Here is a 55,174-nt window from a genome sequence, read left to right on the forward strand (position 1 = left end):
GATGTGCTGGCGCTCAAGCAGGCAGAAGCGCAATGAACCGGGTTACTCGCGGCAATCAATGGATTGCAGGAGACAGGACATGAGTGCAGTGATCGACGACCACGGCCACGGCCATGAGCACGCCCACGGCCCGGCCAAGGGCCTGATGCGCTGGGTGCTGACCACCAACCACAAAGACATCGGCACGATGTACCTGTGGTTCGCCTTCATCATGTTCCTGCTCGGTGGCTCGTTCGCCATGGTGATCCGCGCCGAGCTGTTCCAGCCCGGGCTGCAGATCGTCGAGCCTGCGTTCTTCAACCAGATGACCACCATGCATGGGCTGATCATGGTGTTCGGCGCCGTGATGCCGGCGTTCGTCGGCCTGGCCAACTGGATGATCCCGCTGATGATCGGCGCGCCGGACATGGCCCTGCCACGGATGAACAACTTCAGCTTCTGGTTGCTGCCGGCGGCCTTCCTGCTGCTGGTCTCGACCCTGTTCAGCCCCGGCGGCGGGCCCAACTTCGGCTGGACGTTCTACGCCCCGCTGTCGACCACCTATGCCCCGGCCAGCGTGACCTTCTTCATCTTTGCCATCCACCTGATGGGCATCAGTTCGATCATGGGCGCGATCAACGTGATCGCCACCATCCTCAACCTGCGTGCGCCGGGCATGACCTTGATGAAAATGCCGCTGTTCGTCTGGACCTGGCTGATCACCGCGTTCCTGCTGATTGCGGTGATGCCGGTACTGGCCGGCGTGGTGACCATGATGCTGATGGACATCCACTTCGGCACCAGCTTCTTCAGCGCCGCCGGCGGTGGCGACCCGGTGCTGTTCCAGCATGTGTTCTGGTTCTTCGGCCACCCCGAGGTGTACATCATGATCCTGCCGGCGTTCGGCGCGGTCAGCTCGATCATCCCGGCGTTCTCGCGCAAGCCGCTGTTTGGCTACACCTCGATGGTGTATGCCACCGGGGCGATCGCCTTCCTGTCGTTCATCGTCTGGGCGCACCACATGTTCGTGGTCGGTATCCCGGTGGTGGGCGAGCTGTTCTTCATGTATGCCACCATGCTCATCGCCGTGCCCACCGGGGTGAAGGTGTTCAACTGGGTCAGCACCATGTGGGAAGGGTCGCTGACCTTCGAAACGCCGATGCTGTTCGCCATCGCCTTCGTCATCCTGTTCACCATCGGCGGTTTCTCGGGGTTGATGCTGGCCATCGCGCCCGCGGACTTCCAGTACCACGACACTTACTTCGTGGTCGCGCACTTCCACTACGTGCTGGTGCCCGGGGCGATCTTCGGCATCTTCGCCTCGGCCTACTACTGGCTGCCGAAATGGACCGGGCACATGTATGACGAAACCCTCGGCAAGCTGCACTTCTGGCTGTCGTTCATCGGCATGAACATGGCCTTCTTCCCCATGCACTTCGTCGGCCTGGCGGGCATGCCGCGGCGCATTCCGGACTACAACCTGCAGTTCGCCGATTTCAACATGGTCTCCTCGATCGGCGCCTTCATGTTCGGCGCCACGCAGATTTTCTTCCTGTTCATCGTCATCAAGTGCATCCGTGGCGGTGCTCCAGCGCCGGCAAAACCCTGGGATGGCGCCGAAGGCCTGGAGTGGTCGGTCCCCTCGCCTGCGCCTTACCACACCTTCCAGACCCCACCGGACGTGAAGTAGAGGAGCGCCCATGAACGGCCTGTCGCTCAAACGCCTGGTCTTGCGCCTGCTGATGCTGACGGTGGTGATGTTCGCCTTCGGTTTCGCCCTGGTGCCGATCTATGACGTGATGTGCAAGGCCTTCGGCATCAATGGCAAGACTGGCGGCCAGTACGAGGGCAGCCAGGTCAGCGACCCCTCGCGCTCGGTGCGGGTGCAGTTCATGTCGACCAACGCCAGTGACATGGTCTGGGACTTCTACTCCACGGCCGACCAGATCGACGTGAACCCCGGTGCGGTCAACCAGATGATCTTCGTGGCGCGCAACCCGACCGACCGGCCCATGAGCGCCCAGGCGATACCCAGCATCACCCCGGCCGAGGCCGCGGCGTATTTCCACAAGACCGAGTGCTTCTGCTTTACCCAGCAGGTGCTGCAGCCCGGCGAACGTATCGAGATGCCGGTGCGCTTCATCGTTGACCGCGACCTGCCGGCCAACGTGAAGCACCTGACACTGGCCTACACCTTGTTCGACATCACCGCTCGCCGCCCGCCGGTCGCGCATGTTGCGGCCCAGGACGTCCAGGGCGCCCGTTAAGGGAAGGAGAACAGCAATGGCAAGTCATGAGCACTATTACGTTCCGGCGCAGAGCAAGTGGCCGATCATCGCCACCATCGGCATGTTCATCACGGTGTTCGGCCTGGGTACCTGGTTCAACGACATGAAGGCCGGGCACCCCGACTCGCATGGGCCGCTGATCTTCTTCGTCGGTGCGTTGTTCCTGGCCTACATGCTGTTCGGCTGGTTTGGCGCGGTGGTGAAAGAGAGCCGCGCCGGGCTCTACAGCGCGCAGCTGGACCGCTCGTTCCGCTGGGGCATGAGCTGGTTCATCTTCTCGGAAGTGATGTTCTTCCTGGCCTTCTTCGGTGCGCTGTTCTACGTGCGGGTGCTGGCCGGGCCTTGGCTCGGTGGCGAAGGTGCCAAGGGCGTCGCGCACATGCTGTGGCCGACGTTCGAATTCACCTGGCCGCTGTTGCATACCCCGGACCCGAAACTGTTCCCGCCGCCCAAGGAAGTCATCGACCCTTGGCACCTGCCGCTGATCAACACCATTTTGCTGGTCAGTTCGAGCGTGACCATCACGATTGCCCACCACGCCCTGCGGCGTGACCACCGTGGGCCGCTGAAGCTGTGGATGGCGCTGACCATCGTGCTGGGCCTGAGCTTCATCGCACTGCAGGCCTTCGAGTACCACGAGGCCTATACCGAGCTGGGGCTGACGCTGGGGTCGGGGATCTACGGCGCGACCTTCTTCATGCTCACCGGCTTCCATGGTGCCCACGTGACCTTGGGCACGATCATTCTGATCGTCATGTTCGTGCGCATCCTGCGCGGGCATTTCAATGCCGACAAGCACTTCGGCTTCGAAGCGGCCAGCTGGTACTGGCACTTCGTCGATGTGGTGTGGGTCGGGCTGTTCATCTTTGTGTACGTGCTTTGAAACCTGGCCTGCAACTGCTTTGTGTAGGAGCGGCCTTGCGTCGCGAAAGGGCAGCGAAGCGGCCCCGGCGATTTATGTCACCACACAAAACCTGGGGCCGCTTCGCGCCCCTTTCGCGACGCAAGGCCGCTCCTACAAAAAGCGAGTGTGGGGTGATTCAGAAGGGCGCGTGAGAGACCAGCTGGCCACTGATCAAGCCGTAAGCCACCAGCCCGATGGTCAAGGCGGCCAGGGTCACGCGTACGGTCAGCGCTTTCAGTAAGCGCGTCGAGTTTTCATCGTCCTTGACCAGAAACACCAGCCCACTGAACAGGCTGGCAACCGTGGCCAACAGCATCAGGACAATTGCGGCCTTGAGCATGGCGCTTCTCCGGGGGGATGCAGTGATGTGGATAAGTATAGCGAGGCGCCCGTGAGGCCGTTTCGCCCAGGTTGGCTACCGACCCTGGTGGTGCTCGCGCTGCTGCCGGGCTTGATCGCGCTTGGCTGCTGGCAACTGGGCCGCGCCGAGCAAAAGCGCGCGCTGCTGGCGACCTATGCCGAGCGCAGCATTGATGCGCCCCTCTCTACTGCCCAACTGCAGCAACGCGACGATAGCGCTTTTCGCCGCGTGCACCTGTATGGCCGTTTCGATGCCGAACACAGCCTGCTGCTGGACAACCGCATGCGCGACGGCCAGGCCGGTGTCGAGCTGCTGCAGCCCTTCCATGACCAGCCCAGCGGGCTGTGGCTGCTGGTCAATCGTGGCTGGTTAGCCTGGCCGGACCGCCGCGTGCCGGTGCACTTCGAGACCCCGGCGCAGGCGTTGGCGCTGGATGCTTCGGTCTATGTGGCGCCCGGCAGCACCTTCCAACTGCACCCCGACCCGGCCGGGGGCCAATGGCCGCACCTGCTGACCGCCATCGATGCCGCGCAGCTGTGGCAGCAGCTGAGCCGTGAAGGCTTCGCCCATGAACTGCGGATGCAACCCGGCCCGGCCGCCTATCGCCTGGACTGGCCAGTGGTCGCGATGGGCCCGGAAAAGCACCTGGGCTACGCCGTGCAGTGGTTTGCCCTGGCCGCCGCGCTGGTGCTGCTTTACCTCTACTTTGGCTGGCACAACAACAAGAAGGAGAACCACCATGGTCGCCACCACCAGCCCACTGGAAGTGCCTGAGCGCCGCAAGCCCAGAGCCCGCGGGCGTTTGCAGCTGGTCCTGATACTGCTGGTTGTGCTCGGCCCGATGATCCTGGCCACCAGCATGTACAAGCTCAAGTTCTGGGTGCCGGAAGGCCGCAGCTATCACGGCGCGATGATCGGCAATGGTGAAAGCCGCACGGATATCGGCGTGGCAGGCCAGGACGAGCGTTGGCAGTTGCTGGTCAGTGCGCCCGAAGCCTGTACCGAGGACTGCCAGCGCCTGGTGTATCTGGCCCGGCAAATCCAGGTCGGCCTGGGCCGCGATGCCAGCCGCGCAAGCCATGCGCTGGCAACCGCCCAACCGCTGACCGCCGACTACCAGGCACTGCTTGGTCGCGAGTACCCGCAGTTGCAACGCTACCCACTGGATGCTCCGCGCTACCTGCAGCAGGTAGGCGAGCCTGGCCCGCAACTGTGGATCGTCGACCCCCACGGCAACCTGGTGCTGCGTTACGACAGCAAGGCCAACGGTAAGCACGTGCTGGACGACCTGCGCCACCTGCTCAAGCTCTCCAACATCGGCTAGGAGCCTGCCATGGCCAGACCCGGATTGCGCCTCGCTGTGTTCGCCACCCTGCTGGCACTGCTGGTCGTGTTGCTCGGTGCCTATACCCGCCTGACCCATGCCGGCCTGGGCTGCCCTGATTGGCCAGGCTGTTATGGGTTTATCAGTGTGCCCAAGACCGACGCTCAGCTGGCCCACGCCGAAGTGCACTTCCCCGAACACCCGGTGGAGGCCGCCAAGGGCTGGGCCGAAATGGTCCATCGCTACTTCGCCGGCACCCTGGCGCTGGTGATCGCCTGGCTGGCCTTGCAGGCCGTACGCCGCCATGCGCGTGATGGCCAGCCCTACCGCTTGCCCGTGCTCTTGCTGGCGGTGGTGCTGGCCCAGGCGGCGTTTGGCATGTGGACAGTGACGCTGAAACTCTGGCCGCAAGTCGTCACCGCGCATCTGCTGGGTGGGTTCACCACCTTGAGCCTGCTGTTTCTGCTGTGCCTGCGGCTGTCCCGGGCCTTTGCGCCGCTGCCTAAGCTACCGCTGAGCCTACGCCGCATTGCGGCTCTGGCGCTGCTGGCGGTGGTCGGCCAGATCGCCCTGGGCGGTTGGGTCAGCGCCAATTATGCGGCGGTCGCCTGTATCGACTTGCCCACTTGCCATGGCCAGTGGTGGCCGGCGGCGGACTTCAGCAACGGCTTCCACCTGACCCAGCACGTCGGCCCCAACTACCTAGGCGGGCAACTGGACAGCGATGCGCGCACGGCCATCCACATCAGCCACCGGTTGGGTGCGTTGCTGGTCAGTGCCGTGCTGCTGATGCTGAGCTTCAAGCTTTACCGCTGTGGCCTCGCTGGCCTGGCGCGGCTGGTGCTGTTGGCCCTGGCGGTGCAGGTCGGGCTAGGCATCAGCAACGTGCTGTTCCACCTGCCGCTTGGCGTGGCAGTGGCCCATAACGCCGGCGGGGCCATGCTGTTACTGAGCATGGTGCTGGTGAACTACCGCATCCGCGTGGTCGACAAAGTGCGCGTCGGCCACGGCTGGCGCCTGACGCCGGTGGTGGGCGTGGATATCTCGCACCCAATGAGGAACGATTCGTGGCGACGCTTCTAGGCGCACAACGGGCAGGCTGGCGCGACTATCTGGAGCTGACCAAGCCCAAGGTGGTGGTGCTGATGCTGATCACTTCCCTTGCAGGGATGTTCCTCGCCAGCCGCGCAGGCGTTGCCTGGAGCGTGCTGCTGTTCGGCAACCTGGGCATTGGCTTGTGCGCGGGTGGCGCTGCGGTGGTCAACCATGTGGTGGACCGGCGTATCGACGCCTTGATGGCGCGCACCCACAAAAGGCCATTGGCTGCAGGCCGGGTCGCGCCGCTGCCGGCGCTGGCCTTTGCCTTGGCCCTGGCGTTGCTGGGCATGGCGCTGTTGCTGGTGTTCACCAACGCCCTCACCGCCTGGCTGACCCTGGCTTCGCTGCTGGGCTATGCGGTGCTCTACACCGGCTTTCTGAAGCGTGCAACACCACAGAACATCGTGATTGGTGGCCTGGCCGGCGCGGCGCCGCCGCTGCTTGGCTGGGTGGCGGTCAGCGGCCATGTCAGCGCCGAGCCTTTGTTGCTGGTGCTGATCATCTTCGCCTGGACCCCACCGCACTTCTGGGCCCTGGCCATCCACCGCAAGGAGGAATACGCCAAGGCCGATATCCCGATGCTGCCGGTGACCCACGGCGAGCGCTACACCAAGCTGCACATCCTGCTCTACACCCTGATACTGTTGGCCGTCACCCTGCTGCCCTATGCCATCCACATGAGCGGCCCGTTGTACCTGGCCTGTGCCCTGGCCCTGGGCCTGCGCTTCCTGCATTGGGCCTGGGTGTTGTACCGTGGCAGCCGCCCGCACGCGGCAATCGGCACCTTCAAGTACTCTATCGGCTACCTGTTCGCGCTGTTCGTCGCGTTGCTCCTTGACCACTACCTGTTGCTGAATCTATGACCCGAACCCAGAAAACCGTCTTCATCCTCGTCGCCCTGGTCGCGTTGATCCTGGGCCTGACCGTCAACAAGGTGCTCAATGGCCGCGACCAGCCCAACCCGACGGAGCTGATCGATGCCGGCATCATCCTCTTGCCGCAGAGCCGTACGGTGGCGAACGTGACCATGACCAACCAGGACGGCCAGCCCGTGGCGCTGGATGATCTGAAGGGCAAGTGGTCGTTGCTGTTCTTCGGCTACACCTACTGCCCGGACATCTGCCCAACCACGTTGGCCCAGTTGCGTCAGGTGAAGAGCGAACTGCCCAAGGAGGCCGTGGACCGGTTGCAGGTGGTGCTGGTGAGCGTGGACCCGAATCGCGATACGCCGAACCAGCTCAAGCAGTACCTGGGTTACTTCGACAAGGATTTTGTCGGGGTGGCGGGGTCGATCGAAGACACCCAGAAACTGGCCAATGCCTTGAGCATTCCGTTCATTCCGGCGGATACCAGCAAGCCTGAGTATACCGTGGATCACAGCGGCAACCTGGCGATTGTGGGGCCGGATGGGCGTCAGCGCGGGTTCATTCGTGCGCCGTTCAACAACCAGAAGCTGGTGGCGCAGTTGCCCGGGCTGGTGAAGCGGGATTGAGATTTTGGGCCTGCTGCGCAGGCCTTTCCGACCGGTCCGGCGCCCCGGCAAGGCCGCTCCTACAGGGGAATGCGATCCCTTGTAGAAGCGGCCCCATGGGTTTCGGATCAGAAAGCAGGTACTACAGCGCCCTTGTACTTCTCGTTGATGAACTGCTTCACCTCTGGCGAGTGCAGTGCAGCCGCCAGTTTCTTCATGTCATCCGAGTCTTTGTTGTCCGGGCGGGCAACCAGGATGTTCACATAAGGCGAGTCGCTGCCTTCAATGGCCAGCGCGTCCTTCGCAGGGTTCAGCTTGGCTTCCAGCGCGTAATTGGTGTTGATCAGGGCAGCATCGACCTGGGTCAGCACGCGCGGGATGGTGGCCGCTTCCAGCTCACGGAACTTGATGTTCTTCGGGTTCTCGGCAACGTCCTTCACGGTCGACAGGATATTGCTGTTGTCCTTGAGCGTGATCACGCCGGCCTTGGCCAGCAGCAGCAAAGCACGGCCGCCGTTGGTGGCGTCGTTGGGAATGACCACGGTGGCGCCCGAAGGCAGCTCGGCGAGCTTCTTGTACTTGGACGAGTACACGCCCAGCGGCTCGATGTGCACGCCGGCAACGCTGACCAGGGCGGTGCCCTTGGCCTTGTTGAACTCATCCAGGTACGGCTGGTGCTGGAAGAAGTTGGCGTCCAGGCGCTTTTCGGCGACCTGCACGTTCGGCTGGATGTAGTCGGTGAATACCTTGACCTTCAGGTCCACGCCTTCTTTAGCCAGTTGTGGTTTGACGAACTCGAGGATCTCGGCGTGCGGCACCGGGGTGGCGGCAACGGTCAGGGTATCGGCGTGGGCCGAAAAGGCCGCGACAGCGGCAGCGACAGCAAGCAGCTTCTTCATCAATCACTCCTTGTGAGGGCCGCGACGGCCCCCGAACGGGTCGGCCAGGCCGACCCCATTGGGGTTACTTACGGGAAAAATGCACGACCAGTTTGTCGCCCACACTTTGCAGGACTTGAACCAGCACCAGCAGCAGCACCACGGTCACGACCATGACATCGGTCTGGAAGCGCTGGTAGCCGAAGCGGATGGCCAGGTCGCCCAGGCCGCCCGCGCCCACCACACCGGCCATCGCGGTGTACGAAACCAGGGTGATGGCGGTGACAGTGATGGCTGCGAAGATGCCCGGGCGGGCTTCCGGCAGCAAGGCACTGGTGATGATCTGGCGCGTCGTCGCGCCCATCGACTGGGTGGCCTCGATGATGCCGCGGTCGACCTCGCGCAGGGCGGTTTCGACCAGGCGCGCGAAGAACGGCGTGGCCCCTACCACCAGCGGCGGAATGGCCCCGGCGACGCCCAGCGAGGTGCCAGTGATCAGCACGGTGAACGGGATCATCACGATCAGCAGGATGATGAACGGCAGCGAGCGCAGGATGTTGACCACCAGCGACAGCAGCGCGTACACGCCTTTCTGTTCGAACATCTGGCGTGGGCCGCAAAGGAACAGCAGCACGCCCAGCGGCAGGCCCAGCAGCACGGTGAAGAACAACGAGCCGAACAGCATGACCATGGTGTCGACGGTGGCCAGCCAGATTTCGGCCCAGTCGACGTTGGCGAAGAAATTCAGGGCGTCCATCAACGCAGTACCTCCATATGTACGTCAGCTGCCTTGAAGCGGTCGAACGCCGCTTCCATGTCGCCGCCGGTGACGGCCAGGGTCAGCTGCCCATAGGGGACATCCTTGATGCGGTCGATACGCCCGGCCAGGATGCTGTAGTCGACGCCGGTCTCGCGGGCCACGGTGCCCAGCAGCGGTGCGTAGGTGGCCTCGCCCTGGAAGGTCAGGCGCACGATGCGCCCCGGTACGTGGGCGAAGTCGTCGCGCTGTTCGCCTTCATCGACCTGTTCGTCCTCCTGGACGAAACGCTTGGTGGTCGGGTGCTGCGGGTGCAGGAACACATCGGCCACCGAGCCCTGCTCGACGATCTGCCCGGCGTCCATGACCGCCACGCGGTCGCAGACCCGGCGGATCACGTCCATTTCGTGGGTGATCAGGACGATGGTCAGCTTCAGCTCACGGTTGATCTCGGCCAGCAGTTGCAGCACCGACGCGGTGGTCTGCGGGTCGAGGGCGCTGGTGGCCTCGTCGCACAGCAGGATCTTCGGGTTGGTGGACAGGGCACGGGCGATGCCCACGCGCTGCTTCTGGCCGCCGGACAGCTGCGCCGGGTACTTCTTGGCGTGGTCGGAAAGCCCGACGCGGGCCAGCAGCTCGGTGACGCGCTTGTCGATCTCGCTGCGCGACAGCCCGCCGGCCAGGGTCAGCGGCAGGGCGACGTTGTCGGCCACGGTCTTGGATGCCAGCAAGTTGAAGTGCTGGAAAATCATCCCGACCTGCTGGCGGAAGCCGCGCAGTTGGTTGGCGTTGAACGCGGTGACGTCCTCGCCATCGACGATGATCGTGCCGCCCGAGGGCTCTTCGAGGCGGTTGATCAGGCGCAGCATGGTGCTTTTGCCGGCGCCGGAATGGCCGATCAGGCCGAACACCTGGCCGTCTTCGATGGTCAGGCTGGTCGGGTTGAGGGCGGGGATTTCCCTACCGGCGACGCGGTAGGTCTTATGGACATGTTGGAACTCGATCACGTAGCGAACCTTGTGGGGCGCATGGAATTTTGGGTCAGCGGTTAGCTGGGGTCGCGCATTTTAGCCTTTTCCCATAGCTGTTCTTAGCATTTATTTCGTCATGCACCAACCCAGCGGGCATAACGCGACAACCGGTAAAGCTTATTGAACGTAGCCAATCGGGCTCCAGTCACTACTAGAACAAGCCCACACGGGCAAGCCTGAAGACTGATGAGGAAAGCCGACCATGCCCAGCAAGAAAACGGACGCGCCCAAAGAGAGCCAGGCCGCCGGTACCCAGACGCCCGACAAGGCCAATACCAATGCCAAACTGCAGAGCCTCGAGGCTGTGCGCAGCGATGCGACGGGCCAGGCTTTGCGGACCAACCAAGGCGTGCGCATCGCCGACAACCAGAACACGCTCAAGGCCGGTGACCGCGGGCCTTCGCTGCTCGAAGACTTCATCATGCGCGAGAAGATCACCCACTTCGACCATGAGCGCATCCCGGAGCGGATTGTCCACGCACGCGGCACCGGTGCCCATGGCTACTTCCAGAGCTACGGCAACCATGCTGCCCTGACCAAGGCCGGTTTCCTGCAGGACCCAGAGAAGATCACCCCGGTATTCGTGCGTTTTTCAACCGTGCAGGGCCCACGCGGCTCGGGCGACACCGTGCGTGATGTACGTGGCTTCGCGGTGAAGTTCTACACCGATGAAGGCAATTTCGACCTGGTCGGCAACAACATGCCGGTGTTCTTCATCCAGGACGCGATCAAGTTCCCCGACTTCGTGCATGCGGTCAAACCCGAGCCACACAACGAGATGCCTACGGGCGGCTCGGCCCACGATACGTTCTGGGACTTCGTTTCGCTGGTGCCGGAGTCTGCGCACATGGTCATGTGGGCCATGTCCGACCGTGCCATCCCCCGCAGCCTGCGGATGATGGAAGGCTTTGGCATCCACACCTTCCGCCTGATCAATGCCGAAGGGGTGGCCAGCTTCGTCAAGTTCCATTGGAAACCACGCCAAGGGGTTCACTCGGTATTGTGGGATGAGGCGCAGAAACTGGCGGGTAAGGACACCGACTTCCACCGCCGCGACCTGAGCGAAGCGATTGAGATGGGTGACTACCCAGAGTGGGAGTTGGGCGTGCAGATCGTGCCCGAAGCCGACGAGCATAAGTTCGAATTCGACCTGCTCGACCCCACCAAGATCATCCCCGAAGAACTGGTGCCGGTCACGCCGCTGGGCAAGATGGTGCTCAACCGCAACCCCGACAACTTCTTTGCCGAAGTGGAGCAGGTTGCCTTCTGCCCTGGGCATATCGTGCCTGGCATCGACTTCTCCAACGACCCCCTGCTGCAGGGCCGGTTGTTCTCCTATACCGACACCCAGCTGAGCCGCCTGGGCGGGCCTAACTTCCATGAAATCCCGATCAACCGCCCGGTTGCGCCGAACCATAACAACCAACGTGACGCGCTGCACCGGCAGACTATCCACAAGGGCCGCGCCTCGTACGAGCCGAACTCGATCGATGGCGGCTGGCCGAAAGAAACCCCTGCCGCAGCCCAGGATGGCGGCTTCGAGAGCTACCAGGAGCGTATCGATGCGGTGAAGATACGCCAACGCAGCGAGTCGTTCGGTGATCACTTCTCGCAGGCGCGGTTGTTCTTCCAGAGCATGAGCCCGAATGAGCAGCAGCACATCATCAAGGCCTACAGCTTCGAGCTGGGCAAGGTTGAGCGTGAGCATATCCGGGTGCGTGAGGTAAATGAGATTCTGGCCAACATCGACCTGAAACTGGCTGCGGCCGTGGCGGCAAACCTCGGCCTGCCTGCGCCCAAGGCCGGCACGGTTCAGGTCAAAGGCAGCAAGCTCGCGAAATCGCCCGCCTTGAGCCAGATGAACCACCCCGGCGATGTAGGCATCAAGGGCCGCAAGATTGCCGTGCTGGTGGCTGACGGCGTGGACGGTGCCAGCGTCGATCAACAGGTCAAGGCGCTGGAAGCGCACAGTGCTCGCATCATGGTGCTCGGGCCTACGTCGGCGCCGGTTAAAACCGCCCAAGGCAAGCCACTGCCGGTGGATGCGTCGATGGAGGGCATGCCATCGATCATGTTCGACGGCATTGTGGTGCCGGCTGGCAAGGCGTCGTTGGATGCGTTGGGTGCCAGTGGGCTGGCCAAGCACTTCCTGCTAGAGGGTTACAAGCATCTGAAGGCGATCGCGCTGGCCAAGGAAGGCAAGGCGTTGCTGGATAGCTTGGGGCTCAAGGAAGACAAGGGCCTGCTGCTGGGGGATGACCAGAAGACCGTGGATGCCTTTGTGAAAGCGGTTGAAGGGCATCGGGTGTGGGAGCGGGAGGCGGCTGCTGAAGCAGTACCAGCCTGACAGGGCCGCTTCGCGGGGCAATCCGACTTGCCCCGCGAAGCATTCAGCGCTGGTGCGGGACCAGTACCACCTGCGCCGGCAATTTGCGCTGGATTTCATGCTTCTGCTTCAGCGCAAAGCTGCTGTCGAGCTTGTGAACGCGCTTTTCCAGCAGGGTCTTCAGCCAAGGTGCGTCCTCGGTGCGTGGTACCTGAAACACCACCTCGCACTGGTAATTGACCACGTCCTTGGCAATCTCATCGAGCTGACGGCGCATGGCAGCCATGTCCGTAGTCTTCAGCGCAATCACCGTACTTGGCGCAGTCGGGTCGATGACCCGCGCCTGGGGCTTGGCCTCGGCAGCTTTCAACGCCGCCTCGGCTTTCTCCAGCTCGGCTTTGCGCGCCTGGCTGACGGCATCACCACCGGTTACTGCCGGGGCTTGCGGCATCAGGGCGCGGGCGCGGGCCAGGGCGGTGGCCGCAGCGTTGACATCGCCCTTCTGCAGGACGATCTGGCTACGCTGCAGATACGCCTCGGCCAACTGCCGCTGGTATTGCTCCAGGCGCGGGTCTACCGGCGACTGTGCCTGCAATGCAGCCAGCTGGTCTTCGGCGGTGGCCAGCTCATTGCTGGCAATGTTTTGTTGCAACTGCTGCCAGGCATCGGCTTGAGCAGGTGCATCGGCCTGTTCGACCGGTGCGCTGGAACAGGCAGCCAGGAACAGGGAAAACGCGGCTACAAGCAGATAACGGGAGGCGAACGGCTTCATTCCTGCGACTCTCTATTTGCGCAAAAAGCGAGCAAGTCTACACCCAGGTGCGCACGCTCGAAAACAAGTCTTACAGACCCTTTACCCGTGAAAAGGTTGCAGGGCGCGCCTTCGGGCGCCCTGGCTTTCAGCGTTTCGGCAAGGCCAGGCTCAGCAAGAATAGCACTGCCGCGCAGACCACGATCGAAGGGCCGGCTGGGGTGTCCTTGAACCAGGACATGGCCAGGCCGCCACAAACCGCGGTCACCCCCAGCAGGCTGGCACCCAGGGCCATCTGTTCGGGCGAGCGGGCGTGGCGCTGCGCCGCAGCGGCCGGGATGATCAGCAACGAGGTGATCAGCAGCACGCCGACGATCTTCATCGCCACGGCAATCACCACCGCAATCAACAGCATCAATGCCAGGCGCAGGCCCGCCACGGGCAGGCCCTCGACCATGGCCAGTTCCTCGTGCACGGTCACCGCCAGCAAGGGCCGCCACAGTGCGGCGAGCAACAGCAGCACCAGTGCGCTGCCACCGAGGATCCAGGCAAGGTCCGTGGTGCTGATGGCCAGCAGGTCGCCGAACAGATAGGCCATCAGGTCGATGCGCACGTCGTGCATGAAGCTCAGCACCACCAGGCCCAAGGAAAGCGTGCTGGGGGCAAGGATGCCGAGCAGGGTGTCGGAGGCCAGCGGTTGGCGTTGCTGCAAAGTCACCAGCAGGATCGCCAGCAGCAGGCAGCCCACGGTCACTGCCAGGGCTGGGCTGACGTCCAGGGCGAAACCCAGGGCGACGCCGAGCAAGGCGGCGTGGGACAGGGTGTCGCCAAAATAGGCCATGCGCCGCCACACCACGAAAGACCCTAGTGGGCCGGCCACCAGCGCCAGGGACAGACCGGCAAGCAGGGCGTAGAGAAGAAAATCAGCCATGCTTGCAGTGCTCTCCGTGAACATGGGTGCCAGGGGCGACCACCGAGCCATGCAGGTCGTGGCTGTGGTCGTGATGGTGGTGATAGATGGCCAGGCTTTTCGCGTTCTGGCCGAACAGCTCGACGAAGGCCGGGTCGCCGCTGACTTGCTCCGGGTGGCCGGAACAGCACACGTGGCGGTTGAGGCAGACCACCTGATCGGTGGTGCTCATGACCAGGTGCAGGTCGTGGGAGACCATCAGCACGCCGCAGCCGTGGCGGTCGCGCAGGCGGGTGATGAGGTTGTACAGCTCGGTCTGGCCGACCACATCGACGCCTTGTACCGGTTCGTCGAGCACCAGCAGTTGCGGCTCGCGCAGCAGGGCCCGGGCCAGCAGCACGCGCTGCATTTCGCCGCCGGAAACGGTCTGGATCGGGTTGTCGATAACGTGCTCGGCGCCCACTTCCTGCAATGCCGACAGCGCCGCTGCCCGGTCGACGCCAGGCACCAGGCGCAAGAAACGCAGCACCGACAGCGGCAGCGTGGCGTCGACCTGGATTTTTTGCGGCATGTAGCCGATGCGCAGGCGCGGTTTACGCCATACCTTGCCCCGGTGCGGCTTGAGCAGCCCCAGCACGGCGCGTACCAGGGTAGTCTTGCCTGCCCCGTTGGGGCCGATCAGGGTGACGATCTGGCCCGGCGCCACCGACAAGTCGATGCTGTCGAGCACCGCTTCGCCGGCGAAGGTCACACCGACCTGCTCCAGGCGGATCAGCGCGTCGCTCATGCCGCGCTCCGGCAGCTGCCGCACAGGCCTACCACTTCCACGGTCTGGGTTTCGACGCTGAAGCCGACGCCCTTGGCGCTGTTGATGATGGCGTCGCTGATGCTGGCCTGCTCCAGCTCGATGGCCACATGGCAGGCGCGGCAGATCAGGAACTGGCCCTGGTGCACGTGCTCGGGGTGGCTGCAGCCAATGAACGCATTGAGTGAGGCGATGCGGTGCACCAGGCCGTTGTCGAGTAGGAAGTCCAGAGCGCGGTACACGGTTGGCGGTGCGGCGCGGCGGCCATCCTGCTCGCTGAGCACGGCAAGAATGTCGTAGGCGCCCAGCGGTTTGTGGCTTTGCCATACCAGCTCCAGCACACGGCGGCGCAGCGCGGTCAGGCGCAACCCTTGGCGGGTGCACAAGGCATCGGCTTCGGCCAGTGCGCTGTATACGCAATGGGAGTGATCGTGGGGGCGGTTGGCCAGCGGCGTGATGGACATGGGCAGCGACGGTTCTGGATGGAGACGTTATTATGTTACCTGTTTCTGGCGAGCCGAGTATTCACCGTGTCCCGATTCCTAGCCCTTTTTGTCGCTTTCATCGCATTTTCAGCCCAGGCCGACGTGCGTGTGCTGACCAGCATCAAACCGCTGCAGCAGATCGCCGCCGCCGTTCAGGACGGGGTCGGCAGCCCGGATGTGCTGCTGCCGCCTGGCGCCTCGCCGCACCATTACGCCCTGCGCCCCTCCGACGTACGGCGCGTCGCGGACGCCGACCTGCTGTACTGGATCGGCCCGGACATGGAGAACTTCCTGCCCAGGGTGCTCAAAGGCCGAGACAAGGCCACCATCGCGGTTCAGTCGCTGACCGGCATGCAGCTGCGCCATTTTGGCGAAGACAGCCACTCGCATGAAGAAACCGACCAGGACGACCATGATCACGACCACCGCCCCGGTAGCCTGGATGCGCATCTGTGGTTGTCGTCGGTCAATGCCCGGGTGATCGCGGCGAAGATGGCGGCGGACCTGGCCGAGGTCGACCCGGCCAATGCCACGCGCTATCAAAGCAACCTGAAGGCATTCGTCGAGCGCCTGGATGCTCTGGATGGGCGCATCAAGGCACGTGTGGCCGGCATCGCCGACAAGCCGTACTTCGTGTTCCACGAAGCCTTTGACTACTTCGAGGCCGCCTATGGCCTGAAGCACGCCGGGGTATTCAGCGTGGCTTCGGAGGTGCAGCCGGGCGCCCAGCATGTGGCGGCCATGCGCAAACGCCTGCAGGAAGTGGGCAAGACCTGTGTGTTCAGCGAACCGCCGCTGCGCCCGCGCTTGGCCGAGACGTTGACCGCCGGGCTGCCGGTGCGCCTGGCCGAGCTGGATGCCCTGGGCGGCACCGACCCAGTGGACGGCAAGGGCTATGAGCGCTTGCTGGAGAAGCTGGGGGGTGATCTGGCCGGGTGCCTGGAGCAGTTGTAACCCTGTAGCGGCTTCTTCGCGGGCTTGCCCCGCGAAGAAGCCGGCGAGGTTCTAGAGCGCGAACGGCAGGTGCAACGCCACTTGCTGGCGCTGCGCCAGGCGCACCTCGAACTCGCTCGGGTCATGGATCATCACATCCATCCCGGCAAACGACTCCGCCGCGATCAGGCGCGACAGCCAGAAGCGCACGCAGCCGACCCGCAACATTTCCGGCCACAATTCGGCCTCGGCTGCGGTGAACGGCCGCAGCGCCGCATAGGCCGCCAGCAGCGCCTGGGCCCGTGGCACATCGAGCGCGCCCTGCTCATCGATGCACCAGTCGTTCACGGTGATGGCGATGTCATACAGCATTGGGCCCGAGCAGGCGTTGTAGAAGTCGATCACCCCGCTCAGGTGGGTACCTTCGAACATCACGTTGTCGCGGAACAGGTCGGCGTGCAGGTTGGCCCGTGGCAAGGCCAGGATCTGCGCCTTGTGCGCGTTGATTTCGTCCAGCGCAGGCTGCAGCAGCGCAACCTGTTCGGCCGTGAGGCGCGGCATCAGCTCGGCCCCCGAGGCCAGCATCCAGTCCAGGCCGCGGTCGGTCTTGCGCTCGATGACGTGGTGACGGGTAGCCAGGTGAATGTGCGCGAGCAATTCGCCTACCTGCGCGCAGTGCTGGTTGTTCGGCACCTTGATGTGCTTGCCCGACAAGCGCGGCTGCAGCAGTGCAGGCTTGCCGCACAGTTCGCGCAGGCCATTGCCGTCGCGGTCACGCAGGGCGTAGGGCACCGGCATGTCGGCGGCGTGCAGCACGTCGAGCAGCTCGATGAAGAACGGCATGTCTTCGCTCGGGCCACGTTCGATCAGCGTCAGGACGAACTCACCCTGTTCCAGGCTGACGAAGAAGTTGCTGTTTTCGGTGCCGGCGGCGATGCCCTGGAAATCGAGCAGACGGCCCAGCTGGTACGGCGCCAGAAAGGTTTCCAGCTCAGGCCGGGTCACAGGGGTGAAGACTGACATGATGAAAAAATGCCCATACGGGCACTTCCGCCGGGAAGTGCCGGGTTGATGTGAACGATACGCGTCAGCTTACCACTCGAAGATCTTCCAGGACGGAATCAGCATGTCCGGCTGGTCGGAACGAATGAAATTGGCATCAGTGCCATCGGCGCGTACCAGAAAATAAGGCTTGCCGTTTTTCGGCGTGATCTTGATCGCATACAGGAAGCCGTTCTGGCGGTATTCCTGGATGGTTTTATCGCCTTCCGTGCGAATGGTCACCTCGGGATCGGCCGAGGGGGCGTCGTCCGCCGCCAGGGTGACGACTGGCATGGTTGCCAACAGACCGAGCAGTAACAGGCGATTGAGTGTACGCATGATAACCTTGTCCCTTTGTCGTCATTGATCCGGCTATTCTAGCTCCGGACCCGCCGAAAAGGTTGATTCTGCTCATGAGCCAAGCGCCCCTCGTCCTGGTGGACGGTTCCTCCTACCTCTACCGCGCTTTCCACGCATTGCCGCCGCTGACCACCTCCAAGGGCATGCCTACCGGCGCGGTGAAGGGTGTGCTGAACATGCTCAAGAGCCTGCGCAAGCAATACCCCGACAGCTTGTTTGCGGTGGTGTTCGACGCCAAGGGCGGTACCTTCCGCGATGCCATGTTCGCCGAGTACAAGGCCAACCGCCCGAGCATGCCTGACGACCTGCGGGTGCAGATCGAACCGTTGCATGCCAGCGTCAAGGCCTTGGGCTACCCGCTGCTGTGCGTCGAGGGCGTGGAGGCCGACGATGTGATCGGCACCTTGGCGCGCAGCAGTGCGGCGCAGGGCCGCTCGGTCATCATTTCGACCGGCGACAAGGACATGGCGCAGCTGGTGGACGGGCATGTCACCCTGGTCAACACCATGACCGGTAGCGTGATGGATGTTGCCGGGGTGCACGAAAAGTTTGGTGTCGGCCCTGAGCACATCATCGATTTCCTCGCCCTGATGGGCGACAAGGTCGACAACATCCCCGGCGTGCCGGGCGTGGGCGAGAAGACCGCTGCCGGCCTGCTGACAGGTATTGGTGGCGGCCTGCGCGACGTCTACGACAACCTCGACAAGGTGCCGACCCTGAGCATCCGCGGCGCCAAGACCCTGCCGGCCAAGCTTGAAGAGCACCGTGAGGCGGCGTTCCTGTCCTATGAGCTGGCCACCATCAAGCTCGACGTGCCGCTGGATATCGAAGTCGAGGCGCTGGTCTGCGGCGAGCCAGACCGTGATGCATTGCTGGCCTTGTACACCGAGATGGAATTCAAAAGCTGGGTCGCCGACGTTCAGCGCGAAGCCGCCAGGGCCGGGGCGACCGTGACCGTGCCGGAGGACGCGCCGGCGGCCAAGGTCGAACCCAAGTACGAGACGGTGCTCGACCAGGCCCGTTTCGATGCCTGGCTGGACAAGCTGCGCCAGGCCCCGCTGTTCGCGTTCGACACCGAAACCACCGGCCTCGATGCCCAGCAGGCGCAGCTGGTCGGCCTGTCGTTTGCGGTCGAGCCGCATGAGGCGGCGTATGTACCGCTGACCCACGACTACGAAGGCGCCCCGGTCCAGCTGGACCGCGAGGCCGTGCTGCTGGCGCTCAAACCCCTGCTGGAAGACCCGGCCAAAGCCAAGGTCGGGCAGAACGCCAAGTACGATATCAACATCCTGGCCAACGGCGCCCCGGCCATCCAGATGCGCGGCGTGGCCTACGACACCATGCTCGAGTCCTATGTGCTGGACTCCACGGCCACCCGTCACGACATGGACAGCCTGGCGCAGAAGTACCTCGACCACACCACCATCACCTTCGAGCAGATTGCCGGCAAGGGCGCGAAACAGCTGACCTTCAACCAGATCCCGCTGGACAAGGCCGGCCCGTACGCTGCCGAAGATGCCGACATCACTCTGCGCCTGCACCAGGCACTGCAGCTGCGCCTGGCCAAGACCCCAAGCGTGCAACCGGTGCTGATGGACATCGAGATGCCGCTGGTGCCGGTGCTGGCGAAAATCGAGCGCCAAGGCGCGTTGGTGGATGCCGAACTGCTCCACGTGCAAAGCGGCGAACTGGGCGTGAAAATGGCTGAACTGGAGCGCCAGGCCTATGAACTGGCTGGCGAGACGTTCAACCTCGGCTCGCCCAAGCAGTTGGGGGCGATCCTCTACGACAAGCTGGGCATGCCGGTGCTGAGCAAGACTGCCAAGGGCCAGCCGTCCACCGCCGAGGCGGTACTCGACGAGCTGGCCGAGCAAGGCTACCCGCTGCCCGAGGTACTGATGCAGTACCGCAGCCTGAGCAAGCTCAAGAGCACCTACACCGACAAGCTGCCGGGGCAGATCAACCCGCGCACCGGGCGCATTCACACCTCTTATCAGCAGGCAGTGGCCGCCACCGGGCGCCTGTCGTCCAGCGACCCGAACCTGCAGAACATCCCGATCCGCACCGCCGAAGGTCGGCGTATCCGTCAGGCGTTCGTGGCCAGCCCCGGTTACAAGCTGCTGGCGGCGGACTATTCGCAGATCGAACTGCGCATCATGGCCCACCTGGCCAAGGACGAAGGTTTGCTGCATGCCTTCCGCAACAACCTCGACGTGCACCGCGCCACTGCTGCCGAAGTGTTCGGTGTGGCGCTGGAAAATGTCACCACCGACCAGCGCCGCAGCGCCAAGGCCATCAACTTCGGCCTGATCTACGGCATGAGTGCCTTTGGCCTGGCCAAGCAGATTGGCGTCGACCGCAAGCAATCCCAGGACTACATCGACCGTTACTTCGCCCGTTACCCAGGCGTGCTGGCTTACATGGAGCGCACCCGCGCCCAGGCGGCCGAGCAAGGTTTCGTCGAAACCCTGTTCGGCCGCCGGCTGTACTTGCCGGATATCAACGCCAAGAACCCGGCCCTGCGCAAAGGCGCCGAGCGGACGGCGATCAACGCCCCGATGCAGGGTACTGCGGCCGATATCATCAAGCGGGCGATGGTCAACGTGGACAACTGGCTGACCGAGAGCGGCCTGGATGCCCGGGTGATCCTTCAGGTGCACGATGAACTGGTGCTGGAGGTGCGTGAGGAGTTGGTCGAGCAGGTGAAAGATGAAATCCGCCTGCACATGAGCCGTGCCGCACAGCTGGATGTGCCGTTGCTGGTCGAAGCAGGAATTGGCGCGAATTGGGACGAAGCTCACTGATTGAGCCTGCAAAGCTGTGTAGGATCTGCGACGTAGTGACGCGGATCCTGGCATAGCTAGATGCCATTAGTGCTGGGGTTTCATGAAACTATCGCAAATAGTTTTCAAGGCTTCGGAACTAAACCGGTGAAGCGGAACTCAGAGTAACTGAATGGCTGGTGAAGCCCTTCGATGCTCCTATGTTGTGTTAAGTGTTGGCAGATATCTGGACCCCGCCCTAGCGGTCCGGACTTGGACCCCGAACTTCCCCCTCCCCATACGAAGTCCGGGGTTTTTTTTGCCTGGGATTTGACCACCCTACGATCCCTGGAGCGGCCTTGCGGCAAGGCTCCAGGATCAGTGATCAGCCTTTATTCCGCAGGCTTGTCTTCCAGTTCCATCCAGCCCGCCAGTACGCGGTAGGCCTCTTCGAGCCCCAGGCGCTTGGGCGCCGAGAACAACTGGATGGTCACCGCGTCGCCCCACCCCTTGCGGATCTCGGACTGCACCTTGAGCAAGGTGTTCTTGCCCGCGCCGTGGGTCAGCTTGTCGGCCTTGGTCAGTAGAATGTGCATCGGCATGCCGCTGGCCTTGGCCCAGTCGAGCATCATCTTGTCGAAGTCGGTCATCGGATGGCGCACGTCCATCATCAAGATCACCCCGCGCAGACACTCGCGGCTGCCCAGGTAGGCTTCCAGGTGGCGCTGCCAGTGCTGCTTGAGCGGAATCGGTACTTTTGCATAACCGTAGCCCGGCAGGTCGACCAAACGCCGTTCATCGTCCAGACTGAAGAAATTCAACAGCTGGGTGCGCCCCGGGGTTTTCGAGGTACGCGCCAGGCTGGCATGAGTCAGGGTATTGAGGGCGCTGGATTTGCCGGCGTTGGAGCGGCCGGCGAAAGCCACCTCGTAACCCTGGTCGTCCGGGCATTGTTCGACCTTGGCAGCGCTGAGGGCGAATGTGGCTTTCTGGCAGAGGCCGAGGATGGGGTTCTTGACTTGCATGGGATATCCGATGTGGGTGTTGCCTGACTCTGAAGGCTCGAGCCTGGCAAGCGGTGTCGTTTCCGTTTGGATGGCGGAAGTATATAATGCCCCAGTTTTTGTGTGCTCATTCTCCCAGCGAAGGAGAGCGAGCATGGGGTGTCGAACAATAGCTCGCGCATCAGAACGCAGCGCGGCCCCCAACCCTGAAGGTCGTTCCGCATGGCGAAATGGCTGCTTGCTGTCGGTATGTTCCTGCCGTTTTTCAGCGCACAGGCTACACAGGATCCCGAGGTGTTGTACAACCGCACGTGTGCGGCCTGTCACGCCGGGCAGTTGCCCCAGGCCCCCCAGCGGGGTAACCGGGCAGCGTGGGAGCCAAGGCTGGCGCAAGGTGTGGATGTACTCGTGAGGCATGTGACCCAGGGTTTCAAGGCTATGCCGCCGCGTGGATTGTGCATGGACTGCAGTGCCGAGGACTACCGTTTGGTCATCCTTTGGATGAGCGGCAGTCCCGATACATAACATTTCACCCTTAGCCGTGTTGGATTAGCTGATGAACAAACTAGTCGTGAGTCTGCTGTTGACCATGGGTGTCGCAGGTGCGGCCACTGCTGCGCAACCTATCAAAGGCGATGCCGCCGCCGGCCAGGCCAAGACGGCCGTCTGTGGTGCCTGCCACAACCCCGACGGCAATAGCCTGGCACCGAACTTCCCGAAACTGGCAGGCCAGGGGCAGCGCTACCTCGAAAAACAACTGCACGATATCAAGTCCGGCAAGCGCACCGTGCTGGAGATGACCGGCATGCTGGCCGCCTTCAGTGACCAGGACCTGGCCGATATCGCCGCGTACTTTGCCAGCCAGAAGGGCAGCGTCGGGGCGGCCGACCCCAAGCTGGTCGAGCGTGGCCGTGCCCTGTTCAACGGCGGCGACCTGGAAAAAGGCCTGCCTGCCTGTACCGGCTGCCACTCGCCCAACGGCGCAGGTATCGCCTTGGCCGGCTTCCCGCACCTGAGCGGGCAGCACGCGCAGTACGTGACCAAGCAGCTGACCGAGTTCCGTGAAGGCGTGCGTACCAACGATGGCGACGCCACGACCATGCGCACCATCGCGGGCAAGCTGAGCAACCACGATATCGAAGCGTTGGCCAGCTACATCCAGGGCCTGCACTGAGGTGGTTGTCGATTTCTTCGCGGCTGAACCCGCGAAGAAATTGGCGCATTAACATTCGGTTAATGTTGTAAGGCAAAGATGAAAGGGCGGCCGGACCGCCCTTTTTTGCGTCCGCAGCCGTTACACTACAGAACTCGGGCCTGGCCCGACCTGTCTCAGGTACAGGTCGCGTCGAGGCGACCCATGAATGCTCAGGAGTAAAGCATGCGTAAACTGATTCTCAGCGCTGCGTTGGTCGCCGCCAGCGTATTCGGTATGACCGCCGTTCAGGCCACCGAGCCTGATGCCGGCAAGCCCTATATCGAGCTGAGCAACCCTGTTCCGGTTTCCGTGCCCGGCAAGATCGAAGTGGTCGAGCTGTTCTGGTACGGCTGCCCTCACTGCTACCACTTCGAGCCGACCATCAACCCGTGGGCCGAAAAGCTGCCAGCGGACGTCAACTTCAAGCGCGTACCCGCCATGTTCGGTGGCCCGTGGGACGCACACGGCCAGATGTTCCTGACCCTCGAAGCCATGGGCGTCGAGCACAAGGTTCACGCGGCAGTGTTCGATGCCATTCAGAACCAGAAAAAACGCCTGACCGACCCAGAGGACATGGCCGACTTCCTCGCTACTCAAGGCGTGGACAAGGACAAGTTCCTCGCCACCTTCAACTCCTTCGCCATCAAAGGCCAGGTCAACCAGGCCAAAGAACTGTCGAAGAAGTACGAAATCACCGGCGTACCGAGCTTGGTCGTCAACGGCAAGTACCGCTTCGACCTGGGCACTGCAGGCGGGCCTGAAGGCGTGCTGAAAGTGGCCGACCAGCTGATCGACAAGGAGCGCGCCGCTAAGTAAGCGGCGTACCCATGCCCCGCTTCAGAACCACGCGTGGCATTGGCCTGCACCAGCCGCAGGTCAACGAGCATCACCTGCAGGCTCCGGGCCTGCCAGAGGATGGTCGCCTGCGGCTGCTCAGTTTCAACATTCAGGTCGGCATCAGCACCGAGCGCTACCGGCACTACCTGACCCGCAGCTGGCAGCACCTGCTGCCGCATACCGGGCGTGCCGGCAACCTGCAGAAGATCGGCCAACTGCTCGGTGACTTCGACCTGGTGGCCCTGCAAGAAGCCGATGGTGGCAGCCTGCGCTCAGGCTACATCAACCAGGTCGAACACCTGGCTCACCTGGGTGCCTTCCCCTATTGGTACCAGCAGCTCAATCGCAACCTTGGGCGCTTTGCCCAGCACAGCAACGGCGTGCTCAGCCGTCTCAAGCCGCAACACCTTGAAGACCACCCTTTGCCCGGCCCGTCCGGTCGCGGTGCAATCCTGGTGCGTTTCGGCGAAGGTGAAGATGCGCTGATCGTGGTGATGATGCACCTGGCACTCGGCGCCAAGACCCGTGCCCTGCAGCTCAGCTATATTCGCGAGCTGATCGGCGGCTACCGCCATCAGGTGTTGATGGGTGACATGAACACCCATGCCACCGACCTGCTGGAGCGTTCGCCCCTGCGCGATCTGGGCCTGGTTGCCCCTCAGGTCGAGGCCACCTTCCCCAGCTGGCGACCGCAGCGTTGCCTGGACCATATCCTGCTCAGCCCAACCCTTACGCTTGAGCGTGTCGAGGTGTTGGCGCAGCCAATTTCCGATCACCTTCCCGTTGCCGTCGAGATTCGATTGCCTGATGCATTGACTGTGGATACGCTGCCGGTTTTGAGCTAATTGCCATCACCGTTTGCGGACCTGGGCATGACTGACGACGCTGAGCGCTGGAAAGAGAAATACCTTAAGAGCATCGAGCAGCAAGAGAAGCTTGAGCGCCGTTGGGACGCACGTCTCGACCTGCTGCGTCGCGGGCTCGTGCGCAGCACCCTGGCCGCCGAAGGTAGCGACAAGGTGGTGGACGCGTGCATGAAGGAAATGCGCGAGGTCATCCGCAGCGACAATATGGACGCGGGCCTTGCCGGGCTGATCCCGCGCCTGGAAAAGGCGGTGCTGGACTCCGAGCAGCGCCGGGAAACCCGCATGAACCAGGTCAGCGATGCGCTGACATCGCTGGTGAGCCAGCTGCAAGGCCTGCCGTTGCCGAGCGACATCTCGCGGCCGCTGAAAAAGCTGGCGAAGAAGCTCGATGGTGGGGTCGCCCAGTCACGTGAACTGCCCCCGCTGCTGGGCGAGCTGAGTGGCCTGCAAGGCCGCGCACTCTCTGCCCTGGGCAAGCCCGAGGAAGAGCGGCCGGGCTTTTTGCAGCGTTTGTTTGGCGGGCGCGAGAACGAGCAACCCGGCGAAGCTGACGCCGACGCCGAGGCTACGCTGGCAGCAGCGCCTGCGGGCGTGATGGCAGACGCAGTGCCGCAGCCGGCAGCAGCCCCCGTACAGCGCACAGCCGAGGACCCGCAGCCCGACGATGTGGACGCCCTGCTGCCGTTGCCAGCCCCGCTGACTGAGGCACAGGCGCCTGAGGGCCCGGCGCTGATCGAAACCACAGACACGCCGGCCACGCCACAACCTGAGTCCTTGCCGGACGAGGCGCCCGAGCTGGCTACTACCCTCATCTCTCCCGCAGCTGAGGCAGAACCTGCGCAGGCGCTCGAAGACACCTTCGGCGAAGACGGCCCTTATGCCCTGCCCTATGCGGTAGAGCCGCCCTACAGCCAAGTGGCCGCACACATCGAACAGACCCTTATCGGCCTGCTCGACGACCTCAGCCTGCCCGAACGGCACAAGGCCCAGGCCCAGGAAATGCGCGAGCGGGTGGCGCGTGGGCTGAATTGGTATGAGCTGATCCCGTTGCTGGATGACCTAGCGGTGCTGATGTTGGCGATAACCGACAGCGGCCAGCACGAATTCGAGACCTACCTGCAACAGATCAACGAGCGCCTGGAAAGCTTCCAGAGTCACCTGCACGAAGCCAGTGCCGGGCATGCCGACAACAGCAGCGCCGCCCAGGCGCTCGATACCCAGCTGCGCAAGCAGGTCGATGGGCTGCAGAGCAGTGTGCAAGGTGCCGCCGATGTGGACAGCCTCAAGCACATCCTGGAAAACCGCCTCGAAGGCCTGTTGGTAACCATGGACGAACACAAGCACGAGCGTGATCGTCGCGAGCAGGAGCTCGCCGGGCGCCTGCAAGGCCTGTCCGAGCGGGTGGCGAACATGGAACACGAGGCGCTCGGTTATCGCGAGCACCTCGAAGAGCAGCGGCAAAAGGCGTTGCTGGACCCGCTGACCGGCCTGCCCAATCGCGCGGCCTGGAGCGAGCACCTGGAACGCGAGATGCTCGACTGGCATGAAAGTGGCGGCCATCTGGCCATGGCGATCCTCGACCTGGACCACTTCAAGCGCATCAACGACAACTATGGGCACCTGGCGGGGGACAAGGTGTTGAAGATCGTCGCCGACCAGCTGCGCAAACGCCTGCGAGGGCGCGATTTCATTGCGCGCTACGGCGGTGAGGAGTTCGTGCTGCTGTTCCCGCAGACCTCGCCAGCGGCCGCCGCCCAGATGGCCGAGGTACTGCGTGCGACCATCGAAGCGTGCCCGTTCCACTTCAAGGGTGAACGCGTGGTGATCACCGCCTCTATCGGGCTGGGCGCGTTTCGCTCGGGCGAGCGCGGCGACCAGGTGCTCAAGCGCGCCGACACCGCGTTGTACCGGGCCAAGGATTTGGGGCGAAATCGAGTGGAGCAGGGGTAAATATGTACCGCGTTGCGGGCTGAGAAGTGTTCGAGACTGGCTTGCCGTGATGCTGAATCACCAGCAGCGGTCGATTGAACTACTTACTCAGGAGTCGAAAATGACCAGATGGACGCTGCCACTGATAGTGAGCCTGACATTCCATGTCAGTGCCATGGCCGCAGATGATCACTGGACGGCGCATATCAGCGCCGAGGGTGAAGTGCTGCGATCTTGGCCGAAATGGATCGAAAAGTAGAAAAGACACCGCAATCCAACTACTTCACGCAGTACAAGATGCACCTCAACAAGCACATCGTTCAGCAGGACCCCAGGTTTTGTTCTGTTTCGCCGATTGATGGGAGCACGCAGACCCGCTTGTTGCATGGCCACGCCAAAGTTGTTGGTATGCCGAGTGTTGACGGGGGCGTTACCATTAACACCCAGCTGATAGACGTCAACGGCGCCAGTGGAGACAATTCGCTGGCGTTCATGCTGATGTGCATGCGTTGAGGCTGCTTGAGCCGCGCCGTCTGAAAGGGGCTCGTTATACTGTGGCTAACTTATCTATTCACGTTGACGTGCCCTTTCGATGAAGACCCTTTTAGCAACGCTTTTACTGATGATATTGACCGGCTGTTCGACGGGCCTGCGCATCGACCGCAGCCACCCTTCGGTCAACCAGGACAACCGTATCCAGTTCATCGTCCTGCACTACACCAATGCCTCGCTTGAGCGCTCATTGGCGCTGTTGACCCACGGCGAGGTCAGCAGCCATTACCTGATTGGCGACGGCCCGGCCACGGTCTATCAGCTGGTGGATGAAAGCCGCCGTGCCTGGCATGCCGGTGACAGCCAATGGCAGGGGCGCACTTGGTTGAACTCCACCTCTATTGGCATCGAAATCGTCAACCCAGGGTTCACCGACACTCCCAATGGCCGGGTCTGGCACCCCTACAGCGAAGCCCAGGTGCAGTCCTTGATCGCACTGCTCAAGGACATCGTCACGCGCAACAAGATCGACCCCCGGCACATCGTTGGCCACAGCGATATCGCACCTTTGCGCAAGCTCGACCCGGGCCCGTTGTTCCCGTGGAAGCGTTTGGCTGATGCCGGCATCGGTATCTGGCCCGAGGCTAACGCCGTCGCCCGTCAACAAGCCTTCTTCAGCGTCAACCCGCCCAGCGTGGGCTGGTATCAGCAGGAACTGGCGCGGTTCGGCTACGCCATCGCGCAAACCGGTGAGCTGGACGTTGCCACGCGGCATGTGATCGCCGCGTTCCAGATGCGTTTCCGGCCACAACGCTTCGATGGCATGCCCGACGCGCAAACGGCCGCCATGCTGCAGGTGCTCAACCGCATGCGTTGAGCTGAGGCGCCCAACGGCGAGGGTGATTCCTGATCCAGTTGCTATACCTTAGTAATCAACTGGATGCCCTTGATGTCAGCCCTCATCTCCACGCTGCGCCAAATTTTCTACCGTCCCTGGATGCTGGCCTCACTGGCGGCGCTGGCCAGCGCCGCGCTGTTGCTAACCGCCAGCATCGGCATTGCCCTGCAGCAGATGAAGCAAAGCGAGAGCGCACAGATGAATGCCCGGGGAGAGCGCTTTCTCGAGCGCCTCGAACAGGTGTTCGGCCAGTTGCGTGAAGGGGTGGATATCTTGCAGGCGCAGCCCTTGCGAGGTTGCAGCCCGCAGATGCTGGCGGCGTTGCAGCAGGTTGGCCTGAGTTCGCGCTTCATTTATGAGGCGGCCTACGTGGACGCCAATGTCGCCTGCTCCAACCGGGGTGATGAGCGGGCGTTCGAACCCCTGCGGGCGCCCGACATCAAGGGCCCGACCTACAGCTATTGGCTCAATACCACTACCGAACCCAACGAAAACCTGGCGGCCTTGATGCTAGGGCGTGGCAATTTCGTGGTGTCCACCTCGCGCGGGCACCTGACCGATGTGGTCCACCTGCCGCCCGGCGGCAGCCTGGTGGTTGTGCTGGACAACGGTACCCGGGCAATCCCGGTACTGGGCCCACCGCAGGTCTGGCCCCCGCCCTCGGCCTGGACGGCCAGCCACAAGTCGCTGCTGGAGCTGAGCGACCGCCTCATCTACCGCATGCCAACCAAATCACCGGACTATCAACTGGTGCTGATCGCGCCGCGTGCCAGCCTGCCCCTGCGCATGAACGGCATGCTCTGGCTGTTGTTCCCCGGCAGCGTGCTGGCCGCCTGTTGCATCGGCTGGCTGGTGCTGCAGTTGATTCTGCAGCGCCGGTCGATGAGCTCGGAGTTGCAGAACGCGCTGCGCCGAGGCGAGTTGCAGGTGCTGTACCAACCGATCATCGAGCTCGACACCCGGCGCTGTGTCGGCGCCGAAGCCCTGGTGCGCTGGCGCCGCCCTGACGGCACCCTGACCAGCCCGGACCTGTTCATACCCCTGGCCGAAAATACCGGGCAAATCCGCCAGATCACCGATTTTGTCCTGCAACGTGTGCTCGAACAGCTTGGCCAGTTGCTGCGTTCGCACCGCAACCTGTACATCTCGGTGAACCTTGCAGCGTGCGACGTGATGGTCCCTCGTATCGGCCGGGTCGCGGCGCGGTTGCTGGCCCAGCACCGGGTCTCGGCCAGCCAGATCGCTTTCGAGGTCACCGAGCGCGGCCTGATCGACGTGGTGGTAGCCCGTGACAACCTGCAGGCCCTGCGTGCGTTGGGCCATCAGGTGTTGATCGACGATTTCGGCACGGGTTATTGCAGCCTGGCCTATCTGCAGACCTTGCCCGTCGACTGCCTGAAGATCGACAAGGCCTTCATTGATGCCTTGGGGCATGACGCCGCCAGCAGTGGCGTGGCCCCGCACATCATCCGCATGGCGCATGACCTGCACCTGCGAGTGATTGCCGAAGGCATCGAATGCGAAGACCAGGCGGTGCTGCTCTACAGCGAAGGGGTCAACTATGGGCAGGGCTGGTTGTTCGCCCGCCCGTTGAATGCCCGCCAGTTTGCCGAACTGGTCACCCGCGGCCGGCGCGAGGGGGCTGGGCGGCGGGCCAACGATGAGTCCTGAGGCCCGCCCCGCTGGCTACATCGGCAATGCCATGTAGAACTGGGTGCCCTGCCCCGGGCGGGAAAACACGCCCATTCGGCCGCCGTGCAGTTGCACGATCTCCTTGCACAACGCCAGGCCCAGCCCTGCACCGCCCTTCTTGCGCCCCACCTGCACAAAGGGCTCGAAGATACGCCCCTGCTGCCCATAGGCGATGCCCTCGCCGTTGTCCTCGACGCTGATGATCACACGCTCGGCATGGCGCCTTGCGTGCAGGCGTATGCGGCCACCACTGGGGGTATGGCGCACGGCGTTGTGCAGCAGGTTGTCCAGTACCCGGTCGAGCTGGGCCACATCGGCCTGGATGCGAGGTAGCGGCAGCTCCAGTTCCTTGATCAGCTCGATCTGCTTGTGTGCGGCCTGTTCGGCAAAACGCAGCTGCGCGCGCTCCAGCAGCTCATCGATGGCGCAAGGGGCGAGTTCGAGTTTCTGCAAGCCGCTCTGGTAACGAGAGAAGTTCAGCAGGTCGTTGATCAGCTGGGTCAGGCGCTGCATTTCTTCGCCGATGGTTTCGAGCAGGTCGTACTCGCGCGCCTCGGGTGGAAACTTCACCCGCTCACGCAGCAGACCGAACGCCATGTGCATGCCTGTGACCGGCGTGCGCAGTTCGTGCGAGGCACGCAGAACGAACTCGCTGCGCACGCGCTCGAAGGCCCGCTGCTCGGTCACATCATGCAGCACCATCACCGCGCCCAGAATCGGCCCCTGAGGGTGGCTGACCGGTGTCAGGCTATAGGTCAGCAGGCGGGTTTCTTCATCGACGTCGATGTTCAGGTCGTCTGGCGGGCGATCGAGGCTGCCACCGCGCAGCACTTGGCGCAATTGCTGCTCCAGCTCCGGGCGCTGCAAGGCTTCGGCCAGAGTGCTGCCAAGGCGGCTGTCGTTCCAGCCCAGCTGGCGTTGGGCCACGGGGTTGAGGTGTTCCAGGCGGCCCTGCCGGTCAATGATCAGCAGGCCATCGTCGATGCTGTCGAGCACGGCCTGCAGGCGTTGCTGGCCGGCCAGCAGCTCATCGACGTTGGTGGCCTGGTGCTTGCGCAAGGCGTCGGCCATCAGCCCGAAGCGACGGGTCAGCTGGTTGAGCTCGCTGGCCTGGGTGACTGGCAGGGTGACGTCGAAGTTGCCCTTGCCGAGTTGGTCGGCCGCTTTGGCCAAGGCTTCGATCGGTTGGCCGAAGCGTCGCGCGATGTTGTGCGCGGTGACAAAGCCCAATACCAGTATCGCCAAGCCCATCAGGCCGAGCACGCCGCTGACCAGCAAGGCGCGATCACGGGTACGTTCTTCACTGCGGGTGATGTGTTCCAGCGCCTGTTTGTGCGAATCGATGAGGTCGGTGCGTAGCTGGTTGAAAGCTGCACCCAGTGGCTCGTCGCTGCCCATGCTGCGCGCAGGTGCTGGGCTGTCGCGGTAGGCCCGGAGGAAGGTCTGGTAATTGCTGCTGGCCTTACTGAAACCGGTGCGTTCACCGCCTTGTTCCAGCCCTTGGTCGAGCAGCGCCTGGAAGTTGTCCTGTAACAGCCGCAGGTTCTGCGGCGCGGTGTTCTCATCGAGTATCAGGGTCAGCTGTTCGCCGAGGTTTTGCCGCAGTTTCAGTCCCACTTCCAGCGCGTGGGTGGTGTCCCGTACCAACTGCTGTTGCACCGTGGCCATCTGCAGCACGCTGACCAGCCCCAGCATCAGGCCCAGCAGGGCCACTGTGACCAGCGCCGAAATGCTGAGGAAAAGCCGCGTGCGCAGCTTCATCTGCCACTTCATAGGTTGTACTGCTTGCGTTTGCGATACAGGGTCGAGGCATCGATGCCCAGGGTCTTGGCGGCCTGGTCGAGGGTATCGCTGGCGGCCAGCACGGCGCCGATGTGCGCGCGCTCCAGCTCATCCAGGCTCAATGCCGCGCCCACGCGGGGCGCGTTGCCTGTCGGTTGTTCGCCCATGCCCAGGTGGCTGATCTCCACGCGTTCCTGCGGGCAGATGATGCTGGCGCGCTCCACGACGTTGCGCAGTTCACGAATGTTGCCGGGCCAGCGGTAGTTGAGCAGGGCAGCCCTGGCCTCATCGCTGAAACCACGGGCCGGCCTGGAGTATTCCTTGACGAAGCGGGCCAGGAAACGATCGGCCAGGGTCAGGATGTCTTCGCTGCGTTCGCGCAGGGGCGGCAGGTGCAAGGTGATGACGTTGAGGCGGTACAGCAGGTCTTCGCGGAAGCGGCTTTCGCGCACCATCTCTTCAAGGTTGAGGTTGGTGGCGGCGAGAATGCGCACATCGGCCCGGCGGGTGACCGGGTCGCCGACACGCTCGTACTCCTTGTCCTGGATGAAGCGCAGCAACTTTGGCTGCAAGGTCAGCGGGAAGTCGCCGATTTCATCGAGGAAGAGCGTGCCCCCGTCGGCCTGGCTGACGCGGCCAAGGGTGCTCTCGCTGGCGCCGGTGAAGGCGCCGCGGGTATGGCCGAACAGCTCGCTTTCCATGAGCTCGGCATTCAGCGACGGGCAGTTGATGGTGACGCAGGCTTTGCGCGCTCGCTTGCTCCAGCCATGAATGGCACGGGCCAGTTCACCCTTGCCGGTGCCGGACTCGCCCAGGATGAGGATGTTGGCGTCGGTGGTGGCCACCTGACGCGCGGTTTCCAGCACCGCCATCATGGCCGGGCTGTGCGAGTCGAGGCCGTCCTTGGGCTTGCGCACCTCGCCTTCAAGGGCTTCGAGGCGCGCCGACAGTTGGCGCACTTCCAGCTGCTTGGCAGTCGCCAGGCGCAGTTGATCGGGGCTGCAGGGTTTGACCAGATAGTCGGCGGCACCGGCCTGGATGGCATCCACCGCCGTGTCGATCGCCGAATGCGCGGTCACGATCACCACCCGCATCCACGGGGCTTGGATACGCATCTGGGCCAGCACGTCGAGGCCATTGTCCTCGCCCAGGCGCAGGTCGAGGAAGCACAGGTCGAACACCTGGCGTTGCAGCAGGGTATCGGCCTGCGCGGCGCTGTTGGCGGTGGCCACGCTATAGCCTTCGTCTTCGAGGCAGTAGCGGAAGGTGCGCAGGATCGCGGACTCGTCATCCACCAGCAGAATGCGGCCTTGCTTGTCCTGGGCTGATTCCATTTCCTGCGCTCCTTAGGATAGATCTTCAATTAGTGTGGGAAAAATCGGGCAAGTTGCATGGTCAATTCTGAAGGATTCTGTCCTTTGCATGCTAGCCAATGGCCAAACAATGCCCTTGAGCCGCGATATCTCGATGATTTGCTTAGAGGTGCGCGATGGCACATTGGTTGCGACTATTTTCTGTTTTTGCCAACAAAGGAGGCACAGCCATGCCCTTTTTCCCACGACTGGCCGTGTTGGCGGCCACTTTGCTGCCGGTTATGAACCCGGCATTCGCTGACCCTGTGCAGGACGCCCGCCTGGAGGGCTCACTGCAAACCGCCCTGTCGCTCAACCGCATGCTCAACCCCTTTCGTATCGATGTGGTGGTAGACGGCAAGCAGGCGCGGCTATCGGGTGAGGTCGAAAACACTGTCGAGCGCCAGTTGGCCGAGCATGTCGCCTTGGCCACCCGCGGCATCGAACAGGTCGACAACCAGTTGCAGGTCAATGCTCAACTGGTGGAACGCCCGCTCGAGCTGCGTGCCTATGCCCAGCGGCTGGAGGACGCAACGTTGGCGGCGGTGATACGTGCACGGCTGCTGTGGAGCCGCACCACCGAGAAGGCGCCTATAGAAGTGCAAAGCAGCGAAGGCGTAGTGACCCTGCGCGGCAGGGTCGACAGCACAGAGGCCAAGGAGTTGGCCGGCGTAGTGGCGCGCACCACCGACGGTGTGCACCTGGTCAACAACCTGGTCAGCCTGGACACCGCCGCCATGGCCAAGGCGCGCGACAACCCGGTAGGCGCGCCGACCGGGCCGCAGCCTAGCGACAGCTGGATCGTCGACAAGATCCAGAACAGCTTCCGTTTCAGCCGCAACCTCGATGGCCTGAACCTCAAGGTCGCCAGCGAGGAGGGCCTGGTGCGGCTGTCGGGCGAAGTGGTCAGCAGCGAGCAGAAGACCATTGCTGTCGAGATTGCCCGGCAGATCATTGGCGTGCGCGGTGTGGACGCCGATCTGCTCAAGGTGGCGACCAAGGTCGAGGGCTGATCGTGCAATTCGCACGACGCCCCAGGGGCCATCGTGCAGGATACGTCCTTCGGTGCAATGTGTGATTGTTTTAAGTGTTTGATTTAAAAGGATTTTTTATTGATGCAAAGGCTGGCATGCAGGCTGCAATTACCTGTTCAGGTTTGAACAACAATTACAGCAGGAGGAGCCGGCATGAACCGCCAATCCGTCAACCGCTCGCAGAACGTCGCACTGCCTTTGCGCCAGTTCCTGTTACTGGGGACGGCGCTGCTGCTGACCTTGGCCGCTGGCCTCTTCTACTACAGCTGGCAGACCGCGCGTCTGGCGGAGCAAGTGGCGGCACAGACCGCGCTTCTGACGCAGATTCAGGCAACCCGTGCCACCAGCCTCGTGAAGGCGGCCGACCCGCTGCCATCGAGCAATGCCACCGCTTCACCGGCCACCTTGGAAAACGTCGTACCACAGGATCGCTGGGTGTTCTGAGCCTGTGCTGTACCCCAAAGCCGGATTGATTTCAAAAAAGAAAGGAGAACCACCATGCTGAGTTGGGCTATCACTTTCCTCATCATCGCCATTGTCGCCGCCGTACTGGGCTTCGGTGGTATCGCTGGCGCCGCCACGGGTATCGCGAAGATCCTGTTCATCGTCTTCCTGGTCCTGTTCGTAGCCTCCTTCTTCTTTGGACGTGGTCGAGGTTGAAGATGCGCAGGAAGCTTTGCACAGCCCTGGCTGCCGCCTGCTTGCTGGGCGGCAGTGCAGCGGCGATGGCGGCCAATGACGGCCAGGTCCGGGTCGATCAGTTGCTCGGCTCGGACCCTGAATACCGGGAAACCTGGCAGGACACGATCAAGGGCGAGGAGCGCTTGCCCGATTGGGTAGTCAACCTCACCGGCAGTGCCCAGGAGCAGATGTCGGCAGTCACCGAGGACGGCGACCAGTATCTGGTCGGGCCCTTGTGTGAAACGGCGCAAAACTGCACCTACAAGCGTCTGATCGTGGCGTTTAGCTGGGACAAGGACCAAGCCTACGGGATGCTCGTAGAGGTTCCCGAAGGCTTGCCGAGCGACAAGTCGCCTACCCGTCATGCGCAATACCGCTTTATTGGCGAGCCGGATGATGGCATGCAGGCGATGTTGCGCGAGCAACTCAAGCGTGACCCGAAGTGGTACTGAGCTTTTATAAGCCGTTACCGATCAACGGTTATGCACTGTCACGTAATAGAAGCTGAACCTTTTTATATTTCAGCCTTCTATGATGCGCCGCCCCGAGGAGGGGCAGCACATGACCAAGGGGCCGGGCTGTTCTGACTGTTGCAGGGTCGGAGTGGCCTAGGGGTACAGGGAGTGCCTCCAGCAATGGGCCGGGTCAGGAAAGGCGGAATCGGAAGCCTCAGGTCGGTGGTGTCATCAGGGATACCAGGTGCCGACCTGACTTCCGAGGAGCCAACGAGGAACCGTCAAGGCAATCAGGCAAATTACCCTTCTTGCGTGTTTTTCCCTCAAAGACACATTTTGTCTCGACCGTACATCAACTTTTTTTCGCCCGCCAGGGTCCCTTCGCAAGTGGCATTTCGGCCATTCGGATTGTCGAACAAGCCATCTACCCCTCTCCGAACACGCTGCCAAATCTGCCTAAAAATGGCGCTTTGGTCTTGTTCGGGATTCCGAACGTTATAAATCAAGCACTTGCGACATGCCATTTTTAGCGTAAATCATTATGCAGTATCGGCATGGGGTATGCGTTTCAGGCATTAGATTTCCCCCTTCCCCATCGCAATAGTTGCCGCCTTTTCGCTGGCCCGAGCGCCCAGTCGCTCGCTCGCGGTGTCCTTACATGAGGCCACCGGACGGAAGCTTTTCGCTCACCGTGACGTTGCCAACGGCTCTGTTACGCGCGTTTTCGTCCGGCGCCCATGACCACTAGAACAAAGGGTAAAGACATGAAGAAGGCAAAACTGAGCCTCGCCTGGCAGATCGTGATCGGTCTGGTCCTGGGCGTTGCAATCGGCGCGCTACTGAATCATTTCAGTGCGGAAAAGGCATGGTGGATCAGCAACGTCCTCCAGCCCGCTGGTGACATCTTCATTCGCCTGATCAAGATGATCGTCGTCCCGATCGTGATCTCGTCGCTGATCGTGGGCATCGCCGGAGTTGGCGACGCGAAGAAACTGGGCAGCATCGGCCTCAAGACCATCGTCTACTTCGAGGTGGTGACCACCATCGCCATCGTCGTCGGCCTGGTGTTGGCCAACCTGTTCCACCCGGGCGCCGGCATCGACATGAGCACCCTGGGTACCGTGGACATCTCCAAGTACCAGGCCACTGCGGCCGAAGTGCAGCATGAGCATGCATTCATCGAAACCCTGCTCAACCTGATCCCGTCGAACATCTTCGCGGCGCTGATGCGTGGCGAAATGCTGCCGATCATCTTCTTCTCGGTGATGTTCGGCCTGGGCCTATCGAGCCTTCAGGCAGAGCTGCGCGACCCGCTGGTGCGTACCTTCCAGGCCGTGTCGGAGACCATGTTCAAGGTCACCCACATGATCATGAACTACGCCCCGATCGGCGTGTTCGCCCTGATCGCCGTCACCGTCGCCAACTTCGGCTTCAGCTCGCTGCTGCCGCTGGCCAAGCTGGTGCTGCTGGTGTACTTCGCCATCGCCTTCTTCGCCTTCATGGTGCTGGGCCTGGTGGCACGCGTGTTTGGCTTCTCGGTGATCAAGATCATGCGCATCATGAAAGATGAGCTGATCCTGGCCTACTCCACCTCCAGCTCCGAAACCGTGCTGCCGCGGGTGATCGAGAAGATGGAGAAGTACGGCGCGCCGAAGTCGATCTGCTCGTTCGTGGTGCCGACCGGCTATTCGTTCAACCTCGACGGTTCGACCCTGTACCAGAGCATCGCGGCAATCTTCATCGCCCAGCTGTACGGCATCGACCTGTCGTGGAGCCAGCAGCTGCTGCTGGTGCTGACCCTGATGGTCACCTCCAAGGGTATTGCCGGCGTACCGGGCGTATCGTTCGTGGTGTTGCTGGCGACCCTGGGCAGCGTGGGCATCCCGCTGGAAGGCCTGGCCTTCATCGCCGGTGTCGACCGCATCATGGACATGGCCCGTACCGCGCTGAACGTGGTCGGCAACGCCCTGGCCGCGCTGGTCATCGCACGCTGGGAAGGCATGTACGACGCTGCCAAGGGCGAGCAGTACTATGCCTCGCTGATGGCCGACAAGCAGGAAGCTGTGGTGGTTGGCGAAGCCGCCAAGCGCTGAAGCTGATGCGTTGAACAAAAAGCCCCGACTTGTCGGGGCTTTTTGTTGTGTGGGGGATTGTGGGGGGCGCGTTGCGCCCCTTTCTAGGGACTGCGTCTTGTGTGGGCGCCTGCAATCTCCGTTATCATTCGGGCACATTTCAGGGGGAACAATCGGATGCTCAACGGCCTTTGGCTCGGCTTTTTCCTGGTGGCGGCCGTCTCCGCCCTGGCCCAGTGGCTGATCGGCGGCAACGCCGGCATCTTCGCCGCCATGGTCGAGAGCATCTTCGCCATGGCCAAGCTGTCGGTGGAGGTGATGGTCCTGTTGTTCGGTACCCTGACCCTGTGGCTGGGCTTTCTGAAAATCGCCGAGAAGGCCGGTATCGTCGAGTGGCTGGCCAAGGTCCTCGGCCCTCTGTTTGCCAGGCTGATGCCTGAGGTACCGCCGGGGCACCCGGCCCTGGGCCTGATCACCATGAACTTCGCGGCCAACGGCCTGGGGCTGGACAACGCGGCCACGCCGATTGGCCTTAAGGCCATGCGCGCGCTGCAGGAGCTGAACCCCAGCAGCAGCACCGCAAGCAACGCACAGATCCTGTTCCTGGTACTCAATGCGTCGTCGCTGACCCTGTTGCCGGTGACCATCTTCATGTACCGCGCGCAGCAAGGCGCGACCGACCCGACGCTGGTATTTTTGCCGATCCTGCTGGCTACCAGCGTGTCGACCCTGGTGGGCCTGCTGTCGGTGGCGGTGATGCAGCGCCTGCGCCTGTGGGATCCGGTGGTGCTGGCCTACCTGATCCCCGGTGCGTTGCTGTTGGGCTGCTTCATGGCCTTTCTCGGCACCTTGTCGGCCGCTGCGCTGGCGGGCCTGTCGTCTATCCTTGGCAACCTCACGCTGTTCGGTGTGATCATCCTGTTCCTGGTGATTGGTGCGCTGAAGCGGGTCAAGGTGTACGAAGCCTTTGTCGAAGGCGCCAAGGAAGGCTTTGATGTGGCCAAGAGCCTGCTTCCCTACCTGGTGGCCATGCTCGTAGCAGTCGGCGTACTGCGCGCTTCGGGCGCGCTGGAGCTGGCGTTGGACGGCATTCGCCATGCGGTGAACTGGATGGGCATGGATACCCGCTTCGTCGAAGGCCTGCCCACCGCGCTGGTCAAGCCATTCTCGGGCAGTGCGGCGCGGGCCATGTTGATCGAGACCATGCAGACCCACGGTGTGGACAGCTTCCCGGCACTGGTCGCGGCGACCGTTCAGGGCAGTACCGAGACCACCTTCTATGTGCTGGCGGTGTACTTCGGTGCCGTGGGCATCCAGCGGGTACGCCACGCGGTCGGTTGCGCCCTGCTGGCCGAATTTTCCGGCGTGGTCGCGGCGATCTTGGTCTGCTACTGGTTCTTCGGCTGAGCCTGGACCTGAGCTTGGGCCTGCGTGGCCTGGGCGACGGTCCAGCTGACCACCTGCCCGACCAGTTGGTCGCTGGCGCCGCCGAAGCCTGCCACCACTGCCGAAACCTCCTTGGCGGCCAGCGGTTGGCGGATCTCGAAGCGTTTGCTGGCGAGGATACGCTGACTGCGCCCTTGGACCAGACGCGCATCGTAGCGAATCACCACCTCCACTGCCCCGTCCGGGCGGTACTCACTCTGAAACGCCTGCAGCTCGCCGGCCAGCTCGTAGTCGGCCTGCAGGTTGCTGTCATCGGCGCTAAGGCGTTGAACCTGGCCGTCACGCTGGAAGCCATCGAGCAGGCGGTTGCGTAGCAGTACTGGCGCGGCGTCGCTCCAGCGTGCGCCCTTGTAGCTGCTGACCACGTCTCCCTGTGGGATCACCGCGATCCGTGGGCCGGCCAGTACTTCGCTGGCCAGCGGTTTGTTAAGCCGCAGCGACCAGTCCAGCGGCGCGGCAACGCGGCTGGGTTGGTTCACCGGCAGGCGATACAGGTCCACGGGTTCGCTTTGCGGCAGGATCGAGCAGGCACTGGCCAGGCTCACCGCGGCCGCCAGGGCCAACAGGCGCAGCGATGCTTTCATGGCTGGAACTCCTTGTTGTTGTCGCGTCCGAGCAGGTAGCCGCTCGGGTCGGCCTCCAGCTGCCGGGAAATGCCCTTGAGTGCGTTGAGGGTTTCGCGCAGCTCGCGGATGGCGGGGGTTAGCTGGTTCAGGCCCTGGGCACCGTCACCGATGGCCTCGCTGTTGTTCTTGAGCAGCGCATTGATGGTCGCCGTGCTTTCGGCCAGCGACTGCATGGCCTGCTCGGCGCTGCCGATGGCCTGTTTGCCCTCGCTGCCGAGCAGGCTGTTGGCGTTGCGCATCAGCGCCTGGGTTTCGGCCAGGGTGGCGCTGGCCTGTTTGCCGACCTGCACCAGCTGCGTGATGGCCTCGGCAATACTGCCGTGCTGGCCGGCGAAGGCACCGGTGGTCTTGTCGAGATTGGCCAGGGTGCTGCTGAGGTGGCCGATGTTGTCTTCCGAGAACATCAGGTTGGCGTTGTGCAGCAGCAGGTTGATGTTGGTCACCAAGTCGCTGCTGTCGTTGAGCAGGCGCGAGATTGGCGAAGGCGAGGCGATGATCACCGGCAGCTTGCCATCCTTGCCCTTGAGCTCGGGGCTATGCGGCGTGCCGCCGCTGAGCTGGATGAACGCGTTGCCGGTGACCCCGGCCAGGGTCAGCTTGGCCTGGGTATCCTCCTTGACCGGCGTGTCGCCGCTCAGCCGTACCCGGGCCAGCACGCGGCGAGGGTCCTTCGGGTCCAGGCGCAGGGTCGACACGTCGCCCACCTTGATGCCGTTGTACTGCACCGGGCTGCCGCGGGACAGGCCCGAGACGGCTTCGTTGAACACCACTTCGTAATCCTTGAAGGCATCGTCGACACTGGACTTGGTCAGCCACAGGCCAAACAGCATGGCACCGGCCACCACCAGGACGGTGACCAGGCCGATGAGGACGTGATGTGCTCGGGTTTCCATCGTTCAGCGCTCCTGGCCCGGGCGGGCGGCGGCCTGTTCGGCTGCGCGCCCGCGTGGGCCGTGAAAGTATTCTTGAATCCAGGCGTCGTCGGCTTGCTCGACCTCGGCCAGGGGGCCGGCCACCAGGACCTTTTTCTGCGACAGCACCGCCACCCGGTCAGTGATGGTGTAGAGGGTGTCCAGGTCGTGGGTGATGAGAAACACCGACAGACCGAGTGCGTCGCGCAGGGTCAGGATCAACTGGTCGAACGCGGCGGCGCCGATCGGGTCGAGGCCTGCGGTGGGCTCGTCGAGGAACAGGATGTCCGGGTCCAGTGCCAGGGCACGTGCCAGCGCTGCGCGTTTGATCATGCCGCCGGATAGCGAGGCGGGGTATTTGTCGGCAGCCGAGATGGGCAGGCCGGCCAGGGCCAGCTTGACCCCGGCCAGGTGCTCGGCGTCGGCGCGGGACAAGCCGGCGTGTTCGATCAGCGGCAAGGCGACGTTTTCGGTGATGGTCAGCGACGAGAACAGCGCGCCCTTCTGGAACAGCACGCCGAAGCGTCGCTCGACCAACGAACGCTGTTCTTCACGCAACTCGGCCAGGTCCTGGCCAAATACCTTGATCTGCCCCTCGTTAGGCCGTCGCAGGCCGATGATGCTGCGCAACAGCACCGATTTGCCGCTACCCGAGCCACCGACCACGGCAAGGATCTCGCCCCGGTACAGGTCCAGGTCGAGGTTTTCATGCACGCTCTGGCTGCCGAAGCGGTTACAGATGCCCCGTGCCTCGATCACGGTTTCCCGGCCACTCACCAGCCCATCTCCATGAAGAACAGTGCCGCCACCGCATCCAGCACGATGACCACGAAAATCGACTGCACCACTGCCGAGGTGGTGTGGGCGCCCACGGACTCCGCGCTGCCGCTGACCTTGAAGCCTTCCAGGCAGCCGATGGCGGCGATCAGGAAGGCAAAAAACGGTGCTTTGGCCAGGCCGACGAGGAAGTGTTGCACACCGATGTCGGTCTGCAGCAGCGACAGGAACATGGCGGGTGAGATATCCAGCGACAGGGCACACACCACCGCGCCGCCGACGATGCCGCAGATCATCGCGAGGAAGGTCAGCAGCGGCAACGAAATCAATAGTGCCAATACCCGTGGCACCACCAGCAGCTCCATGGGGTTGAGGCCCAGGGTGCGGATGGCGTCGATTTCTTCGTTGGCCTTCATCGAGCCGATCTGCGCGGTGAAGGCACTGGCCGTGCGGCCGGCCATGAGGATGGCGGTCAACAGCACGGCAAACTCACGCAAGAACGAGAACGCCACCAGGTCGACGGTGAAGAGGGTCGCGCCGAACGCGGCCAGCACCGTTGCGCCCAGAAACGCCACCACCGCGCCCACCAGAAAGGTCAGCAAGGCGACGATGGGCGCAGCATCCAGGCCGGTCTGTTCGATGTGCGCCACGACCGGCGTAAGCCGCCAGCGGTGGGGCTGGAAGGCCCGGCGCAGCAAGGTTTCGAGAATCAGGCCGACGAAGCCGAGCAACTGCCGGGTGTCTTGCCAGACGGTGCTGACGGCACGGCCGATACGCTCGAGCAGCAACAGCAGCACCGGGCGTTCGGCCTCCTTGACCGGAATGCAGTAGTCCTGCACCGAGCAGTACACGGTCTTGAGCAGGGCACGGCTGGCGTCGGGCAGGCCATCGGTGCAGTGCGACAGGCGTTCGGCGCCGAGCAGTTCGGCCAGCAGCGAGGCGCCGGCGGTGTCGAGGCGGCCCAGTTGGCTGAGGTCGGCAACGGCGTCGTTGCTGCATAGCGTGCGCAGGCGTTCGCTGTCGCGCTTGAGGCTGGCATAGTGGGCCAGGGTCCAGTCACCGGTAATACGCAGGCAGGGCGGTTGGTGGCTGGTGTCCAAGGTGGCGCTGGGGGGTGTCATAGGCTCCATGCAACTGACTCGGCGCTAAGGCTTAGGGGCTGATCATAGCGCAGAGGGCATGGGGCGGTTTATTGATTGTGTGCTCAAACCAGGAAGCTATGGGCTCGGCGCATCGTCGAGCACTTTGAACCGCAGCACCCCGATCACCTGGCCGTCCTCGGTCAGCACCCTCACCTGCCATTTACCGACCGGGTTAGGCGGGAAGTTCTGCTTGTGGGTCCAGGCCCGGTAGCCTTCCTTGCGCCCGCCATGAATATCTAGCGCAATCCGGTCTACTTCCTTGCCGTCTTTTTGCCACACGTGGTAAATGCGCTCGTTCAGGCCCCGGGGTGCGTTGACCGAGGTGTACGCATACAGCCCGCTGGTCTTGATGCGGCTGGCGGCAATCTCGTCCAGTGACTCGCCGGGCTGGCGATTGAGCACTTCGGTGCTGACGGCCACTTCGGTCATCCACAACGTCGCCGGTGGTACCCACGAGCGCAGCAACCACCCCCCGCCGCCCACCGACAGGGTCACCAGAACCAGCGCCACGCCGCGCCGCCAGGTATTGACCGGGAAGCTGCTGGCCAGGCTCGGGAACGACAGGGCCATGGCAATGATCAACGCCAGCTTGAAGCTTTGCGCGGTGGTCAGGTGAAGAATGATCGGCAGCGCGGTGAGCAGCGCCGCGAACAAGGTCAGCGTGTGCAGCGCGAGGAACAGCCAGCGCCGCGGCGCCAACCACTTGTAGTACAGCGGGTCGACGATCGAGATCAGCCCGGCGGCGGCGAGCAGGCCGGTGAATACCAGTTGGCCGCTGTTCCAGGTGGTGGTGATGAAGAAGAACGGCAAGACGAAGAACAGTGTTTCCTGGTGGATCATCTGCGTCGCGTAGCGCAGCAACGGTTGCGGGATCTCTCGGTTGAAGGTGCGGGCGAACAGGCCGGTGAGGGTGTTTTCCAGCATCAGCCAGACCCAGCTGACCAGCATCAGGATCGCCACCCAGCTGGCCAGGCCGGCCTGGCGGTCGACCAGGATGAAGCTGCCGATGCCGGAGAGGAAGCCTCCGAGCGCGATGATGCCGGGGTAGCGTTTAAGCAGTTCGATGACGCGCTGGACGATGCGGGGAATTGGGGGCATGGGTCTACAACAGGGAGAGATAGGGTGGCTGTGCCGGCCTCTTTTCGGGCAACCCCGTGAAGAGGCCGGTACTGGCTAAAGGATACCGCCGAATCACGCTTTGCGTGTAGCACCGCTCGGTGGTTGCGGGGTATGCCGGCGCCAACGCAGCAACCCGGCCGCCAGGATCAGCCCCAGCAGCAAGGCGAGCAACCCGTACAGCTCGTCATAACCCAGCAGGGGCTTCTCGATGCGCAGGTAGCCCTGGTCCTTGAGCAGTGCCTGCAACGCTTCGTTGGCCTGCGCAAGGCTGACCTGCCGCAACTTTCGCACCGGGTTGGCAAAGCGCCCGTCGTTGTAGTCGTTCAACGCCCCCCAGTAGTAGTCGGCCAAGGCGCTGTTGCCCTGGGTGCTCCAGCTTTCCCGGGCCATGCTGGCGCCCTTGATGCGGGCGAAGGTATCCGGGTCGAGGCCTTCCTTGCGCAGGTGGTCGAACAACCCCTGCATCACCTTGACCGCCTGGTCGACGTCGTCGCGTTCCAGGTCGGCGTTGAGGCTGAGCATGCCGCTGTCACCGAAGCTCTCGCGCTGTACCGACGGCCCGTAGGACAAGCCATTGCGCAGGCGCAGTTGGTCGTACAGCGCCCAATCCAGGTAGCGCGACAGCAGGTCGAGGGTCGGCTGATGGTCGTTGTCCAGCACCGGCTCGATGAACAGCCAGTGCAGCTTGACGCTGTCGCCCAGCCAGCCGCGGGTCAGGTCGCGGCGTTGCTCGGCCTGCTGGCTGATGCTTTCAAGGTTGCGGCGCTCTTCCGGCTCGGTGGCTGGCAGCTCGCCAAAGGTGCGCTCCAGGTACGCCGGCAGCAGGCGGTCGAGGCCGCCGACCATGATCAGGGTCATGTTGTTGGCCGCGTACCAGCGGTCGCGCAAGGCCTGCACCTGCTCCAGGGTCATGTCGTCGATGTTCGAGCGCTCGGCACACTTGAGGCCGAGTTCGGTCGCCAGTTGGTCACTGGCGGGGTGGCCGATGTCCTGGCGGTCCAGCCAGCGTTGCAGGTGGCCATAGTGGCCGCCGTCCTCGCGCTCGATGATCCTTTTCGCCGTGGCCAGGGCCTTGGCGTCGATAGGGGTGTCGCGGATCACCGCCAGCAGCAGGTCGAGCACTTTACGCTGGTTACGCGCAGGTGCCTCGATCACGAACGTGGTGTCGGCGCTGCTGGTATAGGCGTTCCACTCGCCACCCAAGGCTTGCAGGCGCTCTTCCAGTCCGCCCTCGCCGGTTTCGTCGATACCGCTGAACAGCAGGTGCTCGAGCAGGTGTGGCAGCTCCTTCTGCTCACAGTCGAAGTCATCCAGGCCAACCCCGACCACCAGGCGGATGGCCACGTGGTCACGTTCATAGCCGTCCTTGAGGATGACCTGCAGACCGTTGGGCAACAGGTACCCCTCTACCCGCGAGCGGTCGAGGGCCAGGGTGGGCAGGCTGCAGATCAGCAGGCAAACGAACATCAGGCAACGCATGGGCGAGCTTGGCTCTCCTGGTAGGCGAAATCACGGCAAGCGGGCTTCGTCCGGCACAGTGTCGAGCATCAGCCCGCCGGTGTCCGAGCCGCCTAGTACCACATAGGCACTGCTGCAGAACAAAGAGTTCAACCGCTTCATGTCGGCAATCAGCTCCAAGTGTAGCGAACTGGTCTCGATACTTTGCAACACCTTGCGTTGCAGGCGGCTGACATGCGCGTGGGCAAGGCGCCTTTCCTGCGCACGGAAACGGCGTTTCTCGCGCAGCAGCAACTGCGCGCTCTCGGGGTCTGCGCTGAGAAACACCGACAGGCCGAGGCGCAGGTTCGACAACAGCTGTTCTTGCAGGCCGGTCAGTTCCTCCAGGCCGACCTGGGAAAACGCCCGGCGTTGGCTGGTTTTCTGCTGCTGGACCTTGCGCAGCATGCGCTCGACCAGGTCGCAGGCCAGCTTGAGGTTGATCGCCAGTTCGATGATTTCGGCCCAGCGCCGGTTGTCGCGCTCGCTGAGGTCCTCCCGCGTCATTTGCGCCAGGTACAGTTTGATGGCGCTGTACAAGGCCTCGGCGTCCTCGCCCAAGGCACGCACCTGCTGTGGCAGGGCTGCTTGGGTGCCGCGCAGGGCGCCGAGCATGGCTTCGAGCAGGCTGTCGACAATATCGCCCAGGCGCAGGGTCTCGCGGGCGGCATTGGCCAGTGCCAGGCTGGGGGTGTCGAGCGCCGAGGCATCGAGGTGGCGCGGGCGCACTTGGCCGTTGCCGTTTTCGCGTTCGGGCAGCAAGCTGTTGCACAGCCGGCCCATAGGTTTGACGGTGGGCAGCATGATCAGGCAGCGCAAGGTGTTGTAGAGCAGGTGGAAGCCGATCACTAGCTCCTGAGGGCTGAAGCTCAGTGTGTCCATCCACGTCACCAGTGGGTGCAGCACCGGAATGATCAGCACCAGGCCGATCAGCTTGTACAGCAAGCTGCCCAGAGCCACACGCCGCCCGGCGGCGTTCTGCATGCTGGTGCTGATGAATGCGAGCAAGCCGCTACCGATGTTGGCACCGACCACCAGGCCGATGGCCACCGGCAGGCTGATCAGTTCGGCGCCGGCCAGCGTCGCGGTGAGCAGCACGGCCGCCAGGCTGGAATAGGAAATCATGGCAAACAGCGCGCCGACCAGGGCATCGAGCAAGATGTCGCCGGTCAGCGAGGCGAACAGCACTTTCACCCCCTGGGCATGGGTGATGGGTGCAGCGGCCTGCACGATCAGCTCCAGGGCCAGGATGATCAAGCCAAGCCCGATCCCTACCCGGCCCAATTGGCCGACCCGGGTCTGCTTGCGGGAAAGGAAGAAGATCACCCCCAGAAAAATCAGCAGCGGTGACAGCCACGACAGGTCGAAGGTCAGCACCCTGGCCATGAGCGCGGTGCCGACATCGGCGCCGAGCATGATCGCCAGGGCTGGCGTCATGGCCATCAGGCCCTGGCCGACGAAGGATGTGACCAGCATGGCGGTGGCGTTGCTGCTCTGCACCATAGCGGTGACGAGGATCCCGGCGATGAACGCCAGGGGGCGCTTGTTCATGTTCTGGCTGATGATGCGGCGCAGGTCGGACCCGAATACCCGCAGGATGCCAGTACGCACGATATGTGTACCCCAGACCAATAGCGTCACGGCCGAGAGCAGGTTGAGCAGGGTCAGCATGGCGAAGCCCCCTGTTGCCGATGGCCCATGCGGGCCAAGAAGTGGAGCGTGGGCGCTTGAGAAATTTCAGTGCCCACTCAAAGCTTTAGTTGTTTTGCGCAGCTGTTGCCAGCTTCGCATGGCTGTCACTCATTTGAAACACACCGCGCATGAATGATTGCCCTGTATTTCTGTGGCCGCATAAACGAAAAAGAGCCCCGAAGGGCCCTTTTCTGCAAAACGCTTCCTGGGTTTATTGACCCGGAATGTCCTTGCGCAGTTTCACCGGATCATTCTCTTTGCCATCCTTGCGCGACAAGGCAGTGCGCATACGGATGTTGATCGCTTCCACCGCCAGCGAGAACGCCATGGCGAAGTAGACGTAGCCTTTTGGCACATGCACGTCGAACGATTCGGCGATCAGTACGGTACCGACCACGATCAGGAACGACAGCGCGAGCATCTTCAGCGAAGGGTGCTTGTCGATGAAATTGCTGATGGCACCGGCGCACAGCATCATCACCAGTACGGCGACGACGATGGCGGCGATCATCACCGGCACATGGGACACCATGCCCACTGCGGTGATCACCGAGTCCAGCGAGAACACGATGTCGATGATGGCGATCTGGATGATGGTGTAGAAGAACTTGCCGCCCGCGCCTTTGGGCTCGTCGCTGCTTTCGTCTTCACCTTCCAGGCCGTGGTAGATCTCCTGCGAGCTCTTCCACAGCAGGAACAGGCCACCGAAGAACAGGATCAGGTCGCGCCCGGAGATGCCATGGCCGAAGACCTCGAACAGGTCGGCAGTCAGGCGCATGACCCAGGTGATCGACAGCAGCAAGAGGATGCGCGTGACCATGGCCAGGGCCAGGCCGAAGATCCGGGTACGTGGCTGCATGTGCTTGGGCATGCGGCTGACCAGGATCGAAATCATGATGATGTTGTCGATCCCGAGCACGATCTCAAGCGCGGTGAGGGTGAAAAAGGCAACCCAGATTTCCGGGCTGGTCAGCCATTCCATGTGTATTCCTTCGAGCGATAAAGGCGACGCGCCCGGACAAGGGGCGCGTCGCGGTAGGGTAATACGTTTTTATTAAAGACTACTGAACAGCGGGAAAATGCCCATCAGCAATGCGGCGAGCATTATGCACAGGCACACCAGAACTGCCCACTTCAAGGTGAAGCGCTGGTGGTCGCCGAATTCGATGCCGGCCAGGGCCACCAGCAGGTAGGTGGAGGGTACCAGGGGGCTGAGCAGGTGTACCGGCTGGCCGACGATCGACGCACGGGCCATCTCGACCGGGCTGATGCCATAGTGGCTGGCCGCTTCGGCAAGCACCGGCAACACGCCGTAGTAGAAGGCGTCGTTGGACATGAAGAAGGTGAACGGCATGCTCACGATCGCGGTGATCACCGCCAGGTACGGGCCCATTGCATCGGGGATGACCGCCAGCAGGCTCTTGGACATGGCATCGACCATGCCGGTGCCCGACAGGATGCCGGTGAAGATACCTGCGGCGAAGATCAGCCCGGTGACGGCCAGCACGCTGCCGGCATGGGCGGCAATGCGATCTTTCTGCTGTTGCAGGCAGGGGTAGTTGACGATCATGGCGATGCTGAAGGCGATCATGAACAGCACCGGCAGTGGCAGTACGCCTGCGATCAGGGCAACCATCAGGGCTGCGGTCAGGGCGCCGTTGAAGTACAGGAGCTTGGGGCGACGCGCATCCGGGTACTGCGAAACGGTGATTTCGCTGTGGTCGATGTCGTCGGTCGGCAGGTGCAGTTCACCCAGACGAGCACGCTCGCGTTTGCCGTACATATAGGCAATGGCCAGGATCGCCAGCACGCCGAACAGCATCGCCGGGATCATCGGCACGAAAATGTCCGATGGGTCCACGTGCAGGGCGCTGGCGGCGCGGGCGGTCGGGCCACCCCACGGGGTCATGTTCATCACACCGCCGGCGAGAATGATCAGCCCGGCCATGATCCGCGGGCTCATGCCCAAGCGGCTGTACATCGGCAACATGGCGGCGCAGCAGATCATGTAGGTGGTGGCGCCGTCACCGTCGAGCGAGACCACCAGGGCCAGCACGGCGGTGCCCACCGAGACTTTCAGCGGGTCACCTTTGACCAGCTTGAGGATCTTGCGCACGGCCGGGTCGAACAGGCCAGAGTCGATCATCAGGGCGAAATAGAGAATGGCGAACATCAACATCACGCCGGTGGGCGCGAGTTTGCTGATGCCTTCGAGCATCATCGGGCCGATCTTGGCGGAAAAACCACCGAACAGGGCGAACAGGATCGGTACCAGGATCAGCGCGATCAAGGCCGACAGGCGCTTGGTCATGATCAGGTACATGAAGGTGATGACCATGGCAAAGCCGAGGAAGGTCAGCATGGCAATACTCCAGGCGTGGCGCGGCGAAAGGACAGTCGATTCGGGCGGATCAGCGCGTCGGGCGCTGCGCAGGGAGCTTGCGAAGGGGCACTACGAGAAGGCGGGCACAGGAATACATCAGAATCACCATTGTTGTTGTTGATTGGGCCGGGCGCGGAAAATTCCGGATGCCCTGGCTGACCGGTCTTGTGCCGGTAGTGGGCGCTATCCTATGAGGGCAAGCTTTCAGCCAGCTTTCGCTGAGACAAAGGCGACAGGAGGTAGGTGATGCAGGATGTGACCGAGGGTGGCTGCCATTGTGGCGCCTTGCGTTATCGGTTGGAGGGCGCGCTGACGGATGTTGCCCACTGCCATTGCACGATTTGTCGGCGGGTCAGTGGTGGTTTGGTGGTGACCTGGCTGACTCTGCCCCGCTCGGGTTTTCAATGGTTGGCGGGCGAGCCGAACTGCTACGTGGCACCGGCCAGTTGCAGCCGGTACTTCTGTGGGCATTGCGGGGCGCATGTGGCACTGGTCACTGCGCACAGCCCGCACAGCATCGATGTGACGGTGGCGACGCTGGACCACCCGGAACGGGTACGGGCCAACCGGCATATCTGGATTGGTAGCCGGTTGCCCTGGTTGCACCTGGATGAGGACTTGCCGGGCGAGGCTGAGGAAAGCTTGTAGGCCTCTCCTACAACTGCAGCCCACCTGCGGCCTTGTGCAATGCCCGCAAATGCTCGCCCACTTGCTTCACGTTGGCCTCGATCGCGGCAATTTCCTTGGCCCGCGACGGGTCCAGCAGCGCCCTCACCTCTTTGTCCAGGTCGGTGCTCAGCCGCAGCAACTGGGCCTGCCGCTCGCTGCTGACCTTCTCCAGGTGCTTGCGCTCATCAGGCTGCGGCAGGCCGTAGCCTTTGGCATCGAGCAGTTCTGCCGGGCGGCTGAGAAAACCGCTGTTGGCGAGCATCTGCTGCAGCGTCTGGTTGGCCTTGTCGATGCTGCCATCCTTCAGTGCAGCAGCGTTCAGGTAGCGCTGCTTGACTTCGTCCTGGGCCAGCAACAGCTGGCGCCGCAAGCTGGCCTGTTCCAGCAGCAGCAAGGCGGCGCTGGTGCGTAGGTCGGCCTGGGCGAACCAGCTGCGGCGCTGCTCGGCATCCAGGGCCAGCCAGTCCTCGACCTTGTCCTGCTTGATCGGCAGCTGCTTTTTCAGCACGTCGAACATGGCCTGGTAGCGGTCGCGGTAGGAGTCGAAGCGGTAACCCAGGCGCAGCGCTTCGCGTGGGTCATCGAGCACACGGGTATCGGCAATGCCCCGCCCTTTGAGCACTTCCAGCAAGCCGTTGGGCATGATGCTGTCCAGGTCGTTCAGGCGTGGGTTAGCCGTGCCGCTGCGTAGCAGTTTCAGCGACTCGACCGCGCAGTTGTTGGACAGGAAGTAGTAATTGCCGTCGTAGCTCCAGTGCATTTCTGCGGCCTGGCGCACCAGGTTCTCGACTTCCTGGCGGTCGAGCCTGAGCGGGATCGAGGCCAGGCTACGCAGCTCGGTCTTGGTGTATTCATCGATCACCTGGCCCAAGGGCAGCACGAACAGCCGCGACGGGTAAGCGCCGACCAGGCCGTCCCAACTGGACAGCTGCACATCGTTGACGAAGGCGCGGTACGACAGCACCAGGTGCTGGTCGAGGTCCAGGCGGCAATCCGGGCCGCGCGGCCGGCCAGGCTTGCAGATGACCAGGCGCAGCATGCTGTGGCCCCAGCGGCTGACCCAGTTCTGATTGGCCTCGGCCAGCAGGTAGTCGACCTCATAGACGCGCTCGGGGTCGATCTCGCCCAATGGTTGGCGGGCGAAGTCGCTGCCGGCATTGAGGAACGGCAGGCCTTTGGCACAGGCTTGCTGCTCGGGGGCCCAGCCGAAGTGGTCGCGCAGGTACTGGTTCAAGGCTGGGCGCCGGCAGGCATAGCTCGGGTCGAGGAGGAAGTACTCCATATTGACCGCGATGAATTCCTTGGGGCTGCTCAGCTCATAGCTGTCGGGGCTGCGCACGAACTGGCCGTTGTGCTGCTCGCGTTCGCCACGGCGGCCGACATACTGCTGCCAGCCGGCAAGGTCGAGCAGGCGCGGGTCATCGCTCAAGGTGAAGCGCCGCTCGGCCTGGCCGCGGCACACCTCTGGCAGGCCGACTTTGCCCACGGTGCCCTGCTGGCGCTTGCAGCGGGCGATCAGCGAGCGCTCGGTAACGGGCCATAGCCGTGCGCGGTCGTAAATGTGGGTCAGCTCATGCAGCACAGTGGCCAACAACTCCTCCCGCACGGTGCCATGCGGGCGGTCGGTACGTTCGTGGGCGGCGCTGCCATCAGCCAGCCCTGGCAACAGGCGGCTGTTGAGCTCCAGGGTGGAAACCAGCGATGCCTGGCCATACGCGTCGGCAGGCATGCGAGCGCTCCAGCTGACCAGCACACGCCGGTCCAGTTGCTGTTTGAAGCGCGGCGGCAGCTTGCCCAGCGCTTCGTCGAGCAGTGCCTGGCTGGCTTGAGTTTGTTGAGGGTCGAGGCCGGAAGCCTGCAGCACCAGCTGCAGGTCGGCCAGGGCGGGCGTACCGAGCAGCGTCAGGGCGCAGCCGAGCAGCCAGGCACGCACCTGGTTCACAGTGCCAGGATGGCTTCGGCCAGTACCTGGTCGCTGGCGCCACGCGCTTCAGGCAGGCGCTCGCGCAGGGTGTTGAAGGCAGCCTCGAGTTGGGCGCCACGGATGTCACCGTTGCTGGCGACGAAGCTGGCAGCATCGTCGTGCGCTTCACGCACGACTTTGGAGTCACGGATCGATGTAGTGGTGTCTGAGGTGAAATCGATCGAGCGGCCGAAGGCGCGCACGATGATATTGCTGGTGGCCACCAGAGTCTGTGCCTGGGCCAGGTCGGCCAGCAGCAGCATGCCGAGGGTAGCGGCGATCAGCGGTTTACGCATGGAGCATCTCCGAAAAATACAGGGAGTCAGGTGTAGTCATTGGACGAGAATTGCCTGCGCCAGTTCCAGGTCGCCGACAGCCTGCCGTGCACAGTGGTGGCGCAGTGAATCGAGAGCCGCTTCCAGGCGCGCACCGCGAATCATGCCATCGCTGGCGACGAATGCTGCTGCATCGTCACGGGCCTGGCTGACCAGCTTGCGGTCAAACGGCGCGGTGGTGACTTGGCTGGTGACATAGCCGGTGATGACCAGGCTTTGTGTGGTGGTGTCCATGGCATGGGCACTTGCCATGCTCAGGGGCACGCCAACGGCGGCGAACAAAAACGGCAAAAGATAACGCATGGGCTTCTAAAGGCTTGAAACGTGGGCGTGAAGGCGCGTGCGGCTGTGCGGGCGAACCCCACGAGCCGCACGGCTCAGTTGCAGGTCAGAGCGCCAGGATGGCCTGTGCCAACTGTGCGTCGCTGGCCTGCAGGGTTGGCATCTGCCCACGAATGTGCAGGAAGGCGCTTTCCAGCTTGGCGCCGCGAATAGCGCCTTGGCTGCCGACGAAGCTGGCGGCGTCGTCACGGGCGGCCTGGACGATCTTGTCGTCGCGGAACGACGAAGACACGTCGGAAGTGGCGTCGGTCGAGGCGGCTACAGCGCCCACGACTGCGTCGGTGGTGACGACGAAGCTGGTGGCGCTGGCGGTGCCTGCCAGGCTCAGCATCAGGGCGGCGCCAATCAGATGTTTACGGGACATGATCGTGGACTCCTGGGGATTCTGCTAATCGGACGCTCGCACTGCGCGCCTCGGTACTTTTCAACATCCGGTTCTACCAGACTGTTAAGCCAAGCGTATCACGCGCCGGTGTTTCTGGATGTTAATGAACGGCGCGCTCAAAAACTGTGCTGGTGTGTTTATGATTTTAAATAAACTGTACCTGTTGCGCTGCCAAGTGCTCTAGCACGAGGGTCAGACACAAAAAACCCGTTGCAGTCACCTGCAACGGGTTTTGGAATTTGCGGTGCCGGCCGCAGCCGGCAAGCCGGAGCTTAGCGCCAGAAAGGCTTGCTCAGCTCTTCGTAACGCTGCGACTCGCTGATACCGGCGTCGGCCAGCAGGCGGGAGTCCAGGCGAGCCAGTTGACGGCGGCTGGCCATGCGACGCTGCCACAGTAGCAGGGTGGACAGAGCGCGCAGAGGCATTGAAGCGTTGGATTGCTGGGCGTTGCTTTCAAAAACCAGACCGGAACTGAGTGTACGTTCCATGATGTTTCATCCTTCCGCTTATGGCGGGATTAGGTAGTGATTTAACTGATGCCAATGATCCTCCTCTCTTGTCCATAACAGTAGATACAGTTCTGTTGCATTACGATGGTTCAGTTAACTGTGTAATCCTACTGTTGCACTCGAAATAGGCGCAACTGTACTGGTCTGCACTTTTATGGTGCGTTAATGAGTAGAGAGAGGTTTGTGAAGGCGGGCTTGAAGCGTGATGACCAGTACAGTAGTACAGTTTATTAGGGCTGCTAGTGGGGCGACCTTGCGTCGCGAAAGGGCTGCTGTGCAGCAGCCCCCTCCCAACCGATCAACTGGCGAGCATGCGCCCAGTTTCTTCCAGGTTTTCGTGCCAGCTCAGCGCCTCGCGCAGAATGTGCGGGGTATGGCCACCACGTTGGCACGCACGCTCGAAGTAATCGTTAAGCGCTGCGCGGTAATCCGGGTGCACACAGTTGTCGATGATCGCCCGGGCGCGCTCGCGTGGCGCCAGGCCGCGCAAGTCTGCCAGGCCCTGCTCGGTGACCAGGATGTCGACATCGTGCTCGGTGTGGTCAACGTGGCTGACCATCGGCACCACGCTGGAAATCGCACCCCCCTTGGCAATCGACTTGGTGACGAACACCGCCAGGTGGGCGTTACGGGCGAAATCGCCAGAACCGCCGATGCCGTTCATCATCCGCGTGCCGCAGACGTGGGTGGAGTTGACGTTGCCGTAGATATCGAACTCCAGTGCGGTGTTGATACCGATGATGCCTAGGCGACGTACCACCTCGGGGTGGTTGGAGATCTCTTGCGGACGCAGCACCAGCTTGTCCTTGTAACGCTCCAGGTTGCCGAACACATCCGCATTGCGGCGGGACGACAAGGTAATCGAGCTGCCCGAGGCGAAGCTCAGCTTGCCAGCGTCGATCAGGTCGAAGGTCGAGTCCTGCAGTACTTCGGAGTACATGGTCAGGTCTTCGAACGGCGAATCGATCAAACCGCACATCACCGCGTTGGCGATGCTGCCGATACCGGCCTGCAGCGGGCCGAGCTTGTTGGTCATACGGCCGGCGTCGACTTCCTTCTTGAGGAAGTTGATCAGGTGGTCGGCGATGCCTTGGGTCTCGTGGTCAGGCGGCAATACGGTGGACGGCGAGTCCGGCTGGTCGCTGATGACGATACCGACAATCTTGGCCGGGTCGATCGGGATGGCCATGCTGCCGATGCGATCATCGACCTTGACCAACGGGATCGGTGTGCGGGTCGGGCGGTAGGTCGGGATATAGATGTCGTGCAGGCCTTCGAGGTTGGCGTTGTGCGACAGGTTGATCTCGACGATCACTTGCTTGGCGAAGATCGCGAAGCTGGCCGAGTTGCCCACCGAGGTGGTCGGCACGATGTGGCCTTGCTCGGTAATGGCCACTGCTTCGATAACCGCGATGTCCGGCAGCTTGAGCTGCTGGTTGCGCAGTTGTTCGACGGTTTCCGAAAGGTGCTGGTCGATGAACATCACCTGGCCATCGTTGATGGCCTTGCGCAAGGTGCTGTCGACCTGGAAGGGCATGCGGCGGGCCAGCACGCCGGCCTCGGTCAGCTGCTTGTCCAGGTCATTACCCAGGCTGGCGCCGGTCATCAGGCTGATTTTCAGTGGCGACTGCTTGGCACGTTCGGCCAGGGCATGGGGTACGGCTTTGGCTTCGCCGGCGCGGGTGAAACCGCTCATGCCGACGGTCATGCCGTCCTCGATCAGACCAGCGGCATCAGCCGCACTCATTACCTTGCTGTGCAGGGAGGACAAGCGGATACGATCACGGTACATGGATTGTTATCTCAGGCTACTGAAGCTACTGGAGCGCAGTCTAGAGATTTCGCCGGTTGCCGTCCCACGACCATGGTCGTATGAGAAGCCCGGAAGTAGAGCCGTTGATCTGGATCAGGCAAATGCAAAAAGCCCCGCAGATTTCTCGGCGGGGCTTCTTATATAGCGCACGGTTTACCGCGGTGGGGTTATTCCACTGCTTTGACCATATCCTCGATTACCTTCTTGGCATCACCGAATACCATCATGGTCTTGTCCAGGTAGAACAGTTCGTTGTCCAGGCCTGCATAGCCACTGGCCATGGAGCGCTTGTTGACGATGATGGTCTTGGCCTTGAACGCCTCAAGGATCGGCATGCCGGCAATCGGCGATTTGGGGTCGTTCTTCGCTGCCGGGTTGACCACGTCGTTGGCGCCCAGCACCAGTACCACATCGGCCTGGCCAAACTCGGCGTTGATGTCGTCCATCTCGAACACCTGGTCGTAAGGCACTTCGGCTTCGGCCAGCAGCACGTTCATGTGCCCTGGCATACGGCCTGCCACCGGGTGGATCGCGTACTTCACAGTCACGCCGTTGTGGGTCAGCTTCTCGGTCAGCTCCTTCAACGCGTGCTGGGCACGGGCAACCGCCAGGCCGTAGCCAGGCACGATGATCACCGTGTCGGCATTGCTGAGCAGGAAGGTGGCGTCGTCGGCCGAGCCGGATTTTACCGGGCGAGCTTCCTGGGCGCCCGCTGGGCCTGCAACATCCGTCGCGCCACCGAAGCCGCCGAGGATGACGTTGAAGAACGAACGGTTCATCGCCTTGCACATGATGTACGAGAGGATCGCACC

Annotated in this window: 56 protein-coding genes and 1 pseudogene (2 of these 57 only partly in view); 28 read left to right on the forward strand and 29 right to left on the reverse strand. The window is 62.9% G+C overall.

All coding sequences use genetic code 11. From position 1 onward, the window contains the following. The 4 genes in view from coxB to LJX93_RS00295 are tightly spaced (at most 43 nt apart) and all read left to right on the forward strand, a layout consistent with a single transcriptional unit that may run on beyond the window. A protein-coding gene (coxB, locus tag LJX93_RS00280) for a cytochrome c oxidase subunit II (protein WP_095065491.1) crosses the window boundary here: on the forward strand, positions 1-36 show its final stretch. Its footprint begins 1,092 nt before the window's first position; the window shows 36 of its 1,128 coding nt (coding positions 1,093-1,128); the start codon falls outside the window, past its left edge; it ends in the stop codon at positions 34-36. Positions 37-79: 43 nt separating this feature from the next. Beyond that, positions 80-1,669 (forward strand): cytochrome c oxidase subunit I, encoded by a 1,590-nt coding sequence (gene ctaD / locus LJX93_RS00285; protein WP_033702510.1) that lies wholly within the window; start codon positions 80-82, stop codon positions 1,667-1,669. A gap of 10 nt (positions 1,670-1,679) precedes the next feature. Beyond that, a complete protein-coding gene (locus LJX93_RS00290; RefSeq protein ID WP_227696628.1) occupies positions 1,680-2,246 on the forward strand; it encodes a cytochrome c oxidase assembly protein in 567 nt (188 codons plus the stop codon). Between the two features lie 16 nt (positions 2,247-2,262). Beyond that, the gene (locus tag LJX93_RS00295; protein WP_033702512.1) at positions 2,263-3,150 is read left to right on the forward strand and encodes a cytochrome c oxidase subunit 3; all 888 of its coding nucleotides are present in this window, start codon (positions 2,263-2,265) and stop codon (positions 3,148-3,150) included. Positions 3,151-3,307: 157 nt separating this feature from the next. Here the strand turns inward: LJX93_RS00295 and LJX93_RS00300 are convergent, their stop codons facing one another. Continuing rightward, the gene (locus tag LJX93_RS00300) at positions 3,308-3,511 is read right to left on the reverse strand and encodes a twin transmembrane helix small protein (protein ID WP_033702513.1); all 204 of its coding nucleotides are present in this window, start codon (positions 3,509-3,511) and stop codon (positions 3,308-3,310) included. A 51-nt stretch (positions 3,512-3,562) separates the two neighbouring features. Between LJX93_RS00300 and LJX93_RS00305 the strand changes: the two genes are divergently transcribed. The 5 genes from LJX93_RS00305 to LJX93_RS00325 are packed head-to-tail and all read left to right on the forward strand — an operon-like array spanning position 3,563 to position 7,446. Next, positions 3,563-4,306, forward strand: coding sequence for an SURF1 family protein (locus LJX93_RS00305; RefSeq protein ID WP_033702514.1), 744 nt, complete (start codon positions 3,563-3,565; stop codon positions 4,304-4,306). Next, complete coding sequence (locus LJX93_RS00310; protein WP_033702515.1) at positions 4,272-4,856, forward strand: hypothetical protein; 585 nt, start codon at positions 4,272-4,274, stop codon at positions 4,854-4,856. Before LJX93_RS00305 ends, LJX93_RS00310 begins: the two co-directional genes overlap by 35 nt. Before the next feature lie 9 nt (positions 4,857-4,865). Continuing rightward, a complete protein-coding gene (locus LJX93_RS00315; protein ID WP_033702516.1) occupies positions 4,866-5,939 on the forward strand; it encodes a COX15/CtaA family protein in 1,074 nt (357 codons plus the stop codon). Next, positions 5,924-6,817 (forward strand): heme o synthase, encoded by an 894-nt coding sequence (cyoE, locus tag LJX93_RS00320; protein WP_033702517.1) that lies wholly within the window; start codon positions 5,924-5,926, stop codon positions 6,815-6,817. The genes LJX93_RS00315 and cyoE overlap by 16 nt, the downstream gene beginning before the upstream one ends. Then, entirely contained in the window at positions 6,814-7,446 is a 633-nt protein-coding gene (locus LJX93_RS00325; RefSeq protein WP_227696630.1) for an SCO family protein, read from the forward strand. The genes cyoE and LJX93_RS00325 overlap by 4 nt, the downstream gene beginning before the upstream one ends. 107 nt (positions 7,447-7,553) lie before the next feature. Here the strand turns inward: LJX93_RS00325 and LJX93_RS00330 are convergent, their stop codons facing one another. The 3 genes from LJX93_RS00330 to LJX93_RS00340 form a co-directional block, all read right to left on the reverse strand. Beyond that, entirely contained in the window at positions 7,554-8,324 is a 771-nt protein-coding gene (locus tag LJX93_RS00330) for a MetQ/NlpA family ABC transporter substrate-binding protein (RefSeq protein WP_033702519.1), read from the reverse strand. 64 nt (positions 8,325-8,388) lie between these two features. Further along, positions 8,389-9,060: a methionine ABC transporter permease gene (locus tag LJX93_RS00335; protein ID WP_033702520.1), complete on the reverse strand. Its 672-nt coding sequence runs from the start codon at positions 9,058-9,060 to the stop codon at positions 8,389-8,391. After that, a complete protein-coding gene (locus tag LJX93_RS00340) occupies positions 9,060-10,067 on the reverse strand; it encodes a methionine ABC transporter ATP-binding protein (protein ID WP_033702521.1) in 1,008 nt (335 codons plus the stop codon). Before LJX93_RS00340 ends, LJX93_RS00335 begins: the two co-directional genes overlap by 1 nt. A gap of 226 nt (positions 10,068-10,293) precedes the next feature. Between LJX93_RS00340 and katE the strand changes: the two genes are divergently transcribed. After that, positions 10,294-12,438, forward strand: a complete 2,145-nt coding sequence (gene katE / locus LJX93_RS00345; RefSeq protein ID WP_033702522.1) for a catalase HPII — start codon at positions 10,294-10,296, stop codon at positions 12,436-12,438. 43 nt (positions 12,439-12,481) lie between these two features. On the opposite strand, the gene LJX93_RS00350 is transcribed toward katE, so the two are convergent. The 4 genes from LJX93_RS00350 to zur form a co-directional block, all read right to left on the reverse strand. Beyond that, a complete protein-coding gene (locus LJX93_RS00350) occupies positions 12,482-13,189 on the reverse strand; it encodes a PA5502 family lipoprotein (RefSeq protein ID WP_033702523.1) in 708 nt (235 codons plus the stop codon). 127 nt (positions 13,190-13,316) lie between these two features. Beyond that, on the reverse strand, positions 13,317-14,099 hold the full coding sequence (gene znuB, locus LJX93_RS00355) for a zinc ABC transporter permease subunit ZnuB (RefSeq protein ID WP_033702524.1): 783 nt from the start codon (positions 14,097-14,099) through the stop codon (positions 13,317-13,319). Continuing rightward, on the reverse strand, positions 14,092-14,865 hold the full coding sequence (znuC, locus tag LJX93_RS00360) for a zinc ABC transporter ATP-binding protein ZnuC (RefSeq protein ID WP_033702525.1): 774 nt from the start codon (positions 14,863-14,865) through the stop codon (positions 14,092-14,094). The genes znuB and znuC overlap by 8 nt, the downstream gene beginning before the upstream one ends. Beyond that, positions 14,862-15,347, reverse strand: coding sequence for a zinc uptake transcriptional repressor Zur (gene zur / locus LJX93_RS00365; RefSeq protein ID WP_227696632.1), 486 nt, complete (start codon positions 15,345-15,347; stop codon positions 14,862-14,864). Before zur ends, znuC begins: the two co-directional genes overlap by 4 nt. A gap of 18 nt (positions 15,348-15,365) precedes the next feature. Here zur and LJX93_RS00370 point away from each other — a divergent pair, with 18 nt between their 5' ends. Continuing rightward, the gene (locus LJX93_RS00370) at positions 15,366-16,322 is read left to right on the forward strand and encodes a zinc ABC transporter substrate-binding protein (RefSeq protein WP_095065497.1); all 957 of its coding nucleotides are present in this window, start codon (positions 15,366-15,368) and stop codon (positions 16,320-16,322) included. 51 nt (positions 16,323-16,373) lie between these two features. On the opposite strand, the gene LJX93_RS00375 is transcribed toward LJX93_RS00370, so the two are convergent. Together LJX93_RS00375 and LJX93_RS00380 are read right to left on the reverse strand one after the other, a co-directional pair. Beyond that, positions 16,374-17,324, reverse strand: a complete 951-nt coding sequence (locus LJX93_RS00375) for a homoserine kinase (protein ID WP_033702527.1) — start codon at positions 17,322-17,324, stop codon at positions 16,374-16,376. 69 nt (positions 17,325-17,393) lie between these two features. Further along, a complete protein-coding gene (locus tag LJX93_RS00380) occupies positions 17,394-17,681 on the reverse strand; it encodes a DUF2782 domain-containing protein (RefSeq protein ID WP_010951520.1) in 288 nt (95 codons plus the stop codon). Between the two features lie 74 nt (positions 17,682-17,755). Here LJX93_RS00380 and polA point away from each other — a divergent pair, with 74 nt between their 5' ends. After that, the gene (gene polA / locus LJX93_RS00385) at positions 17,756-20,506 is read left to right on the forward strand and encodes a DNA polymerase I (RefSeq protein ID WP_033702528.1); all 2,751 of its coding nucleotides are present in this window, start codon (positions 17,756-17,758) and stop codon (positions 20,504-20,506) included. A gap of 350 nt (positions 20,507-20,856) precedes the next feature. On the opposite strand, the gene yihA is transcribed toward polA, so the two are convergent. Then, positions 20,857-21,489, reverse strand: a complete 633-nt coding sequence (gene yihA, locus LJX93_RS00390) for a ribosome biogenesis GTP-binding protein YihA/YsxC (RefSeq protein WP_033702529.1) — start codon at positions 21,487-21,489, stop codon at positions 20,857-20,859. 201 nt (positions 21,490-21,690) lie between these two features. Here yihA and LJX93_RS00395 point away from each other — a divergent pair, with 201 nt between their 5' ends. The 9 genes and pseudogenes from LJX93_RS00395 (at position 21,691) to LJX93_RS00435 (ending at position 29,356) form a co-directional block, all read left to right on the forward strand. Further along, positions 21,691-21,993, forward strand: a complete 303-nt coding sequence (locus tag LJX93_RS00395) for a c-type cytochrome (RefSeq protein WP_033702530.1) — start codon at positions 21,691-21,693, stop codon at positions 21,991-21,993. Positions 21,994-22,024: 31 nt separating this feature from the next. Then, a complete protein-coding gene (locus tag LJX93_RS00400; RefSeq protein WP_033702531.1) occupies positions 22,025-22,642 on the forward strand; it encodes a c-type cytochrome in 618 nt (205 codons plus the stop codon). Positions 22,643-22,846: 204 nt separating this feature from the next. Further along, positions 22,847-23,479, forward strand: coding sequence for a thiol:disulfide interchange protein DsbA (gene dsbA / locus LJX93_RS00405; protein ID WP_033702532.1), 633 nt, complete (start codon positions 22,847-22,849; stop codon positions 23,477-23,479). A gap of 33 nt (positions 23,480-23,512) precedes the next feature. Further along, positions 23,513-24,345: pseudogene (locus LJX93_RS00410) on the forward strand (endonuclease/exonuclease/phosphatase family protein). Between the two features lie 27 nt (positions 24,346-24,372). Further along, the gene (locus LJX93_RS00415; protein WP_227696634.1) at positions 24,373-26,316 is read left to right on the forward strand and encodes a GGDEF domain-containing protein; all 1,944 of its coding nucleotides are present in this window, start codon (positions 24,373-24,375) and stop codon (positions 26,314-26,316) included. A gap of 100 nt (positions 26,317-26,416) precedes the next feature. Next, a complete protein-coding gene (locus LJX93_RS00420) occupies positions 26,417-26,554 on the forward strand; it encodes a hypothetical protein (protein ID WP_227696636.1) in 138 nt (45 codons plus the stop codon). Further along, entirely contained in the window at positions 26,530-26,808 is a 279-nt protein-coding gene (locus LJX93_RS00425; protein ID WP_227696637.1) for a hypothetical protein, read from the forward strand. The genes LJX93_RS00420 and LJX93_RS00425 overlap by 25 nt, the downstream gene beginning before the upstream one ends. Before the next feature lie 79 nt (positions 26,809-26,887). Then, positions 26,888-27,664, forward strand: coding sequence for an N-acetylmuramoyl-L-alanine amidase (locus tag LJX93_RS00430; protein WP_033702536.1), 777 nt, complete (start codon positions 26,888-26,890; stop codon positions 27,662-27,664). Between the two features lie 72 nt (positions 27,665-27,736). Beyond that, the gene (locus LJX93_RS00435) at positions 27,737-29,356 is read left to right on the forward strand and encodes an EAL domain-containing protein (RefSeq protein WP_033702537.1); all 1,620 of its coding nucleotides are present in this window, start codon (positions 27,737-27,739) and stop codon (positions 29,354-29,356) included. A 15-nt stretch (positions 29,357-29,371) separates the two neighbouring features. Here the strand turns inward: LJX93_RS00435 and LJX93_RS00440 are convergent, their stop codons facing one another. Together LJX93_RS00440 and algB are read right to left on the reverse strand one after the other, a co-directional pair. After that, positions 29,372-31,150 carry a KinB sensor domain-containing domain gene (locus tag LJX93_RS00440; protein ID WP_047583843.1) on the reverse strand — a complete coding sequence of 593 codons (1,779 nt, stop codon included), beginning with the start codon at positions 31,148-31,150 and terminating at the stop codon, positions 29,372-29,374. Then, positions 31,147-32,493: a sigma-54-dependent response regulator transcription factor AlgB gene (algB, locus tag LJX93_RS00445; protein WP_033702539.1), complete on the reverse strand. Its 1,347-nt coding sequence runs from the start codon at positions 32,491-32,493 to the stop codon at positions 31,147-31,149. Before algB ends, LJX93_RS00440 begins: the two co-directional genes overlap by 4 nt. Before the next feature lie 209 nt (positions 32,494-32,702). Here algB and LJX93_RS00450 point away from each other — a divergent pair, with 209 nt between their 5' ends. The 6 genes from LJX93_RS00450 to LJX93_RS00475 all read left to right on the forward strand — a co-directional run bounded on the left by LJX93_RS00450 (position 32,703) and on the right by LJX93_RS00475 (position 38,160). After that, entirely contained in the window at positions 32,703-33,524 is an 822-nt protein-coding gene (locus LJX93_RS00450) for a BON domain-containing protein (protein ID WP_033702540.1), read from the forward strand. Between the two features lie 174 nt (positions 33,525-33,698). Next, entirely contained in the window at positions 33,699-33,989 is a 291-nt protein-coding gene (locus tag LJX93_RS00455; RefSeq protein WP_227696638.1) for a hypothetical protein, read from the forward strand. Between the two features lie 54 nt (positions 33,990-34,043). Further along, positions 34,044-34,205: a DUF1328 domain-containing protein gene (locus LJX93_RS00460; protein WP_003252966.1), complete on the forward strand. Its 162-nt coding sequence runs from the start codon at positions 34,044-34,046 to the stop codon at positions 34,203-34,205. Positions 34,206-34,207: 2 nt separating this feature from the next. Further along, positions 34,208-34,678 carry an inhibitor of vertebrate lysozyme family protein gene (locus LJX93_RS00465; RefSeq protein WP_033702543.1) on the forward strand — a complete coding sequence of 157 codons (471 nt, stop codon included), beginning with the start codon at positions 34,208-34,210 and terminating at the stop codon, positions 34,676-34,678. Positions 34,679-35,445: 767 nt separating this feature from the next. Further along, the gene (gltP, locus tag LJX93_RS00470) at positions 35,446-36,774 is read left to right on the forward strand and encodes a glutamate/aspartate:proton symporter GltP (RefSeq protein WP_033702544.1); all 1,329 of its coding nucleotides are present in this window, start codon (positions 35,446-35,448) and stop codon (positions 36,772-36,774) included. Between the two features lie 156 nt (positions 36,775-36,930). Continuing rightward, positions 36,931-38,160 carry a nucleoside recognition domain-containing protein gene (locus tag LJX93_RS00475; protein WP_033702545.1) on the forward strand — a complete coding sequence of 410 codons (1,230 nt, stop codon included), beginning with the start codon at positions 36,931-36,933 and terminating at the stop codon, positions 38,158-38,160. Here LJX93_RS00475 and LJX93_RS00480 read toward each other — a convergent pair. The 9 genes from LJX93_RS00480 to LJX93_RS00520 form a co-directional block, all read right to left on the reverse strand. Continuing rightward, complete coding sequence (locus LJX93_RS00480; protein WP_033702546.1) at positions 38,142-38,783, reverse strand: ABC-type transport auxiliary lipoprotein family protein; 642 nt, start codon at positions 38,781-38,783, stop codon at positions 38,142-38,144. The genes LJX93_RS00475 and LJX93_RS00480 overlap by 19 nt on opposite strands. Further along, complete coding sequence (locus LJX93_RS00485; RefSeq protein WP_033702547.1) at positions 38,780-39,718, reverse strand: MlaD family protein; 939 nt, start codon at positions 39,716-39,718, stop codon at positions 38,780-38,782. The genes LJX93_RS00480 and LJX93_RS00485 overlap by 4 nt, the downstream gene beginning before the upstream one ends. Positions 39,719-39,721: 3 nt before the next feature. After that, positions 39,722-40,513: an ABC transporter ATP-binding protein gene (locus tag LJX93_RS00490; protein WP_033702548.1), complete on the reverse strand. Its 792-nt coding sequence runs from the start codon at positions 40,511-40,513 to the stop codon at positions 39,722-39,724. After that, positions 40,510-41,643 carry an ABC transporter permease gene (locus tag LJX93_RS00495; protein WP_033702549.1) on the reverse strand — a complete coding sequence of 378 codons (1,134 nt, stop codon included), beginning with the start codon at positions 41,641-41,643 and terminating at the stop codon, positions 40,510-40,512. Before LJX93_RS00495 ends, LJX93_RS00490 begins: the two co-directional genes overlap by 4 nt. 87 nt (positions 41,644-41,730) lie before the next feature. After that, entirely contained in the window at positions 41,731-42,753 is a 1,023-nt protein-coding gene (locus LJX93_RS00500; RefSeq protein WP_047583844.1) for a DUF5924 family protein, read from the reverse strand. 93 nt (positions 42,754-42,846) lie between these two features. Continuing rightward, positions 42,847-44,253 (reverse strand): M16 family metallopeptidase, encoded by a 1,407-nt coding sequence (locus LJX93_RS00505; RefSeq protein WP_047583845.1) that lies wholly within the window; start codon positions 44,251-44,253, stop codon positions 42,847-42,849. A 30-nt stretch (positions 44,254-44,283) separates the two neighbouring features. Next, the gene (locus LJX93_RS00510) at positions 44,284-45,942 is read right to left on the reverse strand and encodes a Na/Pi cotransporter family protein (protein WP_033702552.1); all 1,659 of its coding nucleotides are present in this window, start codon (positions 45,940-45,942) and stop codon (positions 44,284-44,286) included. 232 nt (positions 45,943-46,174) lie between these two features. Beyond that, positions 46,175-46,945, reverse strand: coding sequence for a TerC family protein (locus LJX93_RS00515; RefSeq protein ID WP_033702553.1), 771 nt, complete (start codon positions 46,943-46,945; stop codon positions 46,175-46,177). Positions 46,946-47,017: 72 nt separating this feature from the next. Further along, positions 47,018-48,325: a CitMHS family transporter gene (locus tag LJX93_RS00520; protein WP_033702554.1), complete on the reverse strand. Its 1,308-nt coding sequence runs from the start codon at positions 48,323-48,325 to the stop codon at positions 47,018-47,020. 267 nt (positions 48,326-48,592) lie between these two features. On the opposite strand from LJX93_RS00520, the gene LJX93_RS00525 reads away from it, so the two are divergent. Next, positions 48,593-48,994 carry a GFA family protein gene (locus LJX93_RS00525; protein WP_033702555.1) on the forward strand — a complete coding sequence of 134 codons (402 nt, stop codon included), beginning with the start codon at positions 48,593-48,595 and terminating at the stop codon, positions 48,992-48,994. Positions 48,995-49,001: 7 nt separating this feature from the next. Here LJX93_RS00525 and LJX93_RS00530 read toward each other — a convergent pair whose 3' ends face one another. The 7 genes from LJX93_RS00530 to LJX93_RS00560 all read right to left on the reverse strand — a co-directional run. Then, positions 49,002-50,957 carry a DUF4105 domain-containing protein gene (locus tag LJX93_RS00530; RefSeq protein WP_227696639.1) on the reverse strand — a complete coding sequence of 652 codons (1,956 nt, stop codon included), beginning with the start codon at positions 50,955-50,957 and terminating at the stop codon, positions 49,002-49,004. After that, a complete protein-coding gene (locus LJX93_RS00535; RefSeq protein WP_027591949.1) occupies positions 50,954-51,274 on the reverse strand; it encodes a DUF2388 domain-containing protein in 321 nt (106 codons plus the stop codon). The genes LJX93_RS00530 and LJX93_RS00535 overlap by 4 nt, the downstream gene beginning before the upstream one ends. 36 nt (positions 51,275-51,310) lie before the next feature. Continuing rightward, positions 51,311-51,616, reverse strand: coding sequence for a DUF2388 domain-containing protein (locus tag LJX93_RS00540; protein ID WP_047583847.1), 306 nt, complete (start codon positions 51,614-51,616; stop codon positions 51,311-51,313). A gap of 85 nt (positions 51,617-51,701) precedes the next feature. Continuing rightward, entirely contained in the window at positions 51,702-52,019 is a 318-nt protein-coding gene (locus LJX93_RS00545; RefSeq protein ID WP_033702558.1) for a DUF2388 domain-containing protein, read from the reverse strand. A 293-nt stretch (positions 52,020-52,312) separates the two neighbouring features. Then, complete coding sequence (locus LJX93_RS00550) at positions 52,313-52,528, reverse strand: DUF1127 domain-containing protein (RefSeq protein WP_012269957.1); 216 nt, start codon at positions 52,526-52,528, stop codon at positions 52,313-52,315. Between the two features lie 319 nt (positions 52,529-52,847). Next, on the reverse strand, positions 52,848-54,341 hold the full coding sequence (locus LJX93_RS00555) for an acetyl-CoA hydrolase/transferase family protein (RefSeq protein ID WP_033702560.1): 1,494 nt from the start codon (positions 54,339-54,341) through the stop codon (positions 52,848-52,850). 188 nt (positions 54,342-54,529) lie between these two features. Further along, positions 54,530-55,174, reverse strand: partial view of an NAD(P)(+) transhydrogenase (Re/Si-specific) subunit beta gene (locus LJX93_RS00560; RefSeq protein WP_047583848.1) — the end only. It continues 792 nt past the right edge of the window; only the last 645 of its 1,437 coding nucleotides appear in the window; the start codon falls outside the window, past its right edge; the stop codon is at positions 54,530-54,532.

This window comes from Pseudomonas sp. HN2-3, from assembly GCF_020691745.1.
GTDB classification, from domain to species: domain Bacteria; phylum Pseudomonadota; class Gammaproteobacteria; order Pseudomonadales; family Pseudomonadaceae; genus Aquipseudomonas; species Aquipseudomonas capeferrum.

What these genes read in the sequence shown, in the direction of transcription:
- LJX93_RS00520 (WP_033702554.1), bottom strand. Translation starts at nt 48,325, where the DNA reads ATGCTGACCTTCCTCGGCTTTGCCATGGTCATCACCTTCATGTACCTG.
- LJX93_RS00335 (WP_033702520.1), bottom strand. Translation starts at nt 9,060, where the DNA reads ATGGACGCCCTGAATTTCTTCGCCAACGTCGACTGGGCCGAAATCTGG.
- zur (WP_227696632.1), bottom strand. Translation starts at nt 15,347, where the DNA reads ATGTCCATCACGCCGCTGGCCAACCGCCCCCACGATCACTCCCATTGC.
- LJX93_RS00330 (WP_033702519.1), bottom strand. Translation starts at nt 8,324, where the DNA reads ATGAAGAAGCTGCTTGCTGTCGCTGCCGCTGTCGCGGCCTTTTCGGCC.
- katE (WP_033702522.1), top strand. Translation starts at nt 10,294, where the DNA reads ATGCCCAGCAAGAAAACGGACGCGCCCAAAGAGAGCCAGGCCGCCGGT.
- gltP (WP_033702544.1), top strand. Translation starts at nt 35,446, where the DNA reads ATGAAGAAGGCAAAACTGAGCCTCGCCTGGCAGATCGTGATCGGTCTG.
- LJX93_RS00400 (WP_033702531.1), top strand. Translation starts at nt 22,025, where the DNA reads ATGAACAAACTAGTCGTGAGTCTGCTGTTGACCATGGGTGTCGCAGGT.
- LJX93_RS00455 (WP_227696638.1), top strand. Translation starts at nt 33,699, where the DNA reads ATGAACCGCCAATCCGTCAACCGCTCGCAGAACGTCGCACTGCCTTTG.
- LJX93_RS00545 (WP_033702558.1), bottom strand. Translation starts at nt 52,019, where the DNA reads ATGTCCCGTAAACATCTGATTGGCGCCGCCCTGATGCTGAGCCTGGCA.
- LJX93_RS00395 (WP_033702530.1), top strand. Translation starts at nt 21,691, where the DNA reads ATGGCGAAATGGCTGCTTGCTGTCGGTATGTTCCTGCCGTTTTTCAGC.
- LJX93_RS00515 (WP_033702553.1), bottom strand. Translation starts at nt 46,945, where the DNA reads ATGGAATGGCTGACCAGCCCGGAAATCTGGGTTGCCTTTTTCACCCTC.
- LJX93_RS00375 (WP_033702527.1), bottom strand. Translation starts at nt 17,324, where the DNA reads ATGTCAGTCTTCACCCCTGTGACCCGGCCTGAGCTGGAAACCTTTCTG.
- LJX93_RS00465 (WP_033702543.1), top strand. Translation starts at nt 34,208, where the DNA reads ATGCGCAGGAAGCTTTGCACAGCCCTGGCTGCCGCCTGCTTGCTGGGC.
- LJX93_RS00555 (WP_033702560.1), bottom strand. Translation starts at nt 54,341, where the DNA reads ATGTACCGTGATCGTATCCGCTTGTCCTCCCTGCACAGCAAGGTAATG.
- yihA (WP_033702529.1), bottom strand. Translation starts at nt 21,489, where the DNA reads ATGCAAGTCAAGAACCCCATCCTCGGCCTCTGCCAGAAAGCCACATTC.
- LJX93_RS00315 (WP_033702516.1), top strand. Translation starts at nt 4,866, where the DNA reads ATGGCCAGACCCGGATTGCGCCTCGCTGTGTTCGCCACCCTGCTGGCA.
- LJX93_RS00430 (WP_033702536.1), top strand. Translation starts at nt 26,888, where the DNA reads ATGAAGACCCTTTTAGCAACGCTTTTACTGATGATATTGACCGGCTGT.
- LJX93_RS00450 (WP_033702540.1), top strand. Translation starts at nt 32,703, where the DNA reads ATGCCCTTTTTCCCACGACTGGCCGTGTTGGCGGCCACTTTGCTGCCG.
- polA (WP_033702528.1), top strand. Translation starts at nt 17,756, where the DNA reads ATGAGCCAAGCGCCCCTCGTCCTGGTGGACGGTTCCTCCTACCTCTAC.
- LJX93_RS00495 (WP_033702549.1), bottom strand. Translation starts at nt 41,643, where the DNA reads ATGGAGCCTATGACACCCCCCAGCGCCACCTTGGACACCAGCCACCAA.
- LJX93_RS00295 (WP_033702512.1), top strand. Translation starts at nt 2,263, where the DNA reads ATGGCAAGTCATGAGCACTATTACGTTCCGGCGCAGAGCAAGTGGCCG.
- LJX93_RS00480 (WP_033702546.1), bottom strand. Translation starts at nt 38,783, where the DNA reads ATGAAAGCATCGCTGCGCCTGTTGGCCCTGGCGGCCGCGGTGAGCCTG.
- LJX93_RS00370 (WP_095065497.1), top strand. Translation starts at nt 15,366, where the DNA reads ATGGAGACGTTATTATGTTACCTGTTTCTGGCGAGCCGAGTATTCACC.
- LJX93_RS00525 (WP_033702555.1), top strand. Translation starts at nt 48,593, where the DNA reads ATGCAGGATGTGACCGAGGGTGGCTGCCATTGTGGCGCCTTGCGTTAT.
- LJX93_RS00510 (WP_033702552.1), bottom strand. Translation starts at nt 45,942, where the DNA reads ATGCTGACCCTGCTCAACCTGCTCTCGGCCGTGACGCTATTGGTCTGG.
- LJX93_RS00380 (WP_010951520.1), bottom strand. Translation starts at nt 17,681, where the DNA reads ATGCGTACACTCAATCGCCTGTTACTGCTCGGTCTGTTGGCAACCATG.
- LJX93_RS00420 (WP_227696636.1), top strand. Translation starts at nt 26,417, where the DNA reads ATGACCAGATGGACGCTGCCACTGATAGTGAGCCTGACATTCCATGTC.
- LJX93_RS00535 (WP_027591949.1), bottom strand. Translation starts at nt 51,274, where the DNA reads ATGCGTAAACCGCTGATCGCCGCTACCCTCGGCATGCTGCTGCTGGCC.
- ctaD (WP_033702510.1), top strand. Translation starts at nt 80, where the DNA reads ATGAGTGCAGTGATCGACGACCACGGCCACGGCCATGAGCACGCCCAC.
- znuB (WP_033702524.1), bottom strand. Translation starts at nt 14,099, where the DNA reads ATGGCTGATTTTCTTCTCTACGCCCTGCTTGCCGGTCTGTCCCTGGCG.
- LJX93_RS00485 (WP_033702547.1), bottom strand. Translation starts at nt 39,718, where the DNA reads ATGGAAACCCGAGCACATCACGTCCTCATCGGCCTGGTCACCGTCCTG.
- LJX93_RS00325 (WP_227696630.1), top strand. Translation starts at nt 6,814, where the DNA reads ATGACCCGAACCCAGAAAACCGTCTTCATCCTCGTCGCCCTGGTCGCG.
- LJX93_RS00505 (WP_047583845.1), bottom strand. Translation starts at nt 44,253, where the DNA reads ATGCGTTGCCTGATGTTCGTTTGCCTGCTGATCTGCAGCCTGCCCACC.
- LJX93_RS00435 (WP_033702537.1), top strand. Translation starts at nt 27,737, where the DNA reads ATGTCAGCCCTCATCTCCACGCTGCGCCAAATTTTCTACCGTCCCTGG.
- algB (WP_033702539.1), bottom strand. Translation starts at nt 32,493, where the DNA reads ATGGAATCAGCCCAGGACAAGCAAGGCCGCATTCTGCTGGTGGATGAC.
- dsbA (WP_033702532.1), top strand. Translation starts at nt 22,847, where the DNA reads ATGCGTAAACTGATTCTCAGCGCTGCGTTGGTCGCCGCCAGCGTATTC.
- LJX93_RS00310 (WP_033702515.1), top strand. Translation starts at nt 4,272, where the DNA reads ATGGTCGCCACCACCAGCCCACTGGAAGTGCCTGAGCGCCGCAAGCCC.
- LJX93_RS00540 (WP_047583847.1), bottom strand. Translation starts at nt 51,616, where the DNA reads ATGCGTTATCTTTTGCCGTTTTTGTTCGCCGCCGTTGGCGTGCCCCTG.
- LJX93_RS00415 (WP_227696634.1), top strand. Translation starts at nt 24,373, where the DNA reads ATGACTGACGACGCTGAGCGCTGGAAAGAGAAATACCTTAAGAGCATC.
- LJX93_RS00475 (WP_033702545.1), top strand. Translation starts at nt 36,931, where the DNA reads ATGCTCAACGGCCTTTGGCTCGGCTTTTTCCTGGTGGCGGCCGTCTCC.
- znuC (WP_033702525.1), bottom strand. Translation starts at nt 14,865, where the DNA reads ATGAGCGACGCGCTGATCCGCCTGGAGCAGGTCGGTGTGACCTTCGCC.
- LJX93_RS00290 (WP_227696628.1), top strand. Translation starts at nt 1,680, where the DNA reads ATGAACGGCCTGTCGCTCAAACGCCTGGTCTTGCGCCTGCTGATGCTG.
- LJX93_RS00300 (WP_033702513.1), bottom strand. Translation starts at nt 3,511, where the DNA reads ATGCTCAAGGCCGCAATTGTCCTGATGCTGTTGGCCACGGTTGCCAGC.
- LJX93_RS00460 (WP_003252966.1), top strand. Translation starts at nt 34,044, where the DNA reads ATGCTGAGTTGGGCTATCACTTTCCTCATCATCGCCATTGTCGCCGCC.
- LJX93_RS00350 (WP_033702523.1), bottom strand. Translation starts at nt 13,189, where the DNA reads ATGAAGCCGTTCGCCTCCCGTTATCTGCTTGTAGCCGCGTTTTCCCTG.
- LJX93_RS00550 (WP_012269957.1), bottom strand. Translation starts at nt 52,528, where the DNA reads ATGGAACGTACACTCAGTTCCGGTCTGGTTTTTGAAAGCAACGCCCAG.
- LJX93_RS00500 (WP_047583844.1), bottom strand. Translation starts at nt 42,753, where the DNA reads ATGCCCCCAATTCCCCGCATCGTCCAGCGCGTCATCGAACTGCTTAAA.
- LJX93_RS00440 (WP_047583843.1), bottom strand. Translation starts at nt 31,150, where the DNA reads ATGAAGTGGCAGATGAAGCTGCGCACGCGGCTTTTCCTCAGCATTTCG.